The sequence below is a fragment of the Oscillospiraceae bacterium genome, from assembly GCA_015068645.1.
In the GTDB taxonomy this organism is placed as follows: Bacteria; Bacillota; Clostridia; order UMGS1840; family UMGS1840; genus SIG452.
In genome coordinates this window covers 1-57,671 of the sequence record SVKD01000013.1, presented here as the reverse complement: position 1 = coordinate 57,671, position 57,671 = coordinate 1, and the positions used below count along the sequence as shown (strand labels likewise).

Here is a 57,671-nt window from a genome sequence, read left to right as displayed (position 1 = left end):
AGGGCTGGTTAATACCTGATAATATTCCATAACATATGTGTTAGTCAGTTCTTCGGCATATTCTTCCATAAGTTCTGATAACGTAGATTTGTCAATTTTTACATCACCCACGTTGACAGTAAGTTTTTCATTCCAAATTGCTCCGAGAAAACTATCTAAAATCGAAACAACAATCGCTGTTTCCCAATCTTCTTGAGAAAAGCGGTAACCCAAAACATACACATCTGTTCCATAGTCACCAGGATCTCTTATAAAATCAGGATCTAAATTCAAAGATTCAAACACTGGTGTATTTCGTTCATTACCGTAATAACCAATACCCTGTGTGGTTTCGCCGTCGTCACGTTCAAACGTAACCAACCTGGATACACCCTGATATGCGCACTCATCTTCTATATCATATGTATTATAAAACACTGTCGAAAAATCCGAACAGGCAAACGGTGCAAATTTACCTATACCAAACGAACCACCAGCCGGGCCTTTTTTATCAGATGATCCAGAAGATTTAGTCAATCTCATCCAGTCAGTATTTATGTCTGTTGTTCTTTTAGAGCCTGTAAGACCCTTTGTTTTAAAATCACTAATTCTTAATACACTTATTTTTTCAGCACTTATTTTTTCAAACGCATTTTTGAAGAAATCCTTAGTTGTTTTGGCTCTTTGTCCATTCCAATAAGCTAGGCACTTTTCGAATGTTTCTTTCAATACATCTGCGCCAGGTACATTACTTGTAGGAATTTCATAATTTGAGAAATCAACACGAACAGTTTTCCCAGTTGCTGCATCGAGGGAGTTTTGACAAATTTCGCGTGCCAACGACTTCAAAGGCGTACCTCTAAAAGTGGCAACGCCTGAATCATTAATTCCTTTGTTTTCACCATGGTCATTTGAAGGGAAATACCAATCTGCCACTTCTTCACACCTACCTTAATTTAAATTTTTTATTTTCAGAGTCTGTCGTATCAAATTTTGCTTTTGAAATCTTCAATTCGTCTTCAATTGCTGCAAAAATTATTTTCACATCTTCTTTCGTGTAGTCGTATACTGCCTTATTTGAACAGTTACCAAGTAATTTCACCATATCAATTATTTTATTAGTACGAGCTTCCGCTATCCTAATAAACTTTTCTCTCTTGGTTTCCGACATAGTTATACCTCCATGATTAAATTTCTACTATATTATATAATAGTCCACTCGAGTTGTCAATAACTATATGAAAATTATTTTAATTATTTTAATTTTAATAAAATTATTTATAAATTATTTGATGTTCGTTGGCTACATCTTCAGTTCATACAATCTCCCAATTCATAATCGGTTGGTTGAGTGCAGGTTTCACCTCTTACAACTCTTGTAACTGTAGATAAAGTTATCGTCAAGCAATAAACCATTGTCTTGTCAAGATATTTATCCTCCTATTATCTTTTCTTGCCTCTGCTTTGGTAGTCTTTTTTCAGTTTATCACTCCAGTTATCCTCGATATCACAACCCATTCTGACACTGCACACCACATTGGATACACTTTCGTACAGACAAGCAGTTCCTTTGGGATCAGCGTGGTAATTTACTGCTCTGTCTTCGTCAATGCCGTAGCGTCTTGCAGTTTCCACCGCATCAATGTTGGCGCCAATAAACAGAAATTCCCAGCCATACTGCTCTTTCTGGCGTTCAATCATCGCTTTCACCTGGTCACTGTTATAACGGTGGCTGGCGTTTTCCATCCCGTCGGTTGTGATAATAAACATGGTGTGTTCAGGAATGTCTTCGGGTCTAGCATACTTATGGATGTTACCGATATGACGGATAGCACCGCCTAAAGCATCAATAAGTGCTGTGCATCCACGGACGGTGTATTCTCGATCGGTCATCGGTTTGATGTGGTCAAGCTTCACGCGGTCGTGCAACACTTCAGATACATTATCAAACAGTACGGTAGATACATAACATTCGCCGTTCTCTTTTTTCTGTTTTTCAATCATGGCATTGAATCCGCCGATGGTGTCACTCTCTAACCCTGCCATAGAACCGCTTCTGTCTAAAATAAATACCAATTCAGTAATACCGTTTTTCATTTTTTCCATTGTAAATACCTCCAAAAAAATAATGTGATTGTCGGGTTTTGTTACCTTACAATCACATTATACATTGTTTTACTGTTCAATTGGTCGCTTGGTGAGAGACTTTTAATGTTCTTTGTCTACATATCTAACATCTAACAAAAAACTAAACAATCCTTCAAGCTGTCCGCGTTTTCTCATGTCGGTTTCAACCACATATTGAAAATAACAGTTATCTTTCAAAAATTGTTTTGCCGTGACTAAATCAACTACATGCTCAATTTCCGGATCATCTATTAAATATTTCTTCAATCGTGCATTTACAAGAGGTCCCATCAAATGATTGGTGTATAAACGCCGGCGTAATCTTGTTGTTTTCCCTACATATAAAACTTGATTTGTTTTAAAATTTGTTATCGCATATACTACGGATAAATTCTCTTCAAGATGTGATGGTTTCAATTCATTAAAATAATGTTTTTTGGACTTTACCATCAATTCATAAATTTTTGGTATCTCATTAATTCTATTCATTCTATACCCCCAAAAGCACTTGATCAAACTCAAACAGTGCTTCGTTGATTTCGAAAATATCGTAAATTTCTTTTTGGATAAAATAGCGAATAATTTTATCAAATGTGAAGCTTCGGGATAAGGTAAGTCCTGCAGAAGACAGCAAATCCTGGGTTTCGTCCAGATTCAATTTTAGTGCGATTGCAAAGGCAACGGCGGTCTGTTTGGACGGACGGTATGTATCGGGATGACATTTGATTTTGGAAAATGTTTTCTTATCCACATTGGCTTTCTTGTAACACTCCACATCGGTCATACCACGCTCGTCAATCAAGTCAAAGAGTTTGAAGGCGAAGGATTTATCCATTTCCTTCATATACTCATCCAACGACTTATCTGTGGCACTAGTCATCGGAGGTGCAGACATCATCGGTGTTGCTTCCATACAAGCATATTCTATAGTTTTCTTGGGACGGAAAGCTCCTCTGAAGTCTTCAAACGTATCAAGTTCTTCCAGACAATCGCCGTGGTGGTCTTCTGCGTAATCGTCATCAATAAAATCACGGATTTCCGTGAAGAGTTGTCGGCTGAATTCGTAGGAAGTTTTGTCATACACACACAGGTACACCATCAACTCGTGTTCAAACAAAAATTCGGTGATAACTTGTACTGCAAATTTTAAAACCTGATCTTTGGGATAACCGTAAACACCTGACGAAATCAACGGAAATGCAACGGAAGTGCATCCATTCTGAACCGCCAGTTTCAAGGATTCCAGATAACAGGATTTTAAGATGATACTTTCCCCAAGCAATCCACCTTCCCAGATGGGCCCAGACGTGTGGATAATATATTTGGCATCTAAGTTGTATCCCTTGGTGATTTTCGCCATTCCAAGGCCGAGAGGAGCAATTCTGGCACATTCGATGTCCAGTTCCTTCCCTGCTCCTTGATGGACAGCATAATCAACGCCACTGTATCCAATCATTTCCGTGTTGGTGGTGTTTACAATGGCGTCAACCTTCATTTTGGTAATATCTTGTCTGATAATTTGCAGTGGCATAAAATCACCTCAAAATCTATTCGTTTAGTATATTACCATTGTAGCAAACTATTGTCGGAATGTCAAATTATATTAAAAAATGGAAACAGCATTCTTTGTGCTGTTTCCATTTTTTATTTGTTATTCTGATTCCTAGAGTTCGTCCAGATCGTCTTCGTCTAAATCAAAATCGTCCTCATCGTCGAACTCGTCGTAAGAATCATTATTGGATGTACATTCCTCAAACATTTTATATCCGAGGAACTGTTCTGCTAAGTCTTCTTTTCCGTCACCGTTAAAATCGAGCAATCCGCCAAAGTGATTGCCCCAAAATCCACCCTTTGACATATCGAAGTCCTCCAAACCAAGATAAACAAAAATCACAATATCTTGTGATTGATTCAAGCATTAAAACACAACATCTTGTACTTTTGTTTATATAAAATTTTAAAATATTACGCTAATCCTCTTGACTTTACACACAAAATCTGATATAATTGGAGAATAATATGTGAAATCATCTGCTTACACAAAAAGACAAAACCCCGATGATACGGCAATATCGTCGGAGTCTTGAAAGTCCAACCAAATAAATGATTGAACAAAGGTTTTATATATTTTATCATCTTTAAACTTGGTTGTCAATACTTTCGAGGTATTTTTTGCTGGAAAGGAGTTGTTTTTTGACAAGCAAGTTTTTTTGTGTGGTAGTCTATAGATTATCCAAATTTAATTTTAAAACAGAAAGGATGATAAAATATGTATTATTTTATTATTAATCAAAATGCCGATGAAAACGGTAGAAACGAGATTCACAATTTTTTTGTGTGTGAGCATCTACCAGCATCACACAATAGAATAACGTTGGGCTGGTTTACATCAGAGTACGAAGCACTTCAATATGCCAGATGTAATGGATTTCCAAATGCAGATGGCTGTTACTACTGTTGCAATAACATTCATCATGGTTAAGGAGGGTACTTATGAATAAAAATCAGCACATTACGCCTCATCCGAATGGTGGATGGCAAGTCAAAGGCGCTGGAAATTCCAGAGCTACCGTGAGGACAACCACTCAGAACAGTGCAATTGCGATTGGTCGAGAGATTGCTCGAAATCAAAATTCAGAACTAGTTATTCACGGAACAAACGGACGAATCAGAGAAAAAAACTCCTATGGAAGAGACCCATTCCCCCCAAAAGGATAAAGTCATCTGAAAATATGTAAGTTAATCTTATTGGTGGTAATCCACCCTATATGATAACTAACAACAGCAAAACGCCCCAGCAACAAAGTTACCCAATGTTGCTGGAATATTTATCTTTCGCAATATAATTTTATCGGAAAATCGTCATAAAAAACGGTTTTCCGACATTCTGTAGGACAGTTCTAACTTTTGGTAAAAAACGAGGGTTAAAATTCTGCATTTTTTGACGTCACATGTTGTTTAAAATCACAATGTATGACAACTTGCTTCAAGTGGCAAAAAAGTCCCTGTCGCATCGTTTTTCGACGTTACAGGGACTTTCTTTTTTTATAACATTTGTTGCGTGTATGAAGGGGGTGTTTGTTCTAACTTTTGTTCTAACTTTGTTCTAACTTTTTGTCAAAAATTTCGATTTTTCTAAAAAATCCGAGAATTAGGAATTTTGAGGCAAGAGGTTTTGAAAATCCAGTGATACCAACGTTTTTCGAGGAACAAGATAACACGAAATAACACAAGATAAAGCGAGATAAAAAGGTGCAAATCCTCTTCAAATCCTACTGCACCTGCCACCGAAAAGCCTGTAACTGCAAGGGGTACGGGCTTTTTTTGTGCGCTGTTCTACCTTTTTGTCTGATTCCCTTGTCATAAACGAATTTTGAAAAGGTATAATGTTCCGCCATATCCTCTTTTCCGTCGCCGTTAAAATTGTCCCTCTCTTCCACCTTCCAAAACCCGAATGATTTTTCCGCAAACAAAAGCATATTTATTCTAAAATTTTAAAATATATGAATTTATATGCAGTTGGTTGATTCAATGAAGTTCATTGCATTTTTTCTATATTTGGAATTTTTTGTAATAAAATGGCGTTTTTTTTGACATTTTTTAATTATTTTCCGGAAAAAAGAGGGAAATGCAATTTTTTTACGAATTATATATAGTAGGGGGATTTATTTTTCGAGTCACCAAAATCACAGTCCGAAAACATATGAATAAATATTCAAATCCAATCAGGAAGTAATTTATGAAAAAATCAGATAAGAAAAATATCATTCGCAACACCTTAGCAAAAACTAAATAAATCTCAAATAAGAGAAAAACAAACAAAAAATGGAGGGATTCAATGCACGTTTCTATCATTTCCAGAAAAGTCGCAAAAGAATTAATCGCAAACCAATTTCCTAAAAATACTGCCGTGATCAGTTTCTACGATCCGCCTTCCAAACGACTTAAGGACGACTATGGCCCTGTGGATTACCAAGGCAAGTGCGAACGACTGTTCCGTGTTGCTGTTCGTGATATCGACATTGACATTTTGGAAGATTACGGACTTACCTACGATACTTACCTTCCCGAAGCGAACGAATTGGCACAGTATATCTTATCTGCCAAACAAGACGGACTGGACATCATCTGTCAATGTGAATATGGTCAAAGCAGAAGTGCTGCTTGTGCTGCCGCTATCAAGGAATACTTTGATCACTCGGGAATCTCTGTTTTTGCTGATTACAGATATTATCCCAATCAATTAGTTTTTAATAAAGTGCTGAACGCACTGAAAGAACAAGGAGGAAATTAAATTATGAACAAAACCGAACAATTAAACGAATTATTTGATGAGTGGAAACAAAAGGAATTTGATGGTAAAAAATTCGAGATTTTTTGCGAGGATGGAATTGTTGATGAAATAGAATTCGAAAATCAAAATTTGAAAGTTGCTTTCCTCTTGAAAGATGCAAATGCTGAAAAGCCAGAAGAATCTAATGTGCGTAACAATCTTTTAAATACCGCAAACGAAGAAAGTAACTTCGGAAAAATGTGGAAAGTGTTGTGCATGTGGAAACGAATTACAGAAGATCCGAACATATCTTTTAAAGATTGTTGTGATGAAAAGTTTGAGATTGACATGTCTATGTGCAAATATTTGAAAAAAATTGCTGTTGTAAATCTTGCGAAAGAACATGGAAAGGGTGTTAATAACCAAGATGAATTAAATAATAAACTGGCAAAAGCAGTTAAACAATATTATGATTATACACAAAAGGAACTTGATATCATTGAACCTGATATTGTTGTTTGCTGTGGAACATATTACCATATCCGTGACCAATATGAGAATTGTGATGAAATCACTCTTCCATCAGGGGCAAAGTATTTTACAAATGATAAAACCAAATTTGTAGAAATGTATCATCCCGGAAGTTATACTGGTTATCCTGTTCTCTTTGCATATTTCAAAGAAGTATACTCAAATTTAAAATAATCTCATCAGGAGGATAAAATGAATACAATCGAACCGGAAGAAATCATTAAAGAAACCGGAATAATTCGTCTCCCCTACCGTTTTTATATCCCTAATGCAAAAGAAGAACTAGAGTCCGTATGTTATGATGGAGCTTATGAAAAATACGGAAAGCCGTTACCCAAACAAATCGAAAGCCGTTTACAGGAAGAACTACATCAAATCGGGAAGTACTGTTTGGAACACATGTACTTACTTCCCATAAAACTTTCCGAAAAATGCAAAGAACTAAATTCCATATTGCTAACCAGAGGTTGCGCGGGGAATTCTTTGGTAATGTATCTGGGAGGAGTGACACCAGTAAATCCTCTGCCACCACACTACTACTGTCCCGTGTGTAAATTTGTGGAATTTGTAATAGACGCAGACTGCAAATCCGGTTTTGATTTGCTTCATCCTGATATTGATGCAAAATGTCCCAAATGCGGTGCCAAACTGACAAGTGACGGAAACCATCTGGATTACGAATTTCTGCTTGGTTCTGACGGCAGCAAACTGCCTATCATTGAATTCGATATTGATTTCAAAGACCAACAGGAACTGGTAGATTATTTAAAGACGTTTCTTACTTCCGAGGAAGAATTAGCAAAAACAAATATCAAAACGGAACTCATACTAATATCATCAGATATTATTCCGTTGTTAAAAAAATTGGAAACTGCAACAGGTATCCCTGCAGAAAATATCGACCCAACACAAATTGATATCGCTTCCTTTTTCGTAAACGGAGATTTTGAGGGAATTCCTCTGGAAAAAGACTATTATCAAAAAATGTTACCAAAAAATTTCTCTGATATGGTAACACTCTCCGGTTTAAAACAAGGAACCTGGGTTAATGATATCAAAGAACTGTTGAACGAAGGAACATCTTATCGGGACATGATCGCATTTCGTGATGATGTTATGACGGATTTACGTCGTCTTGGACTCTCCAAACCGGAGGCTTTTCGCTTTGCCGAAATCGTTCGTAAAGGAAAAGCTGTAAAATTCTCCGAAGAACTGCTTCAACTGACGTCTTCCCACGGCGTACCGCAAAGTTACATAGAATCTATGAAAAATGTGTTATATTTGTTTCCCAAGGCACATACAACAGAATGGATTCTGAATGTTTGCAAGCTGATTTGGTACAAAACATTCTATCCTGCTGAATTTAAATCGATAATTTCTAAGGAGGTATGAACGCTGAATCATACAGTAAATGAATTTCGTTTGAAAACGGGCCCGGGATTGTTTTTCTTTGTACACGGCGAGCTGTTGCTTCATCATTGTTCTATCGAGGAATCGGAGCCCTACGGAACGTTTTTAAACTATCCTCACAGCCACTACGATATCTGGGGAAAGTATTACGAAAACAAATACCAAGTGGACTTTGATTATTATCCACGGGGGCGGATTGTTTATCGCAAAACAGATGATACTTATCTCATTTATTATGACAAGTGTATGGAAAAAAATCTGAATGATGTGTTAGAACATTATCAAGGAACTAAATATGAATTACATTACGATGAGCATTATCAGTGCCATCTCTGCAACCCCGATTATGTTATATAAAAAAATACACCGATACAAAAATTGCAGAAGCTATATCAAATACCATAGGCATATGTAATTCATTATTCGCAGAATCCCAATAAATTCGAAACGGTAATCTCCTAGGAGATATGTCTTGTGAAATCTTTGTTATTCTATGTTTGATTTATAAAGATTGGTAAAAACAACGAAATAATCACAAAAAATGTAGACAAACGAATTCATTTGTGATACAATAACGCTGATAAGGAGGAATTTTCCATGAAAAAAATAATTGGAATAGCAATGCTGTTTATTTTATTGCTGACAACTGCATGCTCACCCCATAACCCGATGTCCTCAGATACTCCCTTGCAGCCCTCACAAGAAGATTCTACAACATTTTTTGAAGAAGAGGTCGTTCCCACCACAACTTTTTCTGCCGAAATCGGAGAAGTAAACGGTGTGGTTTATCATGTTCCCTTGATTCCTGCAAACGGAGAAGGTCAGTCAACCGAAATTACAGGCTGCAAACCGTTCCCCATTGCGCCTCACGAGGGAAAAATCATTCCCAGCTTTTGCTACTATGACGGATATGTATATTTTAGTGAATGCGAAGATAAATACCCCAATTTTGATGTTGCAATTTACCGCTGCAAACCGGATTGGACCGAAGTGGAATTAGTTGATGAAATTCCCTATCAGTCAATAAATGAACCTTGGAGTCCCTATTTCCCTTCATGCAGTTTTGTAATTGATAACGGAACGTTGTTTTATTCTGGGTCTATGATTGATGCTGTTGAAGTTTATGGAATCAATCTATCCAACTTGGAAAAAGTTTCTGACTATCTGGTTCGTCCCTATGCAGAAGAACGAAAAAACGCTCCGAATCCCTATGAATATCCCGCAGTTGTTTATAACGATATACTTATTTACTATGACGATGGCATTTATCGGGAAATGGACGGACCGGATATGTTAGTAACTGATAATGCATCGGAACGAGGATATGCCGACGGCTACCTATATTTTCAAGGAATTTCTCCTGAATCCGATGATACAGAAATTCTGTTTCGTATTCCCGTAGATGGTGGCGCCAAGGAAATTCTGGCAACCAGAAAAGCTACGGAAAACGGAGAAACATTCTTTTATTGCCCCTAATTTCCAAAAATCTTAAATAAAAATTTTTCGATTTGAAAACGCAGAAAAATCCCGCTTTATTGAAAAAGCGGGATTTTTTGTTGAATTATCTTTCTACCAAACCGTATTTTAGCTTAATTCGTTCCAATTTATCAATCATAGCTTCTGAAATAAACCAAAGGAAAAAAGCGGTAGAAAGTGCATGCACCAAATCAAACGGAAAACCCACAACATAGGAAGATGCTATCATTTCCCGATTTAGTTTACTTTGGCTCACAATCAGGGAAGCAGGATTCATAATCCCGCCGTATATCACCAGAGTTGCTACAAAACCAAAGATGCAAAGCGATGCCTTTGTTTTGCGGAGAAACCCTTTTTTAAAGCAAATTCCCGCTAAAAATCCAATGATTCCAAATCCGAACATCTGCCAGGGAGTCAGGGGGCCTTGCCCGAAGAAAAAGTTAGAAACAAATCCTGTTACGGCACCAACCAAAAAACCGGTCTCTCCACCAAAACATACTCCCGCAAGGATGACCAACGCAACCACAGGTTTAAACTGAGGAAGCATAGCAAATGCTGCTCTTCCGGCAACCCCAACCGCACACAACACACTGATGATAATCAGTTCCCTTGCCTGAGGTTTTCTTGCTTCAAATATCATGCAAAAAGGTATGATTGTTTCTAAAATAATCAGCAAACTGATAAAATAATACTTTTTGTCTCCCAAAAAGAAAACTCCGATATAAATGGTCAAAGGTATCAGAAGCAAAATTAAAAATGCCGCTACAAGCGTTCTCTTGGTTAGTTTGCGGTCCGTTTTGGGTGTTTGTATCACCTCAATACCAATGTCTCGCTGAGGAAAAAAACAGAAGCAGACAACCACAATTTCTACAATTGCAAGAATTTGCCAAGTATCCATTTCTAAAAATTCGATTTGCGAAAATCCCAGCAAATCAATTTGCATATAATAAAATAATGTTGTTATAACAAAAAGTAATGCAAAAACACAGCCAAAAATGATTCTTAAGGGAGTCAGTTTTTTATTTTTAATGGTTCTTTCAGGTTGTTTTTTTACCTCTGATTGACGAAACATAACAGATCTTAGTCGGCGTTCTCTCGGTTTGACAGTTCCGCCGCAGGCTTTCACAATATCCTCCGCCAATACCGCATCGGGTAAACAAGTTCTTGCCATACGGTTGGCAGAAGTGGTATAAAAATTCTTACCTTTGAAAAATGCTCTGGGAGTATCAACGGAAGTGATAGCACCATCAAACATCAAAGCACACCTATCAGCATATTCTGCACAAAATTCAATATCGTGGGATACCATAAATACAGTAATGCCGTTTTGTTTCAAATCCAAAAGAATATCTGCAAATTCTTCTTTGAAATAAGCATCCATTCCTTTGGTAGGTTCGTCCAACAGTAAAATTTCGGGTTCCATTAAAAGAATTTTGGCAAGTGCCGCTCTCTGTTGTTCTCCACCCGATAAATCATAGGGATGAGCTTCCAAAAGATTTTCAATTCTGCAAAGTGTTGCAATATTTTGCACCTTCTTTTGCTTTTCTTCTTTGGAAAGCTTTTGTTCGGAAAGAATTTCCATTAAATCAAGATATACTGTTTTCTTAACGAATACACTTTGGGGATTCTGAGGAAGAACACCAAGTAAACCGCTATATAAGCTTTTAATTTTGGAAATTTTCTGACCTTGAATCAGCACATCTCCTCGATAGGGAGAATGAAGTCCCGACAATAAGGAAAGTGCAGTGGTCTTCCCTGTTCCGTTCCCGCCGACCAGGCAAAACAATTCACCTTTTTGAACCCTTATATTCAAGCCTTTTACCACATCAGGTAAATTTTTTTCATAGCGGAACCAGGCATCTGCTATTTCCAGAACTGTTTCACCGTCTTCTGTCGGCACATCCTTTGGGATCACCTCTGCATGCAGACTGTTTTCTTTGGAAAAAGATTCCAGCCAGCTTCTGCCCTCTCTTACCGTTAACGGACAAGCTAAGCTGTTATTTATGCTTCCGTGTACTCTCATCGGGGTGGGAAGCGCAGCGTACATTGCATGGTTTTTTTCTTTTAAGAGGAATCCTACTTCCTTAGGAGGGGCATCTGCAATGATTTTTCCGCCATCTACCACAAGCACTCTGTCTGCCAACGGGAAGGCATCTTCCAAACGGTGTTCGGTAAGAATCACGGTGGTTCCCAGTTCACGGTTAATTTTTTCCAGAGTTTTTAAGAATTCGCCGGCGGCAATGGGATCCAGCTGACTGGTAGGTTCATCCAATATCAACACAGAAGGTTGCATCGCCATCACGGAAGCAAGATTTAAAAGCTGTTTCTGCCCGCCGGACAGTTCGGTTACATTCTTGTAAAACCAAGTCTGAATTCCGAAAAAAGATGCCATTTCGGACACTCTTGTGCGAATCTCATTCTGCTTGTACCCAAGGCTTTCCAAGCCAAATGCCAATTCATGCCACACCTTATCGGTCACAATCTGATTGTCCGGATTCTGCATCACAAAACCGATGCCCGCTGCCTGTTCTTTGGTATCATACTCCGCTAACGGTTTTCCGTTAAACAATATAGTTCCGCTGAATTCGCCAAAAGGTGATAAAGAGGATTTTAACAAACGAAGCAAAGAGGTTTTTCCGCATCCCGATTTTCCACAAACCAAGACAAATTCCCCCTGTTGCACGGTAAAGCTAACATCTTTTAATGCTTCATCTGTTCTGTTCGGATATGCAAAACTTAAATGTTCGACCTTGAAGCTTTCCATCTTCTCACCTCCCAAATTTCAATCAGAATCGGACTAATGCAGAGAAACAGATATGCCAAAAATACACTGATACTAAATAGAGTCGGCACTACCCCCTTAACAGACGGAAAATACCTGAAATACATTCCGCCTGCCAAGCTACCGCAAACAGTGTAAATACCCAAAATCAAAATCGTAAAGAATGCTTTTTTATCACGCTTATCAAAAGTAAAAATAGAAAATGCTGTTCTTCCGGGAATTCCGTATCCTCGGGATTTCATACTGTCTGCCGTTTCGATGGCATTTTCCAATGACCAGGTTGTCATAATAGATATAATATTAAGCCCGTGTTTGGCACGTTTTATGATGCTTCCGTTTGATACATCCCGTCCCATCGTACGCTGCGCGTTTGCCACCACTTTCGTTTGCGCTTTCAATCGGGGGACAAACCGAAGAGCCATGGAAATAATCAACGATAATGAGGGAATGATTTTGCCAAACAAATAAATAAATTTATCACTGGTCATCACTTCATTATAACAGGAAAAATGACAAATCACACTGACTAGCATCACTGATGCACTGATACCGTATAAGATAGATTCCAACGTCAGCGGATTATTATCGGGTAAATATTCCAACACGGTAACCCCCTCGTGGTTGAACATGGGATTAACAAGAGCGGTAATGACAATCATGGGCAGCATATATAACAAATTGCTTCGAATTGCCTTTTTCCCTTTTAGCATCACTGAATATGTAAATCCCGATACCAAAGAAATGCCGAGGCAGACAGGATGCATCAGAAAACAGGAAAGCCCGATCACAAACACAAAATAAGTAAAATTAACAATCGGATGATAGGTTTTAAATTCATTCATATATCCACCTCACTTCCTTAAATATTCGAACAAGTAACAAAAAACTGTGGTAATTTCCATTTTCAAAAATTACCACAGCCTGTGTTTCTCTGTGCAAACTCACAATCCGACTGAAAACAGCCGAAAATATTATCTTTTCATACTAGAAAGATAACATCAAAGCAGGTCTTGTGACTCGCATCATATAGATTCAAAAAATCTTCATTTTTATATCCTGCCTTCTCGGTTGCCCAATGACCGGCTTTCGCCAACGGATACAAAAACTTCGATGCACACACCGACAGTTTAACCGTAGAGGATTCGCACCCCATTCCCTTTTTCACTGATAACGCCTGGCAAAAAGCCTTTACAGCATCATCAACACTTCGTGTGAAGATATTCAATTAGCTTTATCATTTTACCATACAAATTTCAAAAAGTCAAGAAAAACACGATTCAAATAAATAAGAACCCGACCCGATGACGCAATCAAAGATTGCGGTCGGGTGCCCCGGAACCTTGTTGTATTCACAATCAAAAAAAGACTGCACCCATATCAGTTACAGCCTTTTTAGCATAAAAAATTATTTTAATACAGAAATTGCATCTGAAATTGTTTTTTCATAAGCTTCTCTGCCATACCTATCCACTTCTGCCTTATTTTTTTCGCCGTGAGTTAAGCAACCGGCACCGCCGATGCAACCTCCCACGCACGCCATTCCTTCAATAAAGTTGGCATCCAATACGTTCTTGCTTTTCTTTAAAAGCGCCACTTTGCACGCCTCGATTCCGTCACAGGCAACTGCTTTCAAATCAAAATCAAGATTCTGCTCTTTCAGTCCCTGGGCAATCGCATCAGACAACCCTCCTGAACGGGCAAAGATTCTGCCAAAATAGGATGCATTATCCAATACATCTTCGGAAAGCGAAGTGATATCGATATCTTTACTGTCGTAGAGTGCCTGCAGTTCTTCAAAGGTCAGCACAGCATCAATATAGGGTTTTACAGTATCCAGCTGTGCTTCTTCTTTTTTAGCAGTACAAGGACCAATAAATATCACTTTGGCATTAGGATCGGTTTCTTTAATATATTTTCCCAAAGTTGCCATCGGAGACAAATTGTGGGAAAGATATTGCACCAGATCGGGGAATGCTGTTTTTACATATTTTACAAAAGCAGGACAGCAGGAACTGATTAAGAATCCTTTTTCGGCAAGTTCTTTCGATTCCGACTGAGCAACCATATCTGCCCCCAATGCCGCTTCCACCACAGTAAAGAAACCAAGCTCTTTTAAACCTGCAATCACCTGCCCTAATTTGGCATAGGTAAACTGGCTGGAAATGGAGGGCGCCACCATCGCGTACACTTTATAATTTTTATTATCATCACTTTTTTTGATGGTATCAATCACATCCAGAATATAAGATTTATCCAAAACAGCACCAAAGGGACACTGATACACACAAGCACCGCAAGCAATACATTTGTCTTCTTTGATAGTCGCTGCATTGTTATCGTTGGTAGAAATTGCCTTGATTTTACAAGCTTTCTGGCAGGGCCGTTTGCGGTTCATAATAGCGGAATACGGGCAAACCTTTGCACACTGACCGCATTCCACACATTTTGTTTTATCAATATGCGCCACGTGATTTTGGTCAAAGGTGATTGCATTCTTTTTACAAACATCTTCACAACGGTGGGCAAGACACCCTCTGCAGGACTCGGTTACCACATAACCGCCTTCAGGGCACTCATCGCACGCAAGTTCAATGACTTCAATCACGTTGGGATTTTTCCCGTCACCGCCAATGGCAATTCTCACACGCTCCGAAACGTCTGCCCTTTCTTTATACACACAGCAACGCATGGTGGGAACTTTCCCGGGAACAATATTCTTGGGGATTTGGGTAATATCTTCCAAAAGGGTATCATTCCAGGCAGATTTTGCCACTTCGCGAAGCACTTTATAATTCAAATACTGAATCTTGGTATCAAATTTTCTCAAAATGCCCTCTCCTTAAAAATAGCTTACTTTAATCCGTTTCCCCATCTGTTTGAGACAGTTGGACAATTCTTCCACCAAATTCATTTTGATACTGAAATTGATAGGTAAATCGGGGTTCTGATGAGCAGGATTGATAGCGCGTCCCACATAAAAATTGATGTCGGTTGCTTCTTCAAACAAAAGCTGACAAATCAAAGACGCTCCGTCTCTTCTGAAATTCCAATGACTATACTGTTCGTTATCGCCCAGATAGTCTTTTGCATACTCCAACACTCTATTAACGGTAATCACCCCTTCGGTGACCAGGTCAACGCCCTCAATAGAGGCAATGGGCGGAATATCTGTTTTCTCATAGCTTAAAGTGGGAACCACGGGTTTGCCCAGGTAGTTTGCCGCGATGGAGGAGGTGGTGCCCCCACAAACGATATGTTTTCCTTCTTTGGAGAAAAACAACGACATCATACGGTCACAATCATCACGGTTCGAGGGAGGTCCGAACAAAAGATTCATCGGTTCTCTTTTTCTGATTTTCACCACACAGGCAGTGGCATCGTCACCGGGTTTCTGCCCGTAGAGTCTGTCGCATTCATCCACCAGAAGCGTGGATAAATTTTTAGCGGTTAACCCTGTAACTGACATAGTTTCCATAAAATCAATGATGTCTTCACGTTTCCAACCGAAATTGTATGCGGTGCCAATTCCTGCGTGGGGGCATCCGTCACTCATTGCAATGAAAATATCGCCCTCCTGCAAACGGATAGTGGATTTGTAGATTTTCTTACCGTCAATATTCATTTCAGTTTTGGGATAATCGAAATTTTTGTTGTCTCGCAGCACAATCACCTGGGGATTGTCATACTGGATGATTTCAGCAGTTTCGTGATTGATAATATGAATAATGGTGAAGGTGGAGTAAGCCACTCCCCTCACCGAACAAACCGGCAGAGTTGCCGCAATGGTAGACACACATTCTTCCACAGGGAGTCCTGCTGCCATCATGGTGGAAATAATTTTGGAAGTCAGGGTGGATAAAATACTTGCTTTCACACCGCTTCCCAAACCGTCTGCCAGCACAATCACCGTGGAATGTTCTCCCTGCTCCACCACTTCCACATGGTCACCGCAAAGCTGTTCTCCCACGTGTTTGATGCTTTTGTAGCCGATATCCGCACATAAATTATTCATCCTGAATCGACTCCTTTAGCTTTGCCAAAGCAATTTTGGTTTCTGCGGCAGTTTCACCCAGTAAGGATGCAATTTCCTGCACGATTCTCATCTGCTTATCCACCACTTTGTCTGCCACTTCCACCGTTTGTTTGCTGATATTTTCCTTCTTTTCCCGTTCCTTTTGTTCGTCGGTGATATCTCTCATAATGCCGATGAGCATGCGGGAATCACGGTCATAAACTACTGATTCTTCCACATAACGGTCATATTCTGCTAAATATACTTTTTTATTTTTGATATTTTTCCCCGTTTCCTGCACCTGCATAAAATCAGACGGGTCCATAATTCTTACCACGTGTTCTCCCAACACATCGGTGCTGAAACGGATGTTCATCATCTTTCTTGCAGATTCGTTGATTTGCTGAACTTCCAGTTCTTCGTTTAACACAATCAGTCCGTTGGGAGTATTTTTAACAATGGTGTCGGAAAAACTTTCTGCTTTCTCCTTTAAAAACGGCAGACACATGGATATTTCCGCTTTTCCCTGACAAACAGCAATTGCCTTTTCACGGCAGGTATTGTATCCGCAGGAACCGCAGTTCAACTCATCGGAGGGCTTATGTTTTCCCATCTGACGAAGAGTGTTCATAATTTCATCTTCCGTGGGAGGTTGCAGGTTATGTTCAATATAAGTAAACTGTTTTTTCAAAGAAAGATACTCGGGTTGCTCCACATTGAAATCCTGTTCTCCTGCATAATCGGAAACAGTGATATAATCCTTAATGGGAGCACTGCGGTGATATTTTTCCATAACGGGACCGCCGATACAGCTTCCGCTGCAGGCAGACATTTCGATAAAACATTTATGAATTTTTCCGCTTTCGATATCCCGAAGAGCATCTATGCAGTTTTCTACACCGTCTAATGCCAGATATGTATAGCCCAAAATAGAGGGTTCCATTGTTTTTAAGATGCCGCCGGTTGTGGGGAAAAATCTTGCACGACTTTCCCGGTTGGAATCTCTTTGTTGTTGTAGTTCAATGCCTTGGCTCTTTAACAAATTGGTCAACTCTTCAAAAGTAAGCACCGCATCCACAATGCCCTCATAATGTTCTGCCTCATCTTTTTTTGCAACACAGGGACCGATAAACACGGTTTTGGCACCCGGATATCGTTTTTTGATATCCAAACAGTGTGCCTGCATAGGAGAAACCACGTCTGCCAAATATTGCAATTCTTTGGGAAAATATTTTTGAATCAATAAATTTACAGAGTGACAACAGGAAGAAATGATAATATCACGGTTTTCTTCCCTTAGCATTCTTTCGTATTCTTTTTTCACGATGGTGGCACCGATAGCAGTTTCTTCCACATCAAAAAAACCAAGCTGTTTCAATGCTTCCCGCATCGCTTCAATGCCAACACCGTCATAGTTGGCAACAAAAGACGGAGCCAGACTCACAAGCACAGGGTCCTGACTTCGCAGCAGCACTTTTACCTTTTCGGTTTCGTCCACAATCTGTTTGGCATTTTGAGGACACACCACAAAACACTGCCCGCACAGGATACACTCGTTTCCGATAATATGTGCCTGATTTCCCGAGAAACGAATCGCCTTTACGGGACAATGACGAATACATTTATAGCAGTTTTTACAGTTTGATTTTTTTAAGGTTAAACAGTTTGGCATTTTGAACACACCCTTTCACTGATTGTAAAAATCCTTATAGCTTTTTTAGCACCTGCGTTTTGATAAATTCCGAAACAGTTTCGGGAGTAACGGAATAAAATTCATCATCCACGGTGACGCAAACACCTTCCTGACATTTTCCCATACAAAAGGTGCCACCTAATTCAATTTTATCTTCCAACTGATTGGCACTGATACATTCCTGCAAAGCCTCCACCACAAGGCGGGACCCTTTAATATGACAGGAGCTTCCGATACACACTGTAATTTTCATGGCAAAATATCCTTTCCGATTTTCATCGTTGTTTTATTCTTTATATTATACAATATAATTTTTAAACAGTCAATTCCCTTGTGTTGATTTTTCAAAAAATATGCAACAAAAAAGCGTTGACTTTTTTGTGAAAATCAACGCTTTTTAATCTGAAATTTCCAACGATAAAATATCAGGAATGAAAACTTCGGTGCCGTCAGACAGTAACAATTTTTGCTCGGTGATGCGAATTTTTACCAGAGTACCTTGCGTGGTAATATATGCCCCACCCTGTTTTTTGGTATCAGGCACAAAATGGGTCACCGAAACTTTAGGACACTCATCAAGATGTTCCAATAAATACTGAAGCGTACGGTTCAGTTCTTCTTGTTCAAATTCACTTAATTGAACTTTTCCGTCAGTCAAACGAGCGGTTTCTGCAATTGCCTCATCGTGCCCTGTTAATGCGGCAAAGGGGGCAAACTGAGCTCCCCGAAGCACTGCATCGGGAAAATCTTTTTCAATTTCGGGATTCGGATAAGGAGTATTTAAAAGTTCTCGATACAAAAATTCCAAAAAAATCACCTACGCTTTGTGGCCGCCAATCTGACGGTTTCTGTCCATGGTTGTGGCACCTTCCTGCAGGTTGGTGCCTTTTAATACGGCGTTTTTGCCGAAGCGGTTGCGAAGTTTCACAGTGGTTTCCTGAAGGCTTCGCTCCTTTTTTAATTGTGCTTCTCGCTTCTGCTTTTCGGAAAAATCGGTAAACAAATTCAGTTGCTCATAGGTTGGTTCTTTTTTGTATTCTTGTTCCAACACCAAGTGATTTACCGTAATTGTGACACGGCGGACAGTTAAGTTCGGATCTCCAATCCGCTCAAATAAGCTTAAAATCCCTTCCAGCATCAGCGTAGTGGACGAAGTCATTTCCGATAAATTCACCGTTCCGTGAGCAGATTTTGGTGTTTTTCTGCCGTAACGGTCAGTTTCCACATTGCCACGATAATTTTTGGTGACGTTTTCGGTATCGTAACCAAGGGTTAAAGTCATCTGGTCGGTGAGCAACCGTTTTTCCACTAAGTCTAATGCCATCAGTTCGGTCATTTCCCGCACAATCAGTTTCGTTTTCTCATAATCATATGGAACAGACAATACCTGCCCTGAACTTAAGCTTCTGTTTTCGGGAATATACGCCTTGGCTTCTGCGATAGTGCAAGGTTCATATCCCCAGGCGTGATCAATTAACAGTTTGGCGTTGATACCGAAGAGTTTCTTTAAAATCTGTCTACCGTAGGGTGATACAGAGGCTTTTGCAATGTCACCCATAGTGTACATCTGTTTTCCTGCCAGTCGTTTGGCAGAACCTTCCCCCACTCTCCAGAAATCGGTTAACGGCTGATGATTCCACAGTTCTTTGCGGTAGATTTGTTCATCCAAAAATGCAATTCGCACACCGTCTTTGTCGGCAGGCATTTTTTTGGCTTTTATGTCCATGGCAATTTTAGCAAGATATAAATTGGTGCCGATTCCTGCCGTAGCAGTAATGCCCGTGGTTACCAAAACATCACGGATAATGGTCAGGGCAAGTTCTCTTGCCGTTTTTTTGTAATAAGATAAATATGCAGTTAAATCAATAAAAACTTCATCAATGGAATACACTAAGATATCATCGGGGGAAACATATTTTAAATACACATCGTAAATACGGGTACTGTATTCCATGTAATGTGCCATACGGGGCGGTGCCACTAAATAAGTCAGCTTGAGAGAGGAATCCTTTTCCAGAAAATCAGACTGATGGGATTCTCCCGAAAAGGTGCGATTGGGTGCCCGACGCAAACGTTCTGCATTTACCTCGGAAACCCGTTTCACCACTTCAAACAGACGGGAACGCCCTGAAAGACCATACTGTTTCAACGAGGGTGTCACCGCAAGACAAATGGTTTTTTCGGTACGGGAACTGTCTGCAACCACCAGGTTGGTTTTCATGGGATCCAATCCCCGTTCGATACATTCCACGGAGGCATAGAAGGATTTTAAATCAATACAAAGATATGTTTTTCCTTGCATATTTTCCATCTTGATACCCCCTTTCTTCCGATTTATTTTATCATATTTTTTCCGACTTTTCAACAACTAAGACAAAATTGACAAAAATTTAAGTATTTTTTGTGTTTTTTCTTGCATTTTTCCTAAAAATAGGATAAAATGAATTTATAGACTTTTTCTCCGATTGTTCCGGAGAACCTAAGAGGTGTCGTGATGAAAAAAATAGATGCAACCGTCCTTCGTGAAACCCGCTATATTGCCGTGGTAACCTTTGTTTTGAGTGTTTTAATGGAATCCGTGTTTCTGATTCTTGGAAAATGGGATATTTCCGTGTTACTTGGCAATATCTGGGGAGCACTCGGTGCAGTCTGCAATTTCCTTTTAATGGGAATCACCGTTCAGAATGCTCTTACCAAAGAAGAAAAAGACGCCAAAACCTTAGTGAAATTTTCGCAGACGGCAAGAATGTTTTTCCTGTTGGCATTTGCCCTGGTGGGACATTTCGTACCCCTGTTTCGTTTAATTGCAGTAGTGATTCCCTTCTTGTTCCCGAGAATTGCGGTGTCACTGCGTCCTCTCATTATCAGAGAAATCAAAGACTAAAGAGGTGATATTCTTTGACCAAAACAAGCCGTCGTTTTAAGCTGGTGGATACCTTTTATATCGTGATGATGATTCTGCCTCTTTTGGTAGGGATGGGCATTCAAGTGTTAACAAAGCCTCAAAGTGACGGAATTTCCCTATCAGGCGCCAGAATCTTCTTCACCATTCCGATGCCCATTCAGAATTTCCCTGTGACCGAATCACAAATTAACTCATTGCTGGTGACCGTAACCATTTTCTTTTTCTGCTTATATATGGTGCACGGAATCAGTGAACGAGCCAAATTGAAACGTCAACTCATCGCAGAATGGATTGTGGAAAAAGTGGACCATCTGGTCCGCGAAAATATGGGCGAAGTGTTTATGGGATACGCCCCCTTTATCATCGCAATGCTGGCACTGTCTGCCTTATCCAGTTTAAGCTCTTTGATTGGCCTGTTCCCTCCCACATCGGATATCAATGTGGTGGGCGGTTGGGCAATTCTGGTATTTATTTTAATCACTTATTACAAGTTAAAATGCGGTCCTCTTTATTACTTAAAGAGTTTTACCGAACCTGTGGCACTGCTTGCCCCCATCAACTTCTTAAGCGAATTTGCCACACCTATTTCCATGAGTTTCCGTCATTACGGAAACATTTTATCAGGAACAGTTATTTCCACCTTACTGGCAGTAGCGCTGTCCGGACTTTCCGCTTTGGTATTTGGATGGTTACCGGGACTGTTTGGTGAGTTACCCTGGTTCCGTCTGGGAATTCCTGCAATTTTATCCATCTATTTTGATGTGTTCTCAGGATGTCTGCAAGCCTTTATCTTTGCAATGCTTACCATGATGAATGTGGCAGGTGCTTATCCTCAAGAAGAACACGAAGCAAGAAAACAGAAAAAACTATTAAAAAAACAAAGAAAAAACGAAAACAAACAAGTAGCATAAAAAAATTAAGAAGCTTAAAAATTCAATTTCTATAAACGGAGGTACTTTTATGGAACTCGCAATTGGTTTAATTTTAGGTGCATGTGCATTAGGTGCAGGTCTGGCAATGATTGCCGGCATCGGTCCCGGTATCGGGGAAGGTAACGCCGTGGCAAAAGCCTGCGAAGCAATCGGACGTCAGCCCGAATCTAAAGGTAGCGTTACCACCACGATGCTGATGGGTTGTGCCATTGCAGAAACCACCGGTCTTTACGCATTAGTTATTGCGATTATCTTAATCTTTGTTGCGCCCAATATTCTGGTGGATATCTTAGTAAACACCATGTCTCAGTTACCCAAATAAACCTAAAAAAACAGATAGGGAGCATGTAAGATGCAATCATTACCAATTATCTCGATTAATCTTTGGGAAATGCTGTTTGCTCTTTTAAATCTTCTGATTCTTTATCTATTAGTGAAAAAATTTCTGTATAAACCGGTAAAGAAAATGTTGGCTCAACGTCAGCAAACTATTGACGATGAGTACAAGGAAGCTGAAGATGCCAAGAAAAAAGCACTTTCCGACAAGCAAACATACGAAGAAAAGCTATCAGAAGCCCAATCTCAGGCGGATAGCTTGATTCAGTCTGCCGTGCAAACTGCCCAAACGAGAGAACAGCAGATTTTGGCGGAAGCCAAAGAAAAAGCTGACGACATCCGCCGTCAGGCAGAAGCAGATGCAAAACTGGAACTTAGAAAAGCAGAACAAACCGTCAAGGAAGAAATTGTCAGCGTGGGTACAATGCTTGCAGGCAAAGTGCTGGAACGTGAAATGAACGCAGAAGACCACAAAAAGCTGATTGATTCCTTGATTGATGAAATAGGTGGCGAACATGAAGGACACAAGTAAAGCTTACGCGGAAGCCTTGTTTGCCATCGCCATGGAAAAAAACAAGGTACAAGAGTACGCCCAACAGTTGGAAACAATCGAAGAGGTGCTAAAGGAAACTCCTCAGTATCCTATGTATCTTACCACTCCTGCCCTGCCCTTGTCCGAACGACTTCTGGCTATTGATGAAGCCTTTGGTAAGGAATTGTCGGAGGATGTGGTATCCTTGTTAAAGCTGTTATGTGAAAATAATTATATCACAAAACTTTCAGAAATCATCAAAGAGTTTTTCAAGCTGGAAATGGCAGTTTCCAACACCATTACCGTAACCATAACATCCAAAATCCCCTTAGCAGAGGAGCAAAAAGAAAAACTCATCAAAAAACTGGAAGATAAGTACCGAAAGCACATCTGCCCCATCTATCAGATTGACGAAACTCTCATTGGCGGATTCACCATCACCGCAGAGGATCAGATGATTGACGGCAGTGTGCAAAAACGCCTGCAAAGGATGAAGGAAGTGATGAAATTATGACGAATCCGAAAGATATCAGTCAGATTATCAAAACACAAATTGAAAACTATAAATCCCGTGTGCAAATGGAAGAAACGGGGAAAGTTATTTTAGTGGGTGACGGAATTGCTCAGGTTTACGGATTAAAAAACTGTATGGCAAATGAGCTGTTGGAATTTGAAGACGGAAGCTTCGGTATGGCACAAAACTTGGAAGAAGAAACTGTGTCCGTTGCCATTTTATCCAACAAAAACAATATCCGTGAGGGTGCCAATGTGTCCCGTACCGGAAAAGTTTTATCCGTGCCGGTTGGTAAAAACTTATTGGGTCGTGTGGTAAATGCCTTGGGAGAACCCATTGACGGAAAAGGCCCCATCCAATATGATGATACCCGTCCCATTGAATCGGAAGCACCCGGCATTATTGAACGTGAAAGCGTAAATGTGCCGTTACAAACAGGAATTAAGGCAATTGACAGTATGATTCCCATTGGTCGCGGTCAGCGTGAGTTAATCATCGGCGACCGTCAGACCGGGAAAACCGAAATTGCCATTGATACCATTATCAATCAGAAAAACACAGGGGTTCTGTGTATCTATGTTGCCATTGGTCAGAAGAGTACCTCTGTGGCAAAATTAGCAAGTGAACTGCAACGAAACGGTGCTATGGAATACACCATTATTGTTTCTGCAACTGCTGCAGAAAGCGCACCCCTTCAGTATATTGCCCCCTACAGCGGTTGTGCAATGGCAGAACATTTCAGAGAACAAGGCAAAGATGTTTTAATTATTTATGATGATTTAAGCAAACACGCGGTGGCATACCGTGCTCTTTCTTTGCTCATCCGCCGTCCTCCCGGACGTGAAGCATATCCGGGGGATGTATTCTATCTGCATTCCAGACTGTTGGAACGTGCGGCGTGTGTGGCAAAAGAATACGGTGGCGGTTCCATCACTGCCCTGCCCATTATTGAAACTCAGGCAGGCGACGTGTCCGCCTACATTCCCACCAACGTGATTTCCATTACCGACGGACAGATTTTCTTAGAAACCGAGTTGTTCCATTCGGGCATTATGCCTGCAATCAACCCCGGTATTTCCGTAAGCCGTGTGGGCGGTTCCGCTCAGCTTAAGGGGATGAAAAAAGTGTCCGGGGAATTAAAACTGCTCTACTCACAGTATAGAGAACTCCAGTCCTTCGCACAATTCGGAAGTGACTTAGATGCCGATACCAAAGCGCGTTTGGCATTGGGTGAGAGAATTGTAGAAGTGTTAAAACAAGGCAGAAATGCTCCTGTTCGTGTTGGCTGTCAGGTTGCCATTGTGTATGCGGTAATCAAAGGATTTTTGGATGCCGTTGCAGTTTCTGATGTAAAAAAATATGAACAGAATCTGTTTGCGAAATTAGAAAACGAATACCAAAGCTGGTTAGCTAAAATCGAAAACGGAGAGTACGACGAAACCTTAGAACACGAATTGCAACAAATTCTTGCGAAAGTGCAGGTGTAATCTATGGCAGATAACACAAAAGAGTTACGAATCCGAATCAAAAGCGTTACCTCTACCCTGCAGTTGACCAAAGCTATGGGGTTGGTGGCTTCCTCCAAAATCCGACGTGCCAACGAAGGAATGTTAAAAGCAAGAGAATACACCGCCTCTTTGGAAAAAGCCATCGCTTCTTTAACCGCTTCCACCGAATGCTTAAAGAGTCCCTTTATGCGAAACGATGGCGGTGAAAGAACCCGTCTTATTGTGATTGCGGGTGACAGAGGATTGGCAGGTGGTTATAATGCCAATGTGTTTAAACTGGCATCTCAATATCCCGATGCCGAAATCATCCCCCTGGGGAAACGGGCTTGTGAACGCTACGGCAAAGAAGTAAAATCCTCGGAAAAATATTATTTTGCCGATGCTTATCCCTTGGCAGAAAGCTTATGCCGTGATTTTTCGGACGGAAAGTTTGACCGTTTGGGCATTTTATACACCGAATATATTTCGGTAATGGCAAACGAAGCAAAAATCAAGTGGATTCTCCCCTTCAAAAAAGGTGAAGCCGTGGACAGCTCCATGATTTTTGAGCCCGACTCGTTAACGGTGCTAAACCAGGTGGCAAAAGAATATGTGGCAGGACTTTTAATTTCTGCCTTACGGGAAAGCTTTGCCTCGGAAGTGGCAGCACGACGAATGGCGATGGACAGTGCAGGCAAGAACGCAAAACAAATGATTGAAGATTTAAAACTGGAATACAACCGTGCAAGACAGGGTGCCATCACCCAGGAAATCACGGAAATTGTTGCCGGAAGCGGCAATGAATAAAGAGGTGATTTTTTTTGGAAAAGGAAAACAAAAATACCAAAGATACCAAAAAAACCAAAGAAACTAAAAATATTGGAAAAGTACTGCAGGTTATGGGACCTGTAGTGGATATCCGTTTTAAAGAGGGCGAGCTTCCCGAAATTTATAACGCGCTCCAGATTCCCATGCAAAACCGCACCTTAACTGTTGAGATTGCTCAGCATATCGGCGGAAACACCGCAAGATGTATTGCTATGGCATCCACCGACGGTTTACAGCGTGGCGTGGACGTAATCGATACGGGGGCCCCCATCAGCGTGCCTGTTGGGAAAGAAACCTTAGGACGGATATTTAACGTGTTAGGTGATGCGGTAGATAATCTACCTCAAGCACAAACCGAAGAACGCTGGAATATCCATCGCCCTTCCCCAAAATATGAAGAGTTGGCAACTTCTGATGAAATGTTTGAAACAGGGATTAAGGTTATTGACCTGATTTGCCCTTATTCTAAGGGTGGTAAAATCGGGTTGTTCGGCGGTGCAGGTGTTGGAAAAACCGTTCTCATTATGGAGCTGATTAACAACATCGCCAAAGAACACGGCGGGATCTCCGTTTTCTCAGGGGTTGGAGAACGTACCCGTGAAGGAAACGACTTGTATAACGAAATGAAGCAGTCCGGAGTTATTTCCAACACGGCTTTGGTGTACGGTCAGATGAACGAGCCCCCAGGAGCACGTATGAGAGTTGCGCTCTCCGGTCTTACCATGGCGGAATATTTCCGCGATAAAGAAGGTCAGGATGTTTTATTATTTATTGATAATATTTTCCGTTTCACTCAGGCAGGTAGTGAAGTGTCCGCTCTGTTAGGACGTATGCCTTCTGCGGTTGGTTATCAGCCCACATTAGCAACCGAAATGGGTGCCCTACAGGAGAGAATCACATCCACCAAAAAAGGCTCTATCACTTCCATTCAGGCAGTTTATGTGCCTGCAGATGACTTGACGGACCCTGCTCCCGCAACCACCTTTGCTCACTTGGATGCAACCACCGTTTTGGCAAGAAACATTGCGTCTCAGGGGATTTATCCTGCGGTTGACCCACTAGAATCCACCAGCCGTATTTTATCGGCAGAAACCGTGGGCGAAGAACATTACAAAGTGGCGAAAGAAGTGCAAAGAATTCTGCAAAGATATAACGAACTGATGGACATTATCGCCATTATGGGGATGGATGAATTATCCGACGAGGATAAACTGTTGGTAGGTCGTGCCAGAAAAATTCAGCGTTTCTTGTCCCAGCCCTTTGATGTATCTGAAAAGTTTACCGGTATCAAAGGAACCTATGTTCCTGTAAAAGAAACAGTACGAGGATTTAAAGAAATCATCGAAGGTAAACACGATGACTTGCCCGAGTCTGCATTTTTATTTGTGGGTACCATTGATGAAGCCATCGAAAAAGCGAAGAAGGTGCAGAAATAATGAATACCTTTCATCTGATTGTTTCCTCTCCCGACGGCAATTTATTTGAGGGAGATGTGCTAAGATTAAGCGTTCGAGGTACCGAGGGAGAGCTTGCCATTATGGCAGGACACGTCCCCTTTGTGACCTCTTTGGTGGAAGCGCCTGTTGTGATTTATTTAGAAGATGACACCAAAAAAAAGGCAACCGCAAAAGGTGGACTTTTAACGGTTGGAAAGGATCTTGTCACCTTGATTTCAGGCTCTTTCCAATTTGAATAGTATTTTTCATTTTAAAAGAACCTTTCCTCTCGGAAAGGTTCTTTTTTTCGTTGACAGTTTTTTAAAAATATGTTATAATAAAAAAAGATTTTTTTGAAAGTGAGCTTTCGTTATGGACTATAATTATCATACACATACTAAATACTGTCATCACGCAACCGGTGAAATGGAAGAATATGTGAAACGCTCCATCGAAAACGGCATTCGCCATCTTGGATTTTCGGAGCATCTCCCTTTCCGTTTTCCCGATGGAAAAGAAGCAAGTTTTTACCGCATTTATTTGGCAGATGTGCCCACCTATCTTAAGGAAGCAAACCGTCTGAGGGAAGTATATCAAAATCAGATTGATATTAAAATCGGCTACGAAATGGAATACTATCCCCTATATTTCAAAGAAATGCTGAAATCTGCATTGGATAACAATGCCGAATATTTAATTTTAGGGCAACACTATCTGCAAAACGAATATCCCAATGGTTATCCCTCCGGTGCCAAAACCACCAACGATGACGATATTCTTGAATATGTGGATTGTGTGTTAAAAGGAATGGAAACGGGAATTTTCAGCTATGTGGCGCATCCTGACCTGTTGGACTACATTGGTGATAATGACGCGCTCTACGAACAGGAAATGAGAAAAATCTGTGTTGCATCCAAAGAATATAACATCCCCTTAGAAATCAATTTTAACGGTGCAAGAGATTTGTGTGTGTATCCCGGAGACCGTTTTTTTGCCATAGCGGGAGAAGTTGGATGCCCTGTTACCTTTGGTATGGACGCGCATACCGCAATGGATGCCTATGACGAAAAAAATCTGATGATGGCAAAAGAAATGGTCAAACGCCATAACTTAAATTATATCGGAAAACCAAAACTTGTGTTGTTGCAGGAGCAAAAAGATGAAATCATGAAAAAGTTTTCTCTTGCATAGCATATAAAAAAGGAGTAATTTGAATGCTGCAAAAACAAATTCACGATTATATTTGGTCTCACAGAGACGAAATGATTGCCCAGTTGTCAAAACTGGTGGCATTCCCCTCGGTACAACAGAATGTGAGCAAAGAGTATCCCTTTGGCAAAGAATGTGCCGAAGTGTTGGATTATGTAAAAGAATTATATGAACAAAACGGTTTTCAAACCGAAACCTACCACAAAGACGGTTATCTGCTTTCCTATTTAGGCGAGGGAGAAAAAAGTCTTGGTCTGTTTGCCCACGCCGACGTGGTGGCTGCAGGTGACGACTGGGTGCTTGGTTCCCCATTTTCTGCCACCGAAAAAGACGGATTTTTAATCGGACGTGGCGTGTCTGACGATAAATGTGCCGTGGTATCATCTCTCTATATTATGAAAATGATACGGGATTTGAACCTGCCCATCAAAAGTAAAATCGTGTCTTTCACTGGGATTTCGGAAGAAACCGGAATGCAGGATATTGAAAACTATGCAAAAACGCATAAAGCACCCGATTTTTCGTTAATTTGCGATTCAGAATTTCCCTTATACCGTGGCAACAAAGGAATGTTTCAGGCAACTGCAACCTCCAGAATTCCTATGGATGACGTGACCTGTTTTCACGGCGGTGTTTCCTTTAATATTATTTTGGGAAAAGCAACCCTGAAACTTAAAAATAAAGACGGTTTATACGACATCTTAAAAGCAAAAGAAACCGATTCGGTGAAAGTATCTTTGGAAGACGGTGAAATCAAACTCTATGCAGAAGGCTTATCCACTCACGGCGCATTCCCCGAAGGCTCTGTAAATGCAGGATTTTTAATCACTGATTTCTTATCCGATTGCACCCTATTAAGTGAAAATGACCAAAAACAGCTTTCCTTTGTGAAAGAACTGTTAGGATGCTCCTATGGTGAAGGGTTGAAGATTGAAAATACCGACCCCGATTTTGGAAAATTAACCTGCACAAATGGTATTGTCCGTCTGGAAAATGGTTGTATTTCCCTGGTGTTTGATATTCGCTATGGTGCTACCACCGACCCTGATGCTCTGCAGAAGAAATTAACCGAAAAATTCGGCGAAAAAGAATGGGATGTGACTTTCTCTCACGTAATGGCTACCCACGTATTACCCGAAGATTTACCCACCGTTCAGGCGTGTCTGGATGTTTATAAATCCTACACAGGCGACAGTGAAGCAAAATCTTTGGTGAATGCAGGCGGAACCTACGGACGTCACCTGCCCTGTGCAGTGGAAATCGGCACCATGGTGCGAAAAGAAATCCCCTTCGATTTGCCGAAAGGTCACGGAAATCTGCATCAGCCTGACGAACTCTTATCCATTGAAGGCTTCTTAGAAGCCACCGAAATGGCAATGCTGATGTTACTAAAATGTGATAAACTGATATAAGAAAACAATATCATTCAAAACAAAAAGCGGCTGACAAGCTTGTCAGCCGCTTTTTTATGATCAACTTTTCAGATGGTCCTTTTCTGCCATCATGGATTTTTTATATTTTAACGGGGTCACATCAAATTTCTTTTTAAAAATAGTAATAAAATGCGAATAATCGTCAAAACCGCTTTCAAAACAAGCTTCTGTTACAGATGCATTCTGCCTGAGTAACAAACAAGCATTCTGCAGTTTTTTATCTTCCAGATAGCGTTTTGGCGTCATGGATAAATATTGCTTAAAATGTCGTTCCAAAGTAGAGATACTGATGAAAAATTTTTCCGAAATTTCGTTGACACTATGGATAGATGCAAAATTTTTATTAATGTAATCCAAAATGTTTTTCAAGCTCTTCGGAAGAGAAACATTGGTATTGGAAACTTTGTATTTTTCCATTCCTTCTTCAATGTAGGAGAGGATTTTAAAGAAAACAGCCATCTGAGAAATACTGTTTTCAGGACTATTTTGGGTCAAATTTTCACAATGGGTTATAAATTTTTCTTTCTTTTCTTCCGATAGACGGATATGATTGCGGTGACCTGACTTTTTCTCAGTTAAGAATTTAAAAAGTTCAGGGTTTTCATTGACAGAAAACATCAGCCAGAAATGAAGATGGTCACTGTCATCGTGATACACACAATGATGATATTCATAGGGCTTGGTAATGATGATATCTCCTGATTTTACGGAGTAAATATTCTTTTCTATCACGAAGGAAACATTCCCGGTAAGATTGACATAAATTTCGCAGTATTCGTGAATATGGGGAGCAGTTTTACGGTCTGCATTGGATGCTGTCACGTTCATTTTGGAAACATTTACAAAAAAAGGATTTAAAGATTTCATCATAAAATTGTTGTTCATACCGTCATCTCCCTTCATTTTCTTTCTTTTTGACGATTATATCATATTTTTTGCCTAATAGTCAAGCAAAACATTAAAAAAAATATGATATGATATTATGTGGAAGATGTTGTTGAAAAAATTTGCTATCTATGATACAATATATGTGTAATAATATATTTACTGATAGAAAGGATCTAACATTATGAGCAAAACAAGTAAAAAAATCAGATTCGGCATTATCGGTTGCGGATTGATGGGCAAAGAGTTTGCCTCTGCAGCAGCAAGATGGTGCCACTTGACAGAAGATGTGCCTGCACCTGAAATTGTGGGCGTATGCGACTTCAGCGATGCGGCAATCAAATGGTTTACCGACAATTTTGATTCTATCAAATATGTGACCTCCGACTATAAAGAACTTTTAAACAAAGAAGATATTGATGCCATTTACTGTGCCCTGCCTCATAACCTGCACGGACAGGTATACTCTGACATCATCAGAGCAGGAAAGCACTTTTTAGGTGAAAAACCCTTCGGCATTGATAAAGCTGCCAACGAAGAAATTTTAAAAGCTTTAGAAGAAAATCCCGGTGTTATTGTAAGATGTGCCAGCGAATTCCCCTTCTTCCCCGCTTGTCAGGAATTAATCCGTTGGGTAAAGGAAGGCAAATTCGGTAAAATCATTGAAGTACACGCAGGCTTTAACCACAGCAGTGATATGGATTTAACCAAACCCATCAACTGGAAACGTACCATTGAAATCAATGGTGAATACGGATGTATGGGGGACTTGGGTATTCACACCCAGCACGTTCCCTTCCGCATGGGCTGGATACCCAAAAGCGTGTATGCGGTGCTTTCTAACATCTGCACCGAACGTCCCGACGGAAAAGGCGGCATGGCTCCCTGTAAAACCTGGGATAATGCAACTTTGGTTTGTGAAGCAGAAGATAAAAACGGAGACGTTTTCCCCATGTTCTTAGAAACCAAACGTATGTCTCCCGGATCTACCGATGAATGGTTTATCGAAGTGTACGGTCTGGAAGCTTCCGGTAAATTTAACAGCAATGACCCCAACGCTTTCTGCTATACCAACGCAGTTGGCAAAGAACAGGCTTGGTGCCGTCTGAACGTAGGTTACAAACCTCAGTTCCCCACCATCACCGGTAGTATTTTTGAATTTGGTTTCACCGATTCTATCCTGCAAATGTGGTGCTCCTTTATGAAGGAAGTTTCCGGAGAAAAAGTGGAATTCGGTTGCTTCACTCCTGAAGAAACCAGACTTTCTCATAAACTGCTCACTGCAGCATTAGAATCTCACAAAGAGAAAAAGGTTGTAACATTATGAAATACTGGAATTACAAAAATTTAGATTTAAATAAAATCGGAGATATGTCTCAGGTGGCAGGTCTTCGTCGTTATGAATTCAAAGAAGGCAAAGCAAAAGGCGTGGAAGCCGTGGAAATTCATACCGGCTCCGGGTTGGAACTGACCGTTTTACCCGGTCGCGGAATGGATATTGCATGGATTTCCTACCGCGGCATTCCCGTAAGCTATATGTCCAAAACAGGAGTTGTTTCTCCAGCTTACTATGAAAGCAACGGGATGAACTGGTTACATAACTTTTTTGCAGGTGGATTAACCACTTGCGGTCTGTTAAACGTGGGAGGCCCCGAAGAAGTGGATCATCCAGTCATCGGCAAACGCTCCTACGGGTTACACGGCAGAATTTCCAATGCTGCGGCAGAACAGGTTTCTCTGTTTGAAGATTATGAAAACGGAGAATACAAAATGAAAGTGTCCGGCGTGGTGAAAGAAGGAATTCTTCACGGAGAATCCTTAACCCTTCGCCGTGAAATTGAAACTGCATTCGGCAAAAGCGAATTCACCATTCGTGACACTGTGACCAACCGTGGTGCCAAAGAGCAGGATATGATGCTTTTATATCACATCAACTTAGGCTATCCTTTGCTGGATGAAGGTGCCAGAGTGGAATGTGATGCCAAAGAAATTATTGGTCAGAGCGAAGAAGCAATCAACGAACTTTCCGATGCATTCAACATGACCAATCCTATCCAGGATATTGCAGAACGTTGTTATTCTGTGGACTTAAATCCCGATAAAGACGGAAAAGTCAACGTAAAATTAGTTAACGATAAGTTAGGTCTTGGCGTTATGCTTTCTTACAAAAAAGAACAACTTCCTTTCCTAAACGAATGGAAAATGTTAAACACCAAAGAGTATGTAGTTGGGTTGGAACCCTGCACCGCATTACCCCAGGGCACCCAGAAAGCAAAAGAAACCGGAAGCATCATTACTCTTGCACCCGGTGAAAGCCGTGTGTTTGAAATCACCTATCAGATTTTAGATCAAGGAGAGAACTAAGATGCTTGAAATACTTTCCAGAAAATGTCGTAAAGAAATTTTAGAAATGATTATGGGAGCAGGCAGCGGTCATATTGGCGGCGCCATGTCTTCTATTGATATCTACTTAGCGGTATTAAACGAAATGACAGATAATGACCGTCTGGTTGTGAGCCACGGTCACACTTCAGCGGCACTCTATGCTGCACTTGGTAACTTCGGTTACTTTGATATCAACGAAGCCACTGCAAATTTCCGAAGAAAAGCACCTTACGAAGGGCATCCGTCCCTTGCCGTAAACGGTGTGGAATGGTGTAGCGGAAGTTTGGGACAGGGACTTTCGGTTGGTGCCGGATTTGCCCTTGCAAAGAAACTTCAGAAGGAAACAGGCAGAGTATTTGTTGTAATGGGTGATGGTGAACAGCAAAAAGGTCAGCTTCAGGAAGCAAGAGAATTTGCCTTAAAACAAGGTCTTACCAATCTGGTTGCTATTGTTGACGATAACAACCAACAGGCTTGCGGAACCGTTGATGCCACCACCGACCAGAAACTGTCAGACAAATACAAAATGTCCGGCTGGGATGCGGTAACGGTTGACGGTCATAATTTTGACGAATTGGCAAAAGCACTTCAGACCGATACCCAAAAACCGCTTTGCATTTTAGCAAAAACGGTGATGGGAAAAGGCATTCCTGAAATTGAAGATGACTGGCATTATCACGGCACCGTTATCAGCAAAGATCTTGCCGAAACTGCCATAGCAAGATTCTCGGTTACCGAAGAAGAATTAATCAAATTAAAAGAGATTAAAAAACCAAGTACCAAACAATATGAGATTCCTGTGATTCCCGTATCGGGCGGCAGAACTTACGAAGGCACTTCCGATATCCGTTCGGCTTTAGGGAATGCATTGGCTGATATTGCCAAAGAAAATCCCGATGTTCCCATGGCGGCATTTGACTGTGATTTAGAAGGTTCCGTCAAATTAACCGATTTTAAAAAGCTTCGTCCCGAGGCATTTATTGAATGCGGAATTGCAGAACATAATGCGGCAACCGCTTCTGCAGCAGTTGCAAAATCGGGTATGATTTCCGTTCACGCGGATTTTGCCATGTTTAACATTGCAGAAACCTACAGTCAGAACCGTATGGCGGACATCAATAAAGCACCCTACAAGCTGTTTTCCACTCACGCAGGGTTGGATGTTGGGGAAGACGGAAAAACCCATCAGGCGATTGATTATATCAGTTTACTGGGCAATCTGCATTATTTTCAGGTAATCGTTCCTGCAGATGCCAATGAAGCAGACGGTGCAGTGCGGTATGCCATGAGCGTGCCCTATCCCGTAGCGGTCATTGGCGGACGTTCCAAATTACCTGTTTTAACAGATGCTAACGGAAACAACCTGACATTTACTTATGGCAAAGGTCAGTGGCTCCGTAAAGGTGGACAGGCTACCGTGATTACTTACGGTAACATGGTGCATAGAGCCATTCAGGCAGCTGATGAACTAAAAGCAGAAGGAATAGAAGTGAGTGTGTTAAACTGTTCCACTCCTTGCGATTTAGATACGAATGCTATTTTAGAAGCAGCAAAAACAGGACTTGTGATTACCTACGAAGACCACAATGTGAAAACCGGTATCAGCGGAGAAGTGGCAAGAATCCTTTGCGGCACTTGTTGCAACTTAAAAACTTTGGGCGTTCACAAATACGGTTCTTCCACCGCCCCTGATAATCTCTACAAAGAGCAGGGACTTGATGTGGAAAGCTTAAAAAACACTGTAAAAACAAATTTGAAATAAAAAGGAGATTAAAACTATGCAAACTGTAAAAATCGGCTTTGTACCGTCTACCTGGGAATCCTGGGACGGTAACCAGTACACCGGCAAATTAGCAGGCAAAATGCGTGCTCGTTGTCTGGACGTATTCAAAAACATTCCCGGACTTGAAATCGTAGTACCTTCCGAAGAATTAACCGAAGACGGCTGCGTTGGCACTGTGGAAGAAGGTTTAAAAACTGCAGAATTATTCTTAAAAGAAAACGTGCAGGGTATTATCATCGGCAATATGAACTTCGGTTTGGAAATCGCAGTGAGTGCGTTAATGTCCAAAATGAGAAGAGATATGCCCGTTCTTCATTTTGCAACCAAGAGCGGTCCTTACTCCGAATTTGGTAACCGTGCAACCGATACCTGGTGCGGTCAGTTTATGACCTGCTCCGCATTAAAACGTCGCGGTTTCACTTTTGAACATATCATCACCTGCAATCCTGAAGATGCAATCTTCTCTGAAAAAGTGGAAAGCTTTACCAGAGCTTGTAATGCTATCCAGAACTTTGTTGGTGCAAGAATCCTGCAGGTTGGCGTAAGACCCACCAAATTTGAATCCCAGTTCTACAGCGAAGAAGATTTAATGAACAAATTTGCTCAGACCGTATGCCCCGTTGATTTAGCAACCGCATACGAATATATGGATTCCTTAGCAATGGATGATCCCGAAGTGTTAAGAGTGGCAAAAGAAATCCGTGACGGTGCAGACATTCTCTCCGACGAAATTCCCAATGCAATTATCAATCAGGCAAGATTTGAATTAACCCTGATTCACTTAGCAGAAGAAAATCAGTGTAAAGTAATCGCTTCCAGCTGTTGGGAAACCCTGCAGCATAAATACAACATCGCAGCTTGCTCCACTTTCTCCAGATTAAACTCTCAGGGTTACTCTGTTGGTTGTGAAGTAGATACTATGGGTGCAATCACCATGCACATCTTAAACGGCTGTGCATTAGGTCAGACTCCTGCAGACTTTATTGACTGGACCGACTTACATCCCACCGAACCCAACGTATGGTTGGCTTGGCATTGCGGTAACGCTGCTTGTGAACTGTGTGCAGCAAATAGCCAGAAACATCTGATGATGAACGAAAGACTAGGTCTGTGGAGCCCCACTTGTCACGGTTCTATGGAATTTAGAATGAAAGATGGTCCTGTTACCTGTGCTCGTATGGTTGAATACGGCGGTAAATTCTCCATCTTCTACGGCACCGGCGAAGCAGTGGACATCGGTCCTATGACTCGTGGTGCATATGCTTGGATCAAAGTAAATGACGTAGCAGACTGGGAACAGAAAATGATCGACGTTGGTGTAATCCATCATGGTGTATTGATTCACGATCCCAAAGTTGCTGATGCTTTGGCAATGTTCTGTAAATTCCTGGGCATTGAAGCTGTAAGAGGCGCGTAATTGGTAAAAAGAGGAGCGTAAAAAATGAGAAAGATTGTTTTAGAAGCACCTTACAAAATGAGCTTGGTGGAAGCCGAAAAGCCCACTCCTGCTCCGGGGGAAGTGTGCCTGAAAGTAAAAAGAATCGGTATTTGCGGTTCTGACCCCACTATTTACAGAGGTTTACATCCTTATGTTTCTTATCCGCTGGTTCCCGGTCACGAAATTTCCGGTGTGGTTGACAGTGTTGGGGAAGGCGTATCCGAAAGCCGTATCGGCGAACGTGTTACCGTAATTCCTCACTTGGTATGTAAAGAATGCGATATGTGCGAAAAGAAGATTTACAACTTCTGTGAATCTCTTCGTTGCACCGGTGCAGAAGCAGACGGCGCAATGTGTGACTATTTCTGCATTCCTTCCGAAATGGCAATCGCAATTCCCGATGAGATGAATATGGATGATGCTGCCCTGGTAGAACCTGCTTGCGTGGCATACCACGGTGCAAAACGTGCAAATCCCACCTCCGACGATGTTGTTTTAATCGTAGGTGCAGGTCCCATCGGCGTATTCTGTATGCAGAGCTGCTTTGCATTAGGTGCAAAAAAAGTATATATTGCAGATATGGATGCAGAACGTTTGGAAATCGCAACCTCTCTGGGTGCAACCGGCGTGATTGACTGCTCCAAAGAAAGCTTGGAGGAAGGTTTAGCTCGTTTAGGCGCGGAAAAAATCACCGTTTATTACGACTGTGTAGGCGAAAAAGGTATCGTTATGAACAATATCTTAAAAATCGCACACAGAGGTTCCAGAATCGTTATTATCGGGGTTCTGCAGAACGAATACATTGTTCCGCTTTTACCCGACTTTGTTCAGCATGAACTTTCCCTGTTTGGAACTACCATGTATGTTCCTACCGACTATCTGGAAATGATTGATTTAATGAGCAAAGGCAAAGTAACCACCAAGGGTATGATTTCTCACCGTTTCAAACTGGAAGATATCCCGATGGTGCTGGATATGATTGATAAGCGCAAAGAAAAAACTTTCAAAGTGGTTATCGATGTGAACGACTAATCGGCTGAAAACATCAAAAACACAAAAAATCCCTCACAGGAATCTGTGAGGGATTTTTATTGTGAATACAACAAGGTTCCGGGGCACCCGACCGCAATCTTTGATTGCGTCATCGGGTCGGGTTCTTATTATCTTCTCTTAGAATTGGGGAGGCTGGTTTCTTTTAGATGCAGATACGATAAAGGTATCATCTTTCACAATCTGAGGAACTTTACTGAGACAAAAACGGCTTGCACCTACAGGTAACATAGAACATACAGGTACTCTGTCATCAACGCCACCGGAAGCTTTTATTCGTTATGCAACCATCTGGGCAAGTGCCACAATCACAGGCATTGTTATCATAGAGAACAGCGTGGATAAGGACACCAGCTGAACGGATAAAATGGTATCTGCTTCGAATTTTTCGGAGAACATGGTTGTCATTGCAGCTACAGGAGCACTGATGGCAATTACCATAGACGTCATGATTGCCCCTCTCACACCGCATAAGTACAAAATCCCCAATGTCAGAAGCGGGAAGAAAATCAAGCGAATGCCCATACAAAGGTAATTTCCTTTGTCTTTTAGGGCAACCAACAAATTACTTTCTGCCAGATAATACCCCACTACAATCATGGGAAGGGGCGTGTTCAGGTTGGAAATATGTCCCAAGGTGGTTGTAATCACGTTAGGCAATTTTACAGAGGAAACAAACAAAATCATCCCTATCACAACACCAATAACACCGGGGGTGACCAGGATTTTCTTCACGGTGATTTTCGAGCGATCTCCTGTCATCAGGAAAACGCCCCAACTCCACGAAAAAATATAAAACATTACTAAATATGCTGCTCCGAAAAACACGCCATCAACTCCCAAAAGAGCTTCCTGCAAAGGGATTGCCATAAAGCCTGCATTGGAAAACATTGCACCGAACTGCAGCACTCTTCTTCGTTGCTCGTCTCTATCCCGAATCAAAAGAGCGCACAAGAGTATCATCACGATATGGGATACTGCCGCAATCAGCAATGCCAACAGTAACATTGTTAACATTCGAGGATTAAATTCTCTTAGAAAGGATTTAACAATCACACAAGGTGCCACCACAATAACTACCAAATCTGAAATTCGTTTGTTGGCTTCTTTGGTTAAAAGCTTCGCTTTGTTACACAAATAACCGACTAAAATCAGTAAGAAAAGAACCAATACCTGGGCCCCTACTGTGAGAAAATTCGATAAAAAACCGTTCATCTTGCCCTCCTGCTATTTCACATCGTAGGAAACTTTAACACGATAGGTTTCCCCTGCTTTGATAAGATTCCTGGCATTGACCGGAGAATCATAAGGTACGCTGCAGGATTCTGTTGCCACGTTATACATTTCCTTGATTTTTCCGTTATTCATCCTGATGCCTAAGTAAGGCATAGCTTTACTATTATAAGACAACATCACGTTTTTGTCAAGAACAGAATTAAAATATCCGCACTGATTGAAAATTTTGGTGCAACATAAAATAAAATTGATAGGCGTTATCATCCTTGGCATTTTTGTAGAAAGTAAGTATTTTTTCAGAACGCTTTTATGGTGCACCTCCTATTTGTAAAAAAATTTAGTTTTATGTTACCATTTCATCGCGTCATTTCTAAAAAATATAAGTTATTTTATGCAGATAATATGTTGATTTCGTCAAATGATAACCGAATACAGAAAAAACTGCGTAGGCAAATGCTACGCAGTTTTTCGATTCGTATTACAATATCTAATTTAGTTGTAAATTCTGTAAAGGAAGGTTACAACGGCACTTCTGGGGCACTGTTCCTCAGGAGAAACAATGATTCCGGTTCCTTCCAGGAGGCCTGCACCGGTTGCCCAGGTTTTCGCTTCTTCATACCAACCGTTTGCACCGATTCCCATTGCTCTGTATAAGAACGTGATAATATGTGCACTGGAACAGGTTGCATTAGGAGAAAATTCGGTTTCGCTGGTTCCTGTGGTAATACCTTTTTCTACCGCCCACAAAACGGGATCATAGAAATAATCGCCGGGATTAACATCGCTGAACGGATTGTTGGTATTGGTAGGCGCAGGCTGTCCTGCGGCTCTCCATAAGAAAGTTACCACCTGACCTCTGGTACAGTTATCCTTCGGTCCGAACGTGGTGGTGCTGGTACCGGAGGTAACGCCATTGGTGTACGCCCATGCAATTGCTTCTTTGATATGTTCTTCGTCGGGAAGATCGGTAAACGGCAATTCTACTGCAGTTTTATAAAAAGCGTTATGTTCTGCCTGAGTGGTACCGTCGTCGGTTCTTGCGGCAATAATCTTTTTGGCAGCACTGGTAAGTCCCGCTCTTTGATCATAAAAGATTGCAGACGGGGTTGCACCACTGGTTACATAAAAACGGTTACTGTCTTCAAATTTGCTGACGGTGATATTCACCTGATTGCCTGCTCCATGGCTCTTTACCCAGTACACAATATTCAGTCTGCCGTATTGGTCTAAAGTCTGAGCATTGATGGTTTCAGTATTGGTATTGTTATAATAAAGCTCTAAGGTTAACGGTCTTGCGGGAGTAAAACCGTTATCTGCACTTGCTCCTTCAAAATATGCGAACGGAAGCCATTTATAATCATTGCTCTTTAACCTGTCATTGAAATAGGTATCCCAACCTGCAGACCGTCCACCTTCAGTAAATCCGCTACCGTAGGGCTCAATATCTGCAAAGAGGTACTTCATCATTTCCATACCGTCATCATAATCATCCACCATACGTGCAACGGCCCATACGTAATAAGCTGCCACGCTTCTGGGATCCTGCACATCCACAACCTGTTTTAATTCTTCCAGATTCCAGGGAGCAGGATTCGCTAAAGTAAAAATCTGGTCTTTTTTCCATTCTGCCTTCAACTCTGTGGCATCCAACATCGGAATGTCGGTATCAACTTTTACACTGCCTGCAAAAACAGCACAGGATAGTGACAATAACATCACAATACATAAAACGCTTGCAAGGATTCTTTTCATAATCATCTTCTCCTTTGATTCATTTTTGTCAGCAAACTGTTTGGAAAATTCCGATGTAAGATCTCGCCATCATCTTCACCAAACTTTCTTTGACAAGTTCATTATATCGAATCAATCTAAAAAAATCCCCACACTTTCTGAAAAATTTAGTGTGGGAAACCAGATTTTCTTAAAAAAAAGTGTGGGATTTGGTGTGGGGATCCCAAAAAATATCAAAAAATACATATTTTACGGCAAAATGAAAAAAACTCTCACGGAAAATCCGCAGGAGTTTTTTGTGAAATACTTATTGTTTCGTTGTTTGTGCCGTTTTTTTGCCGTAGCTATACAATGCAATGGCATACATAGTAAATGCAACTGCCTGACCGATTGCAGCAGAATTTTTGCAGATGCAATGATAAGTAAACCAGGAAAGCGTGTTGAACAGATACAGCACACGGGTCTTCTGTTCATCATGTTGGAATGATGCCAGCATAAAAAATACTGCACCTAAAATTGGAAAAATATCAATCCAATCTTGAAAACCTACAAATCCGAGTGCCACAAAAACCACAAAGAAAATCACTTTTTCAACAATAGGTGCCTGAGTTCCTTTTCGCACATGCCAAAGTGAAAAACTCAACACAATCAAAGCAACGCTGTTGATGATAATACCCGAAAGGTTCACGGGACTATCCGGAACTGCGATACTAAGCAGAATCAGGTTAATTACTAAAAACGAAACAGATACCATAGAATTTACAAGCATCTGCCATCTGTATTTAAAATACGGTCCGATAATGCAACAAGTACTCTGCAACAATCCGAATGCCTGCGCAATCACATAAACCCAGTTAATCTGAGACCAATTCATGTTTGGTTCCCCCTATAAATATTTCCATAAAAATTCTTCTATGATAAACTAACCGAGTAATTTTATCACATTTCATAACCAAATGTCAACATTCATTCAGGACACATTCAGAGTCTTGATGGCATTCTCTGCACCATTTTTAATATTCAATCCCTTTTCTGGGCAGGGCTCCGATTTCATAAGGATGTTTCCGGGAACAAATCTCAGAAATGTAATCACAACATTCTGCAATTTTCGGCAAGAGACGATGACCTGTTAAAACAAGTTCTGTAGTGTTGCTCCATTGCTGTATTTTTTCCAAAAAAGTATTCTCTGCAATGTAACCGAAATCAACAACATCTAAAATTTCATCTAACACAATCATATCAAACTGTGAAGAAAACATATCTATTTCTTCGCAGAAAAACCGAGTGTACGCCTGAGAAAAGTCCATGCTTTTCTTGGGATTCTGATTATCAAAAAGATGATAAGAAACAGCGGGTATTTTCACTTTTACACCAGGAATTGTTTTTAAAATTGCAAGTTCAGAAGAGGTTCCATCTTTTAAAAAAGAAACAAACAGCACTCGTTTTTGACAGCCCAGATAACGGATGGATGCTCCCACGGAAGCGGTCGTCTTTCCTTTCCCGTTGCCGAAATAACACTGAATCATATTAAATTCTCCTCTTTTGTTTTCCGTAAAAATCGGCAACTCCCCAAAAAGAATTTGCCGCAGGCTGAATAGCTTTGCAAAACAGCCATACATTGATCAAATCAAAAACTGACTACCATATTAGTATACCACAGTTATTTTCATAAATCAAGACCTGAGCGAACTATCGGAACAGCTTCTCACAAAAATCAGTTTCTCACATTGATTTTTTGTTGACATTATCCATAAAGTGTAATATAATGGAGTCAGTAAAACAATAAAAAGCAATTGTTATTTTAGAAAGGAGTTATCCATATGTTTTGCGAAAAATGCGGAAAACAAATAAATGACGGGGAATCTTTATGCCCTGCTTGTGCTGCATATGAAGCTGCCCGGAAACAAGAAATCCATCAAGCTGTTCAAAATGACCAGCCCACCATTGATGCCACTCCTGCACAAGGCGGTGCTAACAACTCTTCTGAATATGCAGATTCTGCAAATCAAAAAAATGCGCAGGGAAACGCTTGTCCCTCTTGCGGAACTTCAAACCCCTATGATCAGCGTTACTGTAGAGTATGCGGAACTGCTTTGATTCACGCAAATCAGAATTTTGGCACCAATAATCAGAACACCACACAGAACCGTGGAGTTGCTGTGGGAATTCCTCCCGAAAAGACAAAAAAATCAATGAGCAAAAAAGCAAAAGTAACTGTTTGCTCTATTTTAATTGCTGCAATTTTGTGTGTCAGCGCTGCCGCTTGGGCATTTTGGCCTCAACTCACCACATGGTGGAATAACACTTTTACTCCTCCCATTGCACAAAGTGAAGAAGGATATACCCGCGATATTGCAAAAGCAATTACAAAAATGAAGGACAAAATTGTGAACGGTGTTGCGACCTCCTCTGAGGCAGAAATCACTTTGGGAGATAAGTTCAATACCCTGATTGAAGATCTTTCCGGAACTGATATTTCTCCCTATACCGATTGGATTGATACCCTATCCCTCTCCGGCGACGTTTCCGTGAAGGGTCCCCAGATGAGATATGCAGAAACACTCCGGGTAAACGGTTCTGACCTGCTGGATCTGGATTATAGTGTGGATTATACCGATATGTCTATGTATGTGGGATTTCCTTCCTACAACTCTCAGTACATTCAGTTGTCTACCAACACAGACGAAAGACAGTTACAGATGATGCAGGAAACGTATGCTGGTATGGAAACTGTCTTTTCGGCAATTCCTGATGAAGACACTTTGAAAAACACTCTGGACCGCTACGTTGAATGCATCGAATCTGCCATGGGCCCCATCGAAGAAACCGAAACTACTTTAGCAGTTAACGGTGTTTCTCAGGACGTAAAAGTTTCCACAATTAAATTAAGTGAACAGGACGGCAACAATATTGCAAAAGCGCTCATTGCTGAAGCAAAAAATGACGAAATCCTCAAAAAATACATAAATGACATTTCTTCTGTAACCGGTGCAGATGCAAAAGACTTTGTAAAAGCTATTACCCAAACCGAAGAATATTTGAATGACGGCTCTGAAGAAACCGCAGCAACCATTTACGTTTATACGGATGCGGAAGATGAATTTGTAGGGTTTAAAATAGAAGTAGACGGCGAAGAAATGAGCTACTATGCTGTAACTAACGGAGATCAGATCAGCGTGGAACTCCAGATTCCCATCTCCTCTCAAATGGGAACTGTTACTTTAGAATTTAGCGGAACCGGAACGATTACTGACGGAAAAATCAATGGAAATTTCGCAGTAAAAGTAATGGGAATGGATATTATTACCATCCGCACAGAAAATTATAAGGCAGACGGCACCGGCGGAACAGTTTTTGTCAGCGCCAATAAAGCCATTGCTACAATAGATGAGTCAATGTCCACTATTGCAGATATTTCCTTAAAAATCAGTTGGGAAACCCTCTCTGAAACAGAAGGCACAGCTAAAATTGAAGTATACTATGACAACGGCTTGGCATTAACTGTTAACAATCATGCTATTGAAAAGGAATTCAGAGGAATTTCCTACCCCACTGACACGCTGTCCTTGGATATAAACAATCCCGACGAAGAAGATCTAATGAACTGGACAAAAGGCACAGACTTTACAAAATTGATTGAAAATCTGCGTCAGGCAAAACTTCCCTCCGAATGGACAGATATGCTGGAACAGGCCTATATGATATACACCTCCCCCTTATCTTCCTTGATGTTTTAGCATTCCCCGTTTCCATCTTTGATTACATACAAATCAAAGAAAAAACACCATATAATAGTCAAGAGAACTGAGAGCAGCAGTGTTCTCAGTTCTCTTCACAAAAGAAGGATTTATTATGAAGATAGAACACATTCAAAAAAGCTACCCGAAAAAGACGATTTTAAAAGATATTACCTTTTCAGCACACGAAGGACAATGTATCGGAATTTTGGGGAGCAACGGTAGTGGAAAATCCACGTTACTGAATATCCTGGCAGGAATTTTAAAAGCATCCGGCGGAAATTTCTCTTTTGATGGAATCAATCTGTTTAAACAAACAGATAAGCGCTCCAAATTACTGGGCTACGTTCCTCAAAGTGCTCCTCTGTTGGAAGAATTGTCCGGTCGGGATAATTTATTACTGTGGTATTCCAAGAAAAAATTGGAGCAGGAGCTTTCCGAGGGTGTTCTGGGAATGCTGGGTATTCCCGACTTTTTAAATACACCGGTACATAAAATGTCCGGCGGTATGAAAAAAAGATTGGCAATCGGCTGCGCTGTTGCACATCAACCGAAAATTTTACTGTTGGATGAACCTTCCGCCGCATTGGATTTAGTTTGCAAAACCAGAATTTCCAATTATCTGGAGCAATTTAAGAGAAACGGCGGAATTGTGATATTAGCAACTCACGATTTGCAGGAATTACCTCTTTGTGACCAGCTTTACATCTTAAAAAACGGCGTCTTAAATTCCTTCACATATGATGGAAATGTTCATAGATTGGTAGGTAACTTATAACTATGAAAAAGCAGTATTTTACGCTTCAGCTAAAGCGGATTTTCAAAATTTTTCCTGCTGTGCTTTTGATTACGGTCATTACCTTTGGTTGTCTCGGATTGGCAGGCGGCGCCATTTTAAACTCCACTTTGAATGATGAAAGCCAAAAAAAATTCACCATCGGTATGGTGGGAAATTCCGATGATTCCTTTTTAGACATCGGTCTTCAAGCTCTGCAGAATATGGACAGTTCCCGTTTTTATGTGGAAGTGAAAAACTTTTCTGAAGAGGACGCCATCCGTGCCTTGGAAAACAGAGAAATCATCGGATACATTGATATTCCGGAAAATTATATTCAGAATTTATATATCGGAGTCAACACACCAGCTAGATATGTCACATTAGACGGACCGGAAAATTTAGGCTCCATGTTTTCGGAAGAAATCGTGAAAATCGTGTCCGAATTGGTGGTACAATCCCAAAACGGAATGTACAGTATGCAGGATTTGACCGATCAGTATGACCAGAAAGATTTCAAAGACAATACTAACCAGCTGATGATGATTTATATGAATCACATTTTGTCACGAACGCAGAGTTACCAAGTCTCCGATTTGGGCGTGGTTGGTTCAATCTCCCTGGGGAGCTATTATCTTTGCGGTCTGATTATGCTATTTCTGCTTCTTTGGGGAATTTCCTGCAATCGGATTTTCTCCGGCAGAAATCCCGATTACAATAGATTATTAAAGATTTCAGGAGTCTCCCCTGCTACACAAGTGCTTGGAGAATACGGATCCTATGCCGTGGCAAGCACAATTATGATGCTGATCTTTTCCGTAGTATTTGGGATTATTTTGCAATTTGTAAAACTACCGATTCCTGAACTGGCAAACGTGAAAATTACAGATTGTATTTTCTTTGTTGTAAAAATACTGCCCGTAATTTTAATGATTACCATGATGCAATATGCTTTTTATGAATTGATTCCCAACTTTATCGGTGCAGTGCTGACCCAATTTTTGACCTTTATGTTGTTGGGATACTTATCGGGATGCTTTTATCCCAACTTCTTCTTCCCCGATACCTTAAGAAGCCTGATGGAAACCTTGCCGGTAGGATTGGGCTTCTCATTCTTACGAAAAATTATGACCAAAGAACCGATATTGGCTGATCTTGCATGGGTATTTTCCTATGTATGTCTATTTTTTGTGATAGCTGTCAATATGAGAAAATATCGGATTACAGGTGATTTCAAATGACGAAAATACAACGGACTTTTATATGGTTTTGGATGCTGGGGAAACGTCTGTTAAAGCAATGGAGTTTTGTGCTTTTATTATGTCTGATTCCCATCCTGGTGCCAACCGTGAATATGGCAATATCAGAGGACAGCGGACTTGTGCACATTGTGTTGTGTCACGAAGGAAATGATATAAAAGCACAATCTATTATCTCATCTTTGCAGGAGCGTGATACCCTGGCACGGTTCAGCACAGCAACCTCTGCCCAAGAGGCGACAAAAATGATTGCTAACCATAAGGCAGACCTTGCCTGGATATTCCCCGATGATTTTTCCAAAAAGCTGGACGATTATGCAGGCAACCGTTCCAATAATCCTGTGGTATCTGTAATAGAACGGGAATCCAATATGGCAAACAGAATTGCAAACGAAATGCTTTTCAGTGCGATTTATCCGGATTTTGCTTATGACATTTATCGTAACTTCTCCGAAGAAAATGTGGTGGATCAGCACAATGTTTCTGAGGATGTACTCATAGAATACTACAATAAACTTCCTAAAACAAATGATGTGGTTTCCACGGAAAAACTGAATATGGACGGTGCAGTCAGCACAATTGAGGTCAATTACTTAAATGCTCCCATACGGGGTCTGCTTGCCATTATGGTTCTCTTGTGTACTTTAACTGCTGCAATGTATACCATCCGTGACCGCGGAGAAGGTCGTTTTGATTGGTTACCGCCCCAAAAGCGATTAGTCCCCCTTTGTGGCTCCTGTTTTGCAGCAGCAATTCTTTCTGCCACAGTAATGTTGATTTCATTATTGATTTCCAAAATGGCGGGAAATTTATGGATTGAACTGTTGTCAGCCCTGCTGCTGATTATTACGGTAACCGCTTTCTCTTTACTGGTTTCTTTGCCCTTTTCTTCCTACGGAAAATTTGGCGCTGTGATTCCCGGTATTTTAATTGTATCCCTGGTGTTATCTCCGATTTTCTTTGATTTTGCGGCACTGGAAAATTACTACCGTCTGTTGCCGATTTACTATTATTTAAACGGTATCTATCAAACCAAATATCATTTATGGGCATTGCTTTATGCAGGCATTTTGTTCCTCTTAACCATCGGAGGAAACTATCTGATTTCCCAACAGAAAAAACAGAATCATATTATTTAATCACAAAAAAAGAGCTGTCTTACGACAACTCTTTTTTATTCTCAAAGCAGAGAAAGCAATGCTTCCGTATTCTCTTCACTGTATTCAATTTCAGAAGAATACAAACGGGTAAGCTCCATAAAATCAGCAAAGGAGACATTTCCTTTTTTCTTAATTTGCAAAGACGCCAAAGAAGAAATAACATACACACCCAAAACGGCGAATAAAATCCGTTCTCCATAGCGCCCGTCTTCCAACCCGCCTGCTAAATGACGGTAAATAAAATAGGAAAACAGTTGCTCCAAGGGAACTTCCCATTCTTCTCCGAGCGGTTCCAAAAATTCCGCTTGTTTCAAGGATTTTAGCATCAAAACCCAAGTTTTATCCAGCTGTTCCAAAGAAAGAAAAATATCTGCCCATTCCCGATATGATTTTTCGGGAAACGAAATACCATATCCTTGACACAAGGACAAAATTCTTTTGTGAAGAGACATCTTTCTGTCGCTGATTTTGCAAAAAATATCATTTCGGAAACGAAAGAATGATATTTCCTCATCGTTTAGAATCCTCCCCTCTTTTTCAGGCATCGAAAAGGGTTCTTTTTGAGATAAAACGAGCCGTGCCGCTTCCTCACAGCAAAGCCCCAATCCCACCTCGGTACACCCTGAAAAAAAGTTCCGGAAACGGGGGTGGTCGGAGCAAATCTGACAAAGAAAATCTTCTCCTTTTTCCAAAATAATATCACATAAATTATTATCGTTCAAAAAAGGACATCGTTCTTCATTTTGCAAAATAAAATGGGGTGTGCCTTCGATGGAAATATTCTTTTTCAAACGGTTTCCCAAATCACTTGAAATCCCTTGATATTTCTCATATGTGACCGGGTCAATATCTATTTCCCAACCGATGCAACAGTTGTGTTTACACACACCGCCGATGCACTTAAAATCTTGATAATAAAAAGGATAAAAATCATTCATAAAAAACACCTTTTTTTCTAAAAAATGTCTTGAAGAAATTTCTCTCCAAGACATTTTTAATTTAACGAAGATACCCTGTTACTTCATAGAATTTTTTACCCGCTAAAACTGCCTGTTTTACTCCTTCGGAAAAGGCATTGTAAGTGGGTACATATTTCACGCTGAAACGGTTAGTATTCCAACGGAACACAAAGCGTAAAATCGCATCAGATTCTTCTTTTTTTACTGTTTCAAATAAGGATTGAAATTCTAAAATATTGCTGTTTTCGGGCAATAATTCTGTCAGAGTTTCATCCAACAACCAAGAAGTTACCACCACAGTGTAATCCCCGAAAAACGCTTTCGCTTGTTCAACGGATGAAAGTACTGCCTCTTTGGTCAGTTTTTCTCCTCGGGGGATATAGCATTTCAAAATGGAATCTCCTGCCTGCACACCTCGTTCGGGAATGTCTGTTTCCGATGCTTCCAACGCAAACTGAAGTCTTCCCAGACGGATAATTTCACCGTCTAAAATGCGCAGAATCCAATCCATTCTGCCTAAAGAAAGTTCATTTTTCAAATCACTGAAAATGTGTGTATAAGTAAGAATATCTTGTAAGGAATCCAATAAAACTTCTTCGGAGAGCCCTTTTTCCTGATATTTTTTGGATAAATCTTCTGCTAAAAACAGCGCAGATAATAAATTTCGTTTGCCATCCTGACAATCCGCTTTATAATTTCCCACGGTGATGGCATCGGAAATGGGAATCTCTTTCAACGCATGACAGAATTCTTCATCAAAATATTTCGGGAATGACAGTTTATCATACCATTTTCTGATAATTTGGGGCACTTCAGGGTTGGTTGCACGCCAGCCACCTGCATCATCCGGCACGGGAATATCGTGTTCTACCTGGGGAGTTTTTCCTAAAAATCTGAGCACATTGTGATAATAGTAATTCTCAAAAATCTCCTTGCGGACACCAAATTCTCTCATCAACTCGCCATCAATATCCAACCATTTTTTTGCCCACTGAGGTTTATAATCGTGAGCAAAGCAATCGGAACCGAACAAGATGTTATGACCGGTATCATATCCACCACAGAACAGCTTATAAAGCAAGTCTCTTCTATAGATAACAGGAGTTCCGGGAGTGGTATCCAAAAACATTTCTGCAGGATTTCCGTGCCCTTTGGCATTTAAGAACTGACCGTACACCGCAAAGGATTCATCAATCCAAGGCCAGGAACAGTGTCCCAAAGAAAACCGCAGTTTGGGAATCTGCGAAAGAACCTCCCAATGAACCGGACGGTTATGCTTGGAGGAATCGGTCCCGTCCCATAAAATTCCGGAATGAAAAAACACAGGCACATTCAAATCTGCGATAGTGCGAAGAACTTCCATACAATCTTCTTCATACACATAAAAATCGTGACAAATCATTTTGAATCCGCAGATTCCTTTTTCCACTGCTTTCTTTACATTTTCGCATAAGTTTTCTTCGTGAGGATGAATCCACACAACAGGAAATAAACGTTCTTCATATCCTTTGCACCATGCTAAGGCTTCTTCCACACGCTCATCAAAAGAAAGACCATTTTTCGTATCAGATTCTTTGGGTTGGTATGACATTACGCAACCACCCCAAACCCCTGCTTTTTTCATATTGGAAATCAGGTTGTCCGGATTGGGTTTGGTGCCCCAGGCGTGAATATGCATGTCTAAAATTTTCATGGTTTGCCCCTCCGTGTTTGCTTGTTTTGTTGGAAAATATCATATCATATTCACGCTTTTTTGTCAATTCATTCTCCGATAACTCTTGTAAAATTTAAAACTCTGTGATAGAATCAGAAATAAAGTCACAAAAGTGCTCTGATTCTGATTTTGGAACAAACACGTTGGGTACACTGAGCGAAATACAAACGCCGTCGTAAGAGTTGTCCATCGTAATGCCAGTTGTGTAGGAAATCAGTTCGGCAAATTTTCCAATGTGCTTACCGTAAATGTCTACCAACGGAAAATATGCTGTGAGGCCCGCAGATTCTTCCTTCGGCTCCAGTTTCACCGATTCAATATAACCGCCACTCTCTGCTGCCAGTTTGGTGAAAAATTTTAAAATTTCCTGAAATTTTCTCATTTGTTCCCCATTGACAACATAATCCTGATTGTTTCGTTCTGCCAATACCTTTGCGTAGATGCGTCCGATAGTTAACAGGAATTGCTCGTTGTAATTTTTTTTCATAGTGTTGTTCTCCTTTTGTGTTTTGAAATTTTATATGTTTTATTTTTTTGATATTTCGGCCTCCCTGCTCTTATATAGCTTTAAAAGAGTGTGTAACGCTCTTCGTTTATATAGTCTGGGCGTTCGCCGTCCGTCTATATAGTAAGGGTGTACGGGTGTTCCGTCCGTGGGCGATGTTGTGTGTTGCCTTGCGGTCCGGTTTGCCCGTCCGTCTATATAGTAAGTGCGGGCGGTGTCTGTTCTGTCCGCTTATATAGTCGGGGTGTCGGGTATCGGTTTCGGCGGACGGGGTTGTAAATTTACGAAAATTTCATAAAAAACAGGAGGTATCCGAAAAAATGATAAAAATTATGTTTGTATGCCACGGCAACATTTGCAGAAGTCCTATGGCGGAATTTGTGTTAAAAGATATGGTACAAAAACTTGGAAAAGAGGATGAATTTTACATTCGTTCTTCCGCAACCAGTCGGGAAGAAATCGGAAATCCCGTTCACCACGGCACGAAAAAAAAGCTAAAAGAATATGGCATTTCTACCGAAGGAAAATATGCCGTTCAGTTTACTAAACTAGATTACAATACCTATGATTACATCCTTTTGATGGATAGCTGGAATGTAAAAAATCTCAATCGGATTATCGGTTCCGATTCTCTCGGGAAAGTAAGCAAATTACTCGATTTTGCAGGTGGTGGCGACATCGCAGACCCTTGGTACACCGGAAATTTTGATGATACCTACCGAGATGTGGTGGCAGGATGTGAAGGGCTGTTAAAACATTTGGGATACATCCAATAAAAAAAGAGGCTTGAAGCCTCTTTTTTTATTTGCATCCGCAGTTTCTCTGATTGGTTTCACGGGGAGTGGATAAGGTATTGTTGTCAAAGCTGCAGGCATTGGGCGGGAAAAATTCATCCACGGGGAAATTGATGTTATCAAATAAGTCGCAGGGGTTATCTTCAGTAGCGCCCACACATTCCTTATCCGGCACACAGAAGTCGTAAACGGGTACTAACAGTTGCACATTTCTTTCCAGGCGAATGATGGAAAATAAGCCCAAGGTAACATACACATTTTTATCTCGTTCTTCTCCGATAATATCATCATCAAAACAGCAACAAATTTCTCTGGGTAAGCTGGAACAATCCATTTCACAGCAGCAGTGATGCTGATTGCGTTCCACAACTTTTGCAGATAGTGCAATGGGTTCTACAACGTCAACAATCGCCATAGGCAGATTGTTCTTCACAGACATCTGAATGTCCCTTTCATTGGGACGGTATTTGGAAGTGAAACTTTTGGATTTTCCTTCAGAACCAAACAGAATCACTTTTTTATCAAAGGTGGCTAATCCTTCCACGGTAACCGGACGGCCCACTCCGGTGAACACATCTAAGTATACCTTGAAGAAATATTTTAAATCCACGGTGTAGAAACCGCGGTTGAAGGGTACTTCCTCCACGTCAGTATATACCCAGATGATTTCCGCTTTTCTCACTTTGATATTGATGGAACGGTCAATCAGTTCCTGACCGCAAGGAGTTACATACACTCTGGCATCAACGATACAGTCCTTATCCTTACATGCGTCATAAACTTTATCGGTATGAACACAAACTGCATCACGAATACTACCGGTTGCAAAATCTTTCGACATACTAAATCCTCCTGATCATTTTGAAATCGCAGACAAAATTAACTCTTTGTTCCTTTTTTTCTGCGTTCAGTTTATTGTATGAAAATTTTCATCTTTGGTGACTGTTCTTCAATTTTGCTGTAATTTTTTGGTAAATTGGAATCAAAATCAAAAAAATGTTAAATTTTTTGTAACTTTTTTGTAACTTTTTTGTAACAACACCATTCTCTTACAAACAGAATAAAATACTTGATTTTCAAGGGATTAGAAACAAATGTAAATGAATAGAAATCATTTGTCCGCTCAGTAAGGACAAAAAGCATATTTTCAGGGGTAATAAAAATCAAATTTTTCCTTGCTATTTTCACAAAAAAGTTGTAAGATAAATAGAGCCTATATTATAGGCACGTATATATATTAGTATAAAAAAAAAATTATAAAAAAAGAAAGGAGACCCAACATATGAGACTCAAAAAACTTCTTTCCCTCATGCTGGCACTGATGATGGTAATGTCTATGTTCACCATTACCGCAACCACAGTGTCTGCAGCAAACACCGGTAAGATGAAAAACGTCATCTACATTATTGGTGACGGTGCGGGTTTTGAACCCTTCAAACTTGCCGATGCAGTAAAACAGGCAGGCGGTATCAAAAATGTATACCCCAATGCCATCACCCAAACCACCAACAAGCTGTACATCAAGGATTACTTGATCGGCGGTGTAACCACTTATCCCGCAGGTGCATCTGTAACTGACTCTGCGGCATCCGGTACCGCTTTAGCAACCGGTCACAAAGCTGGTCTGTACTCCATTGGTGTGGATGCTTACCTGAATCCGAAAGCTAACCTTTTGGAAGCTGCAGAACTTGCTGGTAAACGTGTAGGTGTTGTATCCAAATACGAATTCTCTCACGCAACTCCTGCTGCATTTACCGCTCACTACTATAACCGTGGCGTATATCGCCCCATGTCTGAACAGGCAGTTTACCAAGACTATGATGTAAACTTATGTCCCGGTCTTGAAATTGCTGAATTCAACAATATGAAGACTCTGGTTCAGCAGCGCGGCTACAGATTTGTGAACAACAAAACCGATTTAGCAAACGTTAAAAACGGTGATAAAATCTGGAGTAACTTAAATGGTTACACCCATCCCTTTGATATCAAAAAATCTGCTTCCGATGCAAACTTACTGGATATGACCAAAGCTGCAATTACCGCATTAGACGGCAGCAACGAAGGTTTCGCAGTAATGATTGAAGCAGCTATGATCGATACCGGCGGACACGATAACGATGCATTAGAAAATGTAGGTGACTTCATTGAATGGGACGAAACCTGTAAATGGGCCATCGAATGGGCAAAAGCAAAAGGCGACACCATCGTTGTTATGACTGCTGACCATGATACCGGTGGTATGAACATTAAAAATCAGTCTACCGCAGTATCTCAGATCAGAAGCGGTGTGAACCCCACCAGCGCATTAACCTGGGATTCCAAAGACCATACCGCAAGAAATGTTCCCCTGTGTATTTATGCTCCCGCAGGCATCACCATGCCTTCCGGCACTGCATCTACTCCGGGTAACTTAAACAACTTCACCAATTACGTAATTGATAATACGAAAATTGCTCCCTGGATTGCAGACTGCTTAGGCTTAGACTTAGCAGATGCTACCGATGAGCTGTTCGTAAACGTTACCTCCAAAGGTAGCATCACCCCCAAAGCTGACCAGAACGGTTCTATGAGCACCTGCGCTACCTTCAAATTCAGCGGTGTAAACGTTTCTATTGAAGCAAACCAGTCTGTTGCAACCATCAACGGCGATAAAGTTGACTTAGGTGGTCAGCTCGCAGTTTGGGAACCCTACAACAACAGATTCTATGTTCCTCAGAGATTATTAGACTATATGGCAACCGGCGACTATCCGTTAGTTCCCTTAAACTGGACCGGTAACGTAAAAGCTCAGGAAGGTTTCAACGGTTACTACGGTGACTTCGCAGTAAACGCTGCAGGTTCCTTAACCTTAGCTCCCGGTGCTACCGCAAGCTTCACCTGGAATGCTCCTTATACCGGCGTATACGGCATGCAGATTAAATGTGAATCTATCGGTACTCCCACTACCTTACGTGCAACTGTTGGCGACTACTATGGTGACTACTACTTCACCACTACCGGTTGGTCCAACAACCCTGCAATGTATCAGGACCAGGCGATTTACTTTAAAGCAGGTACCAACACCATTAACGTAGAAAACGTTGGTAATGCAAACATCACCATTTCCGAATTTGACTTCGGTCGTTTGGATGCTGCCGGTTTCGATTCTATGGATTACCTCGACTTCTGTAAGAGAGTTGACGGTCTGGAACCGGAAGAAAACGCGTTAATCACCACCACTGCAATTACCAAAATGGGTACTGCAGGTACTTTCTGGGGTAACGTTTCTACCTACGAAGGCGTAACCAACGTGAACAACACTGCAATCACTATGGCTGCAGGCGGTTGGGCAACCTTCAACGTTCCCGTTGCAACCGATGGCTTATACTACTTAAAAGTCAAAGCTTCCGGCGGCAACACCACCTTAAACATTCTGGCAAATGACGAATACTACGGCGATCTGGCTGTTGGTACTGCTGATCAGTACTACACTGCAGGTACCGACGGAGATTATGAAATCATTTATCTGCCCGTTGGCAAAGCTACCGTAAAAGTACAGAACACCGGTAGCGCTGCTACTACCATTTCCGACATTCAGTTCGGTGCTACTCAGGATTTAGTGGATGCTGGTATTACCCCCACTAAAAACGATGCGAAAAAAATGGCTACTTGGGTAGGCGCTGCTCAGGATCAGGATGGTTACTTCAACGGCTACACCTCTGACGGTGAACCGATGACCACCTTAAATCCCGGCGAATACACCACCGTTACTGTAACTGATATTCCTTACACCGGTGTGTATGCATTCCAGCTGAGACTGCCCACCATCAGCGGCACTGCAAAAGTTAGAGTAACCACCGATAAAGGTTACTACGGCGACTATGCTATTACCGAAGCAAATACCTGGACCAACAGAATGACCCCCGGTCAGGACCAGCCCATTTACTTCACCACCGGTACCAACACCTTCTACATTGAAAATATCGGTACCACTTCCTTCTACATTAAAGACTACGATATCGGTAGAATGGACGGCGGCAACTCCATGGACTTTGCTTATCTGTTAAAACAGACTGACAGACTCCCCGGTGGAGATGCTCCTCAGCCGACCGCAACTCCTACTCCTACTACCGCTCCTACCGCAACTCCCACTCCCACCACCGCTCCTGCTACTCCGGCTCCCACCGATACTCCTACCCTTCCCGATGGCGTATCTCCCTGGACCGGTGCATTCAGCGACTTAGCTTCTCATAAGAACGGTTATGTGGGCGAAATTTACACCATGACCACCTTCACCAAAACCAACGGTACTGAATCTGTTGAAGGTGTGGACTATCAGGCAACCTCCGGTTCTCCCTTCAACGGTGGACAGTTCACCATGATTTCCGGTGACTGGGGTAAATATGAAATCACCGTTCCCTACACCGGCGTTTATGCAATGCAGTTGCAGACCCTGTGGATGAGTGGCGATCAGAAAACCACCTTTAAAGTTTCCACCGAAGACGGTTACTACACCGAACAGACCTTCACTCAGACCGGTTGGACCAGTGGTTCTATGGCTGACCAGCCCATCTACTTAAAAGCAGGTAAAAACGTAATTACTATTGAGTTAGTAGGTCCCAATAACTGTGTATTCACCGGTATTGACTTAGGTAGATTAGACGTAAACGGTGCAAATGCATCCTTAGACTACTTACCCTTAGTTAAAACCGAAACCGTTGTGGATCCCGAACCGACCGCAACTCCCACTCCTACCGCAACTCCCACTCCGGTAACTACCATTACCTACACTGCGCCCTACACCGGTGCTTACAAAGTAACTGCTGACAAAGCTGTTACCATTACCAACGAAACCGGTCATACTGCAACCTTAGATGCAGGTGCAGAAAAATACTTCTACTTAATTAAAGGTGCAAACATTATTGAAACCACCGATACTACTGCAACCTTAACCTTCACCGAACTGGCTAAACAGGGTGTTGATTACATTGCAGAAGCAGAAGTTGCAGCTCTGCCCTTACCGGCAAACCACATCTACTTAGGTAGAAATGACGGTTCTTCCAACATCAACAACTTCATCACTTCTTATGAAGGCGGTGCAACTGCAGCAGGTAGCTATGTATCCATGCCCGCAGGAAGCTCTGTTGTAATCACTGCAGATGTAGATGAAAACGGTTTCCGTTACTTACAGATGCAGATTGATGACCAGAACAAAAACCTCTTCACCATTGAATCTGATTTAGGTTACTACGGTGAAATCTATCAGGCAAACTTAGGTTGGAACAACAACGGTGCTAACGATGGTTCTATCGACGTAGAATACATCTATGCAAGAAAAGGTACCAACACCTTTACCGTAACCAACAACGGTACCGAAACTGCAGTTGTTTACTCCTTACGTTTATCCAAAACTGCTCCGATTCCGGAAGATACCACCAATGCTGATTTCGAACCTGAATATCTGGCTCAGTTAAACTACGAAAACTGTGATTTAGTACTTCCCGAACCGGCAGAATACACCGTTACCTGGATTGTTGACGGCGTAACCACTACCGAAACCTATGTAGAAGGCACTACTCCTTCTTACAAAGGCACCACCGACAAAGCAGCTGATGCTCAGTACACCTACACCTTCGCTGGTTGGGATAAAGAAATCGCTGCAGTAACCGGTGATGTTACCTATACTGCACAGTATAACAAAACTGTAAACGAATACACCGTTACCTGGATCGTTGATGGCAAAACCACCACCGAAACCTATGCTTACGGTGCTACTCCTTCCTTCAAAGGCACTACCGACAAAGCAGCTGATGCTCAGTACACCTACACCTTCGCTGGTTGGGATACCGCAATCGCTGCAGTAACCGGTAATGCTACCTATACTGCACAGTATAACAAAACTGTAAATGAATACACCGTTACCTGGATCGTTGATGGCGTAACCACCACCGAAACCTATGCTTACGGTGCTACTCCTTCTTACAAAGGCACTACCGATAAAGCAGCTGATGCTCAGTATACCTACACCTTCGCTGGTTGGGATACCGCAATCGCTACCGTAACCGGTAATGCTACCTATACTGCACAGTATGACAAAACTGTAAATGAATACACCGTTACCTGGATCGTTGATGGCGTAACCACCACCGAAACCTATGCTTACGGTGCTACTCCTTCCTTCAAAGGCACTACCGACAAAGCAGCTGATGCTCAGTACACCTACACCTTCGCTGGTTGGGATACCGAAATCGCTACCGTTACCGGTGATGCTACCTATACTGCACAGTATGAAGCAATCCTCTTAGACGGTTTCACCGGCTTTGCATTAAACGGTGATACCGCTACTGTAACCTACAAGAAAGCAGCTGACGCTAAAGACGGAATCG

The 57,671-nt window shown here is 41.2% G+C and carries 51 protein-coding genes, 1 pseudogene and 1 riboswitch (1 of these 53 running past the window's edge); of the genes and pseudogenes, 28 read left to right on the top strand and 24 right to left on the bottom strand.

Annotated features, from left to right (window positions below; all coding sequences use genetic code 11):
- From E7413_07165 to E7413_07140, 6 genes are all read right to left on the bottom strand, one after another.
- A protein-coding gene (locus E7413_07165) for a hypothetical protein (protein ID MBE7019636.1) crosses the window boundary here: on the bottom strand, window positions 1-915 show its 5' end (the start). Its footprint begins 960 nt before the window's first position; 915 of the gene's 1,875 nt are visible here — the first part of the coding sequence; it begins with the start codon at window positions 913-915; its stop codon lies beyond the left edge, outside the window.
- 10 nt (window positions 916-925) lie between these two features.
- The gene (locus E7413_07160; GenBank protein ID MBE7019635.1) at window positions 926-1,150 is read right to left on the bottom strand and encodes a hypothetical protein; all 225 of its coding nucleotides are present in this window, start codon (window positions 1,148-1,150) and stop codon (window positions 926-928) included.
- A gap of 272 nt (window positions 1,151-1,422) precedes the next feature.
- Window positions 1,423-2,076, bottom strand: coding sequence for a VWA domain-containing protein (locus E7413_07155; GenBank protein ID MBE7019634.1), 654 nt, complete (start codon window positions 2,074-2,076; stop codon window positions 1,423-1,425).
- Window positions 2,077-2,187: 111 nt separating this feature from the next.
- Window positions 2,188-2,595 (bottom strand): GIY-YIG nuclease family protein, encoded by a 408-nt coding sequence (locus E7413_07150; protein MBE7019633.1) that lies wholly within the window; start codon window positions 2,593-2,595, stop codon window positions 2,188-2,190.
- 1 nt (window position 2,596) lies between these two features.
- A complete protein-coding gene (locus tag E7413_07145; GenBank protein ID MBE7019632.1) occupies window positions 2,597-3,637 on the bottom strand; it encodes an RNase III inhibitor in 1,041 nt (346 codons plus the stop codon).
- A gap of 132 nt (window positions 3,638-3,769) precedes the next feature.
- Window positions 3,770-3,964 carry a hypothetical protein gene (locus E7413_07140; GenBank protein MBE7019631.1) on the bottom strand — a complete coding sequence of 65 codons (195 nt, stop codon included), beginning with the start codon at window positions 3,962-3,964 and terminating at the stop codon, window positions 3,770-3,772.
- Window positions 3,965-4,599: 635 nt separating this feature from the next.
- On the opposite strand from E7413_07140, the gene E7413_07135 reads away from it, so the two are divergent.
- From E7413_07135 to E7413_07110, 6 genes are all read left to right on the top strand, one after another.
- A complete protein-coding gene (locus tag E7413_07135) occupies window positions 4,600-4,824 on the top strand; it encodes a DUF2188 domain-containing protein (protein ID MBE7019630.1) in 225 nt (74 codons plus the stop codon).
- A gap of 1,120 nt (window positions 4,825-5,944) precedes the next feature.
- A complete protein-coding gene (locus E7413_07130; protein MBE7019629.1) occupies window positions 5,945-6,400 on the top strand; it encodes a hypothetical protein in 456 nt (151 codons plus the stop codon).
- A 3-nt stretch (window positions 6,401-6,403) separates the two neighbouring features.
- A complete protein-coding gene (locus E7413_07125) occupies window positions 6,404-7,084 on the top strand; it encodes a hypothetical protein (protein MBE7019628.1) in 681 nt (226 codons plus the stop codon).
- Window positions 7,085-7,102: 18 nt separating this feature from the next.
- Window positions 7,103-8,302 (top strand): hypothetical protein, encoded by a 1,200-nt coding sequence (locus E7413_07120; GenBank protein ID MBE7019627.1) that lies wholly within the window; start codon window positions 7,103-7,105, stop codon window positions 8,300-8,302.
- Window positions 8,303-8,332: 30 nt separating this feature from the next.
- Complete coding sequence (locus E7413_07115) at window positions 8,333-8,677, top strand: hypothetical protein (protein ID MBE7019626.1); 345 nt, start codon at window positions 8,333-8,335, stop codon at window positions 8,675-8,677.
- Between the two features lie 240 nt (window positions 8,678-8,917).
- Complete coding sequence (locus tag E7413_07110) at window positions 8,918-9,796, top strand: hypothetical protein (GenBank protein MBE7019625.1); 879 nt, start codon at window positions 8,918-8,920, stop codon at window positions 9,794-9,796.
- An 85-nt stretch (window positions 9,797-9,881) separates the two neighbouring features.
- Here the strand turns inward: E7413_07110 and E7413_07105 are convergent, their stop codons facing one another.
- The 8 genes from E7413_07105 to E7413_07070 form a co-directional block, all read right to left on the bottom strand.
- Window positions 9,882-12,560 carry an ATP-binding cassette domain-containing protein gene (locus E7413_07105; protein ID MBE7019624.1) on the bottom strand — a complete coding sequence of 893 codons (2,679 nt, stop codon included), beginning with the start codon at window positions 12,558-12,560 and terminating at the stop codon, window positions 9,882-9,884.
- The gene (locus tag E7413_07100; protein MBE7019623.1) at window positions 12,533-13,420 is read right to left on the bottom strand and encodes an energy-coupling factor transporter transmembrane protein EcfT; all 888 of its coding nucleotides are present in this window, start codon (window positions 13,418-13,420) and stop codon (window positions 12,533-12,535) included. Before E7413_07100 ends, E7413_07105 begins: the two co-directional genes overlap by 28 nt.
- 142 nt (window positions 13,421-13,562) lie before the next feature.
- A riboswitch (cobalamin riboswitch) is annotated at window positions 13,563-13,783 on the bottom strand.
- A 200-nt stretch (window positions 13,784-13,983) separates the two neighbouring features.
- Entirely contained in the window at window positions 13,984-15,405 is a 1,422-nt protein-coding gene (locus E7413_07095) for a 4Fe-4S dicluster domain-containing protein (GenBank protein MBE7019622.1), read from the bottom strand.
- Between the two features lie 12 nt (window positions 15,406-15,417).
- Complete coding sequence (locus tag E7413_07090; protein ID MBE7019621.1) at window positions 15,418-16,590, bottom strand: serine/threonine-protein phosphatase; 1,173 nt, start codon at window positions 16,588-16,590, stop codon at window positions 15,418-15,420.
- On the bottom strand, window positions 16,583-18,262 hold the full coding sequence (locus E7413_07085) for a histidine kinase (protein MBE7019620.1): 1,680 nt from the start codon (window positions 18,260-18,262) through the stop codon (window positions 16,583-16,585). The genes E7413_07090 and E7413_07085 overlap by 8 nt, the downstream gene beginning before the upstream one ends.
- Window positions 18,263-18,296: 34 nt before the next feature.
- Complete coding sequence (locus E7413_07080; GenBank protein MBE7019619.1) at window positions 18,297-18,536, bottom strand: (2Fe-2S) ferredoxin domain-containing protein; 240 nt, start codon at window positions 18,534-18,536, stop codon at window positions 18,297-18,299.
- Window positions 18,537-18,680: 144 nt separating this feature from the next.
- Window positions 18,681-19,040 carry a YolD-like family protein gene (locus E7413_07075; protein ID MBE7019618.1) on the bottom strand — a complete coding sequence of 120 codons (360 nt, stop codon included), beginning with the start codon at window positions 19,038-19,040 and terminating at the stop codon, window positions 18,681-18,683.
- Window positions 19,041-19,100: 60 nt separating this feature from the next.
- Complete coding sequence (locus E7413_07070) at window positions 19,101-20,585, bottom strand: DNA methylase (GenBank protein MBE7019617.1); 1,485 nt, start codon at window positions 20,583-20,585, stop codon at window positions 19,101-19,103.
- 192 nt (window positions 20,586-20,777) lie between these two features.
- Here E7413_07070 and E7413_07065 point away from each other — a divergent pair, with 192 nt between their 5' ends.
- From E7413_07065 to E7413_07015, 11 genes are all read left to right on the top strand, one after another.
- Window positions 20,778-21,167: a hypothetical protein gene (locus E7413_07065; GenBank protein ID MBE7019616.1), complete on the top strand. Its 390-nt coding sequence runs from the start codon at window positions 20,778-20,780 to the stop codon at window positions 21,165-21,167.
- Window positions 21,168-21,181: 14 nt separating this feature from the next.
- Window positions 21,182-22,099, top strand: coding sequence for a F0F1 ATP synthase subunit A (locus E7413_07060; GenBank protein ID MBE7019615.1), 918 nt, complete (start codon window positions 21,182-21,184; stop codon window positions 22,097-22,099).
- Window positions 22,100-22,148: 49 nt separating this feature from the next.
- The gene (gene atpE / locus E7413_07055) at window positions 22,149-22,442 is read left to right on the top strand and encodes an ATP synthase F0 subunit C (GenBank protein MBE7019614.1); all 294 of its coding nucleotides are present in this window, start codon (window positions 22,149-22,151) and stop codon (window positions 22,440-22,442) included.
- A 30-nt stretch (window positions 22,443-22,472) separates the two neighbouring features.
- On the top strand, window positions 22,473-22,988 hold the full coding sequence (atpF, locus tag E7413_07050) for a F0F1 ATP synthase subunit B (GenBank protein ID MBE7019613.1): 516 nt from the start codon (window positions 22,473-22,475) through the stop codon (window positions 22,986-22,988).
- Window positions 22,972-23,502 (top strand): ATP synthase F1 subunit delta, encoded by a 531-nt coding sequence (gene atpH, locus E7413_07045; protein MBE7019612.1) that lies wholly within the window; start codon window positions 22,972-22,974, stop codon window positions 23,500-23,502. Before atpF ends, atpH begins: the two co-directional genes overlap by 17 nt.
- On the top strand, window positions 23,496-24,989 hold the full coding sequence (locus E7413_07040) for a F0F1 ATP synthase subunit alpha (protein ID MBE7019611.1): 1,494 nt from the start codon (window positions 23,496-23,498) through the stop codon (window positions 24,987-24,989). The genes atpH and E7413_07040 overlap by 7 nt, the downstream gene beginning before the upstream one ends.
- A gap of 3 nt (window positions 24,990-24,992) precedes the next feature.
- Entirely contained in the window at window positions 24,993-25,796 is an 804-nt protein-coding gene (atpG, locus tag E7413_07035; GenBank protein MBE7019610.1) for an ATP synthase F1 subunit gamma, read from the top strand.
- Window positions 25,797-25,888: 92 nt separating this feature from the next.
- Entirely contained in the window at window positions 25,889-27,253 is a 1,365-nt protein-coding gene (atpD, locus tag E7413_07030; protein ID MBE7019609.1) for a F0F1 ATP synthase subunit beta, read from the top strand.
- Window positions 27,253-27,513 (top strand): hypothetical protein, encoded by a 261-nt coding sequence (locus E7413_07025; GenBank protein ID MBE7019608.1) that lies wholly within the window; start codon window positions 27,253-27,255, stop codon window positions 27,511-27,513. The genes atpD and E7413_07025 overlap by 1 nt, the downstream gene beginning before the upstream one ends.
- A 112-nt stretch (window positions 27,514-27,625) precedes the next feature.
- Entirely contained in the window at window positions 27,626-28,444 is an 819-nt protein-coding gene (locus tag E7413_07020; protein ID MBE7019607.1) for a histidinol-phosphatase HisJ family protein, read from the top strand.
- A gap of 23 nt (window positions 28,445-28,467) precedes the next feature.
- On the top strand, window positions 28,468-29,874 hold the full coding sequence (locus E7413_07015) for a M20 family metallopeptidase (GenBank protein ID MBE7019606.1): 1,407 nt from the start codon (window positions 28,468-28,470) through the stop codon (window positions 29,872-29,874).
- Window positions 29,875-29,934: 60 nt separating this feature from the next.
- Here the strand turns inward: E7413_07015 and E7413_07010 are convergent, their stop codons facing one another.
- A complete protein-coding gene (locus E7413_07010) occupies window positions 29,935-30,798 on the bottom strand; it encodes a helix-turn-helix domain-containing protein (protein ID MBE7019605.1) in 864 nt (287 codons plus the stop codon).
- Window positions 30,799-30,964: 166 nt separating this feature from the next.
- Here E7413_07010 and E7413_07005 point away from each other — a divergent pair, with 166 nt between their 5' ends.
- Genes E7413_07005 through E7413_06985 form a run of 5 tightly spaced genes read left to right on the top strand, consistent with a single transcriptional unit; the run spans window position 30,965 to window position 37,418 of the window.
- Window positions 30,965-32,107: a Gfo/Idh/MocA family oxidoreductase gene (locus tag E7413_07005; GenBank protein ID MBE7019604.1), complete on the top strand. Its 1,143-nt coding sequence runs from the start codon at window positions 30,965-30,967 to the stop codon at window positions 32,105-32,107.
- A complete protein-coding gene (locus E7413_07000; GenBank protein MBE7019603.1) occupies window positions 32,104-33,144 on the top strand; it encodes a DUF4432 family protein in 1,041 nt (346 codons plus the stop codon). Before E7413_07005 ends, E7413_07000 begins: the two co-directional genes overlap by 4 nt.
- Window position 33,145: 1 nt before the next feature.
- Window positions 33,146-34,927, top strand: coding sequence for a transketolase (locus E7413_06995; GenBank protein ID MBE7019602.1), 1,782 nt, complete (start codon window positions 33,146-33,148; stop codon window positions 34,925-34,927).
- A 16-nt stretch (window positions 34,928-34,943) separates the two neighbouring features.
- On the top strand, window positions 34,944-36,365 hold the full coding sequence (locus E7413_06990) for a hypothetical protein (GenBank protein ID MBE7019601.1): 1,422 nt from the start codon (window positions 34,944-34,946) through the stop codon (window positions 36,363-36,365).
- A gap of 24 nt (window positions 36,366-36,389) precedes the next feature.
- A complete protein-coding gene (locus E7413_06985; GenBank protein MBE7019600.1) occupies window positions 36,390-37,418 on the top strand; it encodes a hypothetical protein in 1,029 nt (342 codons plus the stop codon).
- Window positions 37,419-37,715: 297 nt separating this feature from the next.
- Here the strand turns inward: E7413_06985 and E7413_06980 are convergent, their stop codons facing one another.
- The 5 genes from E7413_06980 to E7413_06960 form a co-directional block, all read right to left on the bottom strand.
- Window positions 37,716-38,651 (bottom strand): AEC family transporter, encoded by a 936-nt coding sequence (locus E7413_06980; GenBank protein ID MBE7019599.1) that lies wholly within the window; start codon window positions 38,649-38,651, stop codon window positions 37,716-37,718.
- Window positions 38,652-38,663: 12 nt separating this feature from the next.
- Entirely contained in the window at window positions 38,664-38,936 is a 273-nt protein-coding gene (locus E7413_06975) for a hypothetical protein (GenBank protein ID MBE7019598.1), read from the bottom strand.
- Between the two features lie 228 nt (window positions 38,937-39,164).
- Window positions 39,165-40,430 carry an S-layer homology domain-containing protein gene (locus E7413_06970; GenBank protein MBE7019597.1) on the bottom strand — a complete coding sequence of 422 codons (1,266 nt, stop codon included), beginning with the start codon at window positions 40,428-40,430 and terminating at the stop codon, window positions 39,165-39,167.
- A gap of 280 nt (window positions 40,431-40,710) precedes the next feature.
- Entirely contained in the window at window positions 40,711-41,277 is a 567-nt protein-coding gene (locus tag E7413_06965) for a YgjV family protein (GenBank protein MBE7019596.1), read from the bottom strand.
- A gap of 139 nt (window positions 41,278-41,416) precedes the next feature.
- Entirely contained in the window at window positions 41,417-42,022 is a 606-nt protein-coding gene (locus E7413_06960) for a cob(I)yrinic acid a,c-diamide adenosyltransferase (protein MBE7019595.1), read from the bottom strand.
- 201 nt (window positions 42,023-42,223) lie between these two features.
- On the opposite strand from E7413_06960, the gene E7413_06955 reads away from it, so the two are divergent.
- From E7413_06955 to E7413_06940, 4 genes are all read left to right on the top strand, one after another.
- Window positions 42,224-44,140 (top strand): hypothetical protein, encoded by a 1,917-nt coding sequence (locus E7413_06955; GenBank protein MBE7019594.1) that lies wholly within the window; start codon window positions 42,224-42,226, stop codon window positions 44,138-44,140.
- A 115-nt stretch (window positions 44,141-44,255) separates the two neighbouring features.
- Window positions 44,256-44,918 (top strand): ABC transporter ATP-binding protein, encoded by a 663-nt coding sequence (locus tag E7413_06950; GenBank protein ID MBE7019593.1) that lies wholly within the window; start codon window positions 44,256-44,258, stop codon window positions 44,916-44,918.
- Window positions 44,919-44,920: 2 nt separating this feature from the next.
- On the top strand, window positions 44,921-46,156 hold the full coding sequence (locus E7413_06945) for an ABC transporter permease (protein MBE7019592.1): 1,236 nt from the start codon (window positions 44,921-44,923) through the stop codon (window positions 46,154-46,156).
- A complete protein-coding gene (locus E7413_06940) occupies window positions 46,153-47,313 on the top strand; it encodes an ABC transporter permease (GenBank protein MBE7019591.1) in 1,161 nt (386 codons plus the stop codon). The genes E7413_06945 and E7413_06940 overlap by 4 nt, the downstream gene beginning before the upstream one ends.
- A gap of 41 nt (window positions 47,314-47,354) precedes the next feature.
- Here E7413_06940 and E7413_06935 read toward each other — a convergent pair whose 3' ends face one another.
- From E7413_06935 to E7413_06925, 3 genes are all read right to left on the bottom strand, one after another.
- Entirely contained in the window at window positions 47,355-48,272 is a 918-nt protein-coding gene (locus tag E7413_06935) for a hypothetical protein (GenBank protein ID MBE7019590.1), read from the bottom strand.
- A gap of 61 nt (window positions 48,273-48,333) precedes the next feature.
- Window positions 48,334-49,986, bottom strand: a complete 1,653-nt coding sequence (locus E7413_06930; GenBank protein ID MBE7019589.1) for a hypothetical protein — start codon at window positions 49,984-49,986, stop codon at window positions 48,334-48,336.
- Between the two features lie 94 nt (window positions 49,987-50,080).
- The gene (locus E7413_06925; protein ID MBE7019588.1) at window positions 50,081-50,494 is read right to left on the bottom strand and encodes a hypothetical protein; all 414 of its coding nucleotides are present in this window, start codon (window positions 50,492-50,494) and stop codon (window positions 50,081-50,083) included.
- A 338-nt stretch (window positions 50,495-50,832) separates the two neighbouring features.
- Between E7413_06925 and E7413_06920 the strand changes: the two genes are divergently transcribed.
- Window positions 50,833-51,288: a low molecular weight phosphotyrosine protein phosphatase gene (locus E7413_06920; protein MBE7019587.1), complete on the top strand. Its 456-nt coding sequence runs from the start codon at window positions 50,833-50,835 to the stop codon at window positions 51,286-51,288.
- Window positions 51,289-51,382: 94 nt separating this feature from the next.
- On the opposite strand, the pseudogene E7413_06915 reads toward E7413_06920, so the two are convergent.
- Window positions 51,383-52,147: pseudogene (locus tag E7413_06915) on the bottom strand (hypothetical protein).
- A 441-nt stretch (window positions 52,148-52,588) separates the two neighbouring features.
- Here E7413_06915 and E7413_06910 point away from each other — a divergent pair.
- Window positions 52,589-57,671, top strand: a 5,083-nt coding sequence (locus E7413_06910) for a hypothetical protein (protein ID MBE7019586.1), incomplete at its 3' end; no start/stop codon positions are given.

What these genes read in the sequence shown, in the direction of transcription:
- E7413_07160 (MBE7019635.1), bottom strand. Translation starts at nt 1,150, where the DNA reads ATGTCGGAAACCAAGAGAGAAAAGTTTATTAGGATAGCGGAAGCTCGT.
- E7413_07155 (MBE7019634.1), bottom strand. Translation starts at nt 2,076, where the DNA reads ATGAAAAACGGTATTACTGAATTGGTATTTATTTTAGACAGAAGCGGT.
- E7413_07150 (MBE7019633.1), bottom strand. Translation starts at nt 2,595, where the DNA reads ATGAATAGAATTAATGAGATACCAAAAATTTATGAATTGATGGTAAAG.
- E7413_07145 (MBE7019632.1), bottom strand. Translation starts at nt 3,637, where the DNA reads ATGCCACTGCAAATTATCAGACAAGATATTACCAAAATGAAGGTTGAC.
- E7413_07140 (MBE7019631.1), bottom strand. Translation starts at nt 3,964, where the DNA reads ATGTCAAAGGGTGGATTTTGGGGCAATCACTTTGGCGGATTGCTCGAT.
- E7413_07135 (MBE7019630.1), top strand. Translation starts at nt 4,600, where the DNA reads ATGAATAAAAATCAGCACATTACGCCTCATCCGAATGGTGGATGGCAA.
- E7413_07130 (MBE7019629.1), top strand. Translation starts at nt 5,945, where the DNA reads ATGCACGTTTCTATCATTTCCAGAAAAGTCGCAAAAGAATTAATCGCA.
- E7413_07125 (MBE7019628.1), top strand. Translation starts at nt 6,404, where the DNA reads ATGAACAAAACCGAACAATTAAACGAATTATTTGATGAGTGGAAACAA.
- E7413_07120 (MBE7019627.1), top strand. Translation starts at nt 7,103, where the DNA reads ATGAATACAATCGAACCGGAAGAAATCATTAAAGAAACCGGAATAATT.
- E7413_07110 (MBE7019625.1), top strand. Translation starts at nt 8,918, where the DNA reads ATGAAAAAAATAATTGGAATAGCAATGCTGTTTATTTTATTGCTGACA.
- E7413_07105 (MBE7019624.1), bottom strand. Translation starts at nt 12,560, where the DNA reads ATGGAAAGCTTCAAGGTCGAACATTTAAGTTTTGCATATCCGAACAGA.
- E7413_07100 (MBE7019623.1), bottom strand. Translation starts at nt 13,420, where the DNA reads ATGAATGAATTTAAAACCTATCATCCGATTGTTAATTTTACTTATTTT.
- E7413_07090 (MBE7019621.1), bottom strand. Translation starts at nt 16,590, where the DNA reads ATGAATAATTTATGTGCGGATATCGGCTACAAAAGCATCAAACACGTG.
- E7413_07085 (MBE7019620.1), bottom strand. Translation starts at nt 18,262, where the DNA reads ATGCCAAACTGTTTAACCTTAAAAAAATCAAACTGTAAAAACTGCTAT.
- E7413_07080 (MBE7019619.1), bottom strand. Translation starts at nt 18,536, where the DNA reads ATGAAAATTACAGTGTGTATCGGAAGCTCCTGTCATATTAAAGGGTCC.
- E7413_07070 (MBE7019617.1), bottom strand. Translation starts at nt 20,585, where the DNA reads ATGCAAGGAAAAACATATCTTTGTATTGATTTAAAATCCTTCTATGCC.
- E7413_07065 (MBE7019616.1), top strand. Translation starts at nt 20,778, where the DNA reads ATGAAAAAAATAGATGCAACCGTCCTTCGTGAAACCCGCTATATTGCC.
- atpE (MBE7019614.1), top strand. Translation starts at nt 22,149, where the DNA reads ATGGAACTCGCAATTGGTTTAATTTTAGGTGCATGTGCATTAGGTGCA.
- atpF (MBE7019613.1), top strand. Translation starts at nt 22,473, where the DNA reads ATGCAATCATTACCAATTATCTCGATTAATCTTTGGGAAATGCTGTTT.
- atpH (MBE7019612.1), top strand. Translation starts at nt 22,972, where the DNA reads ATGAAGGACACAAGTAAAGCTTACGCGGAAGCCTTGTTTGCCATCGCC.
- atpG (MBE7019610.1), top strand. Translation starts at nt 24,993, where the DNA reads ATGGCAGATAACACAAAAGAGTTACGAATCCGAATCAAAAGCGTTACC.
- atpD (MBE7019609.1), top strand. Translation starts at nt 25,889, where the DNA reads ATGGGACCTGTAGTGGATATCCGTTTTAAAGAGGGCGAGCTTCCCGAA.
- E7413_07025 (MBE7019608.1), top strand. Translation starts at nt 27,253, where the DNA reads ATGAATACCTTTCATCTGATTGTTTCCTCTCCCGACGGCAATTTATTT.
- E7413_07020 (MBE7019607.1), top strand. Translation starts at nt 27,626, where the DNA reads ATGGACTATAATTATCATACACATACTAAATACTGTCATCACGCAACC.
- E7413_07015 (MBE7019606.1), top strand. Translation starts at nt 28,468, where the DNA reads ATGCTGCAAAAACAAATTCACGATTATATTTGGTCTCACAGAGACGAA.
- E7413_07010 (MBE7019605.1), bottom strand. Translation starts at nt 30,798, where the DNA reads ATGAAGGGAGATGACGGTATGAACAACAATTTTATGATGAAATCTTTA.
- E7413_07005 (MBE7019604.1), top strand. Translation starts at nt 30,965, where the DNA reads ATGAGCAAAACAAGTAAAAAAATCAGATTCGGCATTATCGGTTGCGGA.
- E7413_07000 (MBE7019603.1), top strand. Translation starts at nt 32,104, where the DNA reads ATGAAATACTGGAATTACAAAAATTTAGATTTAAATAAAATCGGAGAT.
- E7413_06995 (MBE7019602.1), top strand. Translation starts at nt 33,146, where the DNA reads ATGCTTGAAATACTTTCCAGAAAATGTCGTAAAGAAATTTTAGAAATG.
- E7413_06990 (MBE7019601.1), top strand. Translation starts at nt 34,944, where the DNA reads ATGCAAACTGTAAAAATCGGCTTTGTACCGTCTACCTGGGAATCCTGG.
- E7413_06985 (MBE7019600.1), top strand. Translation starts at nt 36,390, where the DNA reads ATGAGAAAGATTGTTTTAGAAGCACCTTACAAAATGAGCTTGGTGGAA.
- E7413_06980 (MBE7019599.1), bottom strand. Translation starts at nt 38,651, where the DNA reads ATGAACGGTTTTTTATCGAATTTTCTCACAGTAGGGGCCCAGGTATTG.
- E7413_06975 (MBE7019598.1), bottom strand. Translation starts at nt 38,936, where the DNA reads ATGATAACGCCTATCAATTTTATTTTATGTTGCACCAAAATTTTCAAT.
- E7413_06970 (MBE7019597.1), bottom strand. Translation starts at nt 40,430, where the DNA reads ATGATTATGAAAAGAATCCTTGCAAGCGTTTTATGTATTGTGATGTTA.
- E7413_06965 (MBE7019596.1), bottom strand. Translation starts at nt 41,277, where the DNA reads ATGAATTGGTCTCAGATTAACTGGGTTTATGTGATTGCGCAGGCATTC.
- E7413_06960 (MBE7019595.1), bottom strand. Translation starts at nt 42,022, where the DNA reads ATGTATGGCTGTTTTGCAAAGCTATTCAGCCTGCGGCAAATTCTTTTT.
- E7413_06955 (MBE7019594.1), top strand. Translation starts at nt 42,224, where the DNA reads ATGTTTTGCGAAAAATGCGGAAAACAAATAAATGACGGGGAATCTTTA.
- E7413_06950 (MBE7019593.1), top strand. Translation starts at nt 44,256, where the DNA reads ATGAAGATAGAACACATTCAAAAAAGCTACCCGAAAAAGACGATTTTA.
- E7413_06945 (MBE7019592.1), top strand. Translation starts at nt 44,921, where the DNA reads ATGAAAAAGCAGTATTTTACGCTTCAGCTAAAGCGGATTTTCAAAATT.
- E7413_06940 (MBE7019591.1), top strand. Translation starts at nt 46,153, where the DNA reads ATGACGAAAATACAACGGACTTTTATATGGTTTTGGATGCTGGGGAAA.
- E7413_06935 (MBE7019590.1), bottom strand. Translation starts at nt 48,272, where the DNA reads ATGAATGATTTTTATCCTTTTTATTATCAAGATTTTAAGTGCATCGGC.
- E7413_06930 (MBE7019589.1), bottom strand. Translation starts at nt 49,986, where the DNA reads ATGAAAATTTTAGACATGCATATTCACGCCTGGGGCACCAAACCCAAT.
- E7413_06925 (MBE7019588.1), bottom strand. Translation starts at nt 50,494, where the DNA reads ATGAAAAAAAATTACAACGAGCAATTCCTGTTAACTATCGGACGCATC.
- E7413_06920 (MBE7019587.1), top strand. Translation starts at nt 50,833, where the DNA reads ATGATAAAAATTATGTTTGTATGCCACGGCAACATTTGCAGAAGTCCT.